At 69.4% G+C, this 55,460-nt stretch carries 54 protein-coding genes (2 of these 54 cut by a window edge); 35 read left to right on the forward strand and 19 right to left on the reverse strand.

Translation table 11 applies throughout. The features are described 5' to 3' along the window. The 4 genes from ACWAT3_RS09655 to ACWAT3_RS09670 form a co-directional block, all read left to right on the forward strand. A protein-coding gene (locus tag ACWAT3_RS09655; RefSeq protein ID WP_460797946.1) for a phosphodiesterase crosses the window boundary here: on the forward strand, positions 1–826 show its 3' portion. 80 nt of this gene lie to the left of the window's left edge; the window shows 826 of its 906 coding nt (coding positions 81–906); its start codon lies off the left edge, out of view; it ends in the stop codon at positions 824–826. A 2-nt stretch (positions 827–828) separates the two neighbouring features. Further along, positions 829–1,779 (forward strand): carbohydrate ABC transporter permease, encoded by a 951-nt coding sequence (locus ACWAT3_RS09660; protein WP_460797948.1) that lies wholly within the window; start codon positions 829–831, stop codon positions 1,777–1,779. A gap of 9 nt (positions 1,780–1,788) precedes the next feature. Then, positions 1,789–2,685, forward strand: coding sequence for a carbohydrate ABC transporter permease (locus ACWAT3_RS09665; protein ID WP_460797950.1), 897 nt, complete (start codon positions 1,789–1,791; stop codon positions 2,683–2,685). 119 nt (positions 2,686–2,804) lie between these two features. Beyond that, positions 2,805–3,224: a hypothetical protein gene (locus tag ACWAT3_RS09670; protein WP_460797951.1), complete on the forward strand. Its 420-nt coding sequence runs from the start codon at positions 2,805–2,807 to the stop codon at positions 3,222–3,224. 49 nt (positions 3,225–3,273) lie between these two features. Here the strand turns inward: ACWAT3_RS09670 and ACWAT3_RS09675 are convergent, their stop codons facing one another. The 5 genes from ACWAT3_RS09675 to ACWAT3_RS09695 are packed head-to-tail and all read right to left on the reverse strand — an operon-like array spanning position 3,274 to position 9,494. Then, positions 3,274–4,971, reverse strand: coding sequence for an AMP-binding protein (locus ACWAT3_RS09675; protein WP_460797953.1), 1,698 nt, complete (start codon positions 4,969–4,971; stop codon positions 3,274–3,276). A gap of 57 nt (positions 4,972–5,028) precedes the next feature. After that, positions 5,029–6,939 (reverse strand): M3 family metallopeptidase, encoded by a 1,911-nt coding sequence (locus ACWAT3_RS09680; protein WP_460797955.1) that lies wholly within the window; start codon positions 6,937–6,939, stop codon positions 5,029–5,031. Positions 6,940–6,997: 58 nt separating this feature from the next. Beyond that, positions 6,998–7,819, reverse strand: coding sequence for a metal ABC transporter permease (locus ACWAT3_RS09685; protein ID WP_460798567.1), 822 nt, complete (start codon positions 7,817–7,819; stop codon positions 6,998–7,000). 38 nt (positions 7,820–7,857) lie between these two features. Next, on the reverse strand, positions 7,858–8,589 hold the full coding sequence (locus tag ACWAT3_RS09690) for a metal ABC transporter ATP-binding protein (RefSeq protein WP_460797957.1): 732 nt from the start codon (positions 8,587–8,589) through the stop codon (positions 7,858–7,860). Further along, entirely contained in the window at positions 8,586–9,494 is a 909-nt protein-coding gene (locus ACWAT3_RS09695) for a metal ABC transporter substrate-binding protein (protein WP_460797959.1), read from the reverse strand. The genes ACWAT3_RS09690 and ACWAT3_RS09695 overlap by 4 nt, the downstream gene beginning before the upstream one ends. Positions 9,495–9,606: 112 nt before the next feature. Between ACWAT3_RS09695 and ACWAT3_RS09700 the strand changes: the two genes are divergently transcribed. Both ACWAT3_RS09700 and ACWAT3_RS09705 read left to right on the forward strand, forming a co-directional pair. Beyond that, positions 9,607–10,221, forward strand: a complete 615-nt coding sequence (locus ACWAT3_RS09700; RefSeq protein WP_460797961.1) for a ClpP family protease — start codon at positions 9,607–9,609, stop codon at positions 10,219–10,221. Continuing rightward, positions 10,218–10,808 (forward strand): ClpP family protease, encoded by a 591-nt coding sequence (locus ACWAT3_RS09705; protein WP_460797962.1) that lies wholly within the window; start codon positions 10,218–10,220, stop codon positions 10,806–10,808. The genes ACWAT3_RS09700 and ACWAT3_RS09705 overlap by 4 nt, the downstream gene beginning before the upstream one ends. An 81-nt stretch (positions 10,809–10,889) precedes the next feature. Here ACWAT3_RS09705 and ACWAT3_RS09710 read toward each other — a convergent pair whose 3' ends face one another. Further along, positions 10,890–11,213, reverse strand: coding sequence for a helix-turn-helix domain-containing protein (locus ACWAT3_RS09710; RefSeq protein WP_460797964.1), 324 nt, complete (start codon positions 11,211–11,213; stop codon positions 10,890–10,892). 99 nt (positions 11,214–11,312) lie between these two features. Between ACWAT3_RS09710 and ACWAT3_RS09715 the strand changes: the two genes are divergently transcribed. After that, positions 11,313–12,251 (forward strand): DUF1214 domain-containing protein, encoded by a 939-nt coding sequence (locus ACWAT3_RS09715; RefSeq protein ID WP_460797966.1) that lies wholly within the window; start codon positions 11,313–11,315, stop codon positions 12,249–12,251. On the opposite strand, the gene ACWAT3_RS09720 is transcribed toward ACWAT3_RS09715, so the two are convergent. Continuing rightward, positions 12,241–12,837: an MmyB family transcriptional regulator gene (locus tag ACWAT3_RS09720; protein WP_460797968.1), complete on the reverse strand. Its 597-nt coding sequence runs from the start codon at positions 12,835–12,837 to the stop codon at positions 12,241–12,243. The two genes, ACWAT3_RS09715 and ACWAT3_RS09720, sit on opposite strands and share 11 nt — an antisense overlap. Positions 12,838–13,027: 190 nt before the next feature. Between ACWAT3_RS09720 and ACWAT3_RS09725 the strand changes: the two genes are divergently transcribed. Next, the gene (locus tag ACWAT3_RS09725) at positions 13,028–13,900 is read left to right on the forward strand and encodes an aldo/keto reductase (RefSeq protein WP_460798568.1); all 873 of its coding nucleotides are present in this window, start codon (positions 13,028–13,030) and stop codon (positions 13,898–13,900) included. Between the two features lie 256 nt (positions 13,901–14,156). On the opposite strand, the gene ACWAT3_RS09730 is transcribed toward ACWAT3_RS09725, so the two are convergent. Then, entirely contained in the window at positions 14,157–14,816 is a 660-nt protein-coding gene (locus ACWAT3_RS09730) for a GTP cyclohydrolase II (protein WP_460797970.1), read from the reverse strand. Positions 14,817–15,034: 218 nt separating this feature from the next. Between ACWAT3_RS09730 and ACWAT3_RS09735 the strand changes: the two genes are divergently transcribed. The 14 genes from ACWAT3_RS09735 to ACWAT3_RS09800 all read left to right on the forward strand — a co-directional run bounded on the left by ACWAT3_RS09735 (position 15,035) and on the right by ACWAT3_RS09800 (position 29,702). Further along, positions 15,035–15,484 carry a DUF2871 domain-containing protein gene (locus tag ACWAT3_RS09735; RefSeq protein WP_460797972.1) on the forward strand — a complete coding sequence of 150 codons (450 nt, stop codon included), beginning with the start codon at positions 15,035–15,037 and terminating at the stop codon, positions 15,482–15,484. Between the two features lie 38 nt (positions 15,485–15,522). Next, the gene (locus ACWAT3_RS09740; protein WP_460797974.1) at positions 15,523–16,764 is read left to right on the forward strand and encodes a sensor histidine kinase; all 1,242 of its coding nucleotides are present in this window, start codon (positions 15,523–15,525) and stop codon (positions 16,762–16,764) included. Further along, positions 16,761–17,381, forward strand: coding sequence for a response regulator (locus tag ACWAT3_RS09745; protein ID WP_460797975.1), 621 nt, complete (start codon positions 16,761–16,763; stop codon positions 17,379–17,381). The genes ACWAT3_RS09740 and ACWAT3_RS09745 overlap by 4 nt, the downstream gene beginning before the upstream one ends. Positions 17,382–17,667: 286 nt before the next feature. After that, positions 17,668–19,002: a DivIVA domain-containing protein gene (locus tag ACWAT3_RS09750; RefSeq protein ID WP_460797977.1), complete on the forward strand. Its 1,335-nt coding sequence runs from the start codon at positions 17,668–17,670 to the stop codon at positions 19,000–19,002. 110 nt (positions 19,003–19,112) lie between these two features. After that, positions 19,113–19,976, forward strand: coding sequence for a sulfurtransferase (locus ACWAT3_RS09755; protein WP_460797979.1), 864 nt, complete (start codon positions 19,113–19,115; stop codon positions 19,974–19,976). Further along, positions 19,973–21,364 carry an NtaA/DmoA family FMN-dependent monooxygenase gene (locus tag ACWAT3_RS09760; RefSeq protein ID WP_460797980.1) on the forward strand — a complete coding sequence of 464 codons (1,392 nt, stop codon included), beginning with the start codon at positions 19,973–19,975 and terminating at the stop codon, positions 21,362–21,364. The genes ACWAT3_RS09755 and ACWAT3_RS09760 overlap by 4 nt, the downstream gene beginning before the upstream one ends. Positions 21,365–21,471: 107 nt before the next feature. Then, positions 21,472–23,127: a TIGR04028 family ABC transporter substrate-binding protein gene (locus ACWAT3_RS09765; protein WP_460797981.1), complete on the forward strand. Its 1,656-nt coding sequence runs from the start codon at positions 21,472–21,474 to the stop codon at positions 23,125–23,127. Between the two features lie 67 nt (positions 23,128–23,194). Beyond that, positions 23,195–24,142, forward strand: a complete 948-nt coding sequence (locus ACWAT3_RS09770) for an ABC transporter permease (RefSeq protein WP_460797983.1) — start codon at positions 23,195–23,197, stop codon at positions 24,140–24,142. Beyond that, positions 24,139–25,071: an ABC transporter permease gene (locus ACWAT3_RS09775; protein WP_460797985.1), complete on the forward strand. Its 933-nt coding sequence runs from the start codon at positions 24,139–24,141 to the stop codon at positions 25,069–25,071. The genes ACWAT3_RS09770 and ACWAT3_RS09775 overlap by 4 nt, the downstream gene beginning before the upstream one ends. Continuing rightward, positions 25,068–26,708 (forward strand): dipeptide ABC transporter ATP-binding protein, encoded by a 1,641-nt coding sequence (locus ACWAT3_RS09780; RefSeq protein WP_460797987.1) that lies wholly within the window; start codon positions 25,068–25,070, stop codon positions 26,706–26,708. Before ACWAT3_RS09775 ends, ACWAT3_RS09780 begins: the two co-directional genes overlap by 4 nt. After that, positions 26,705–27,649: an LLM class flavin-dependent oxidoreductase gene (locus ACWAT3_RS09785; protein WP_460797988.1), complete on the forward strand. Its 945-nt coding sequence runs from the start codon at positions 26,705–26,707 to the stop codon at positions 27,647–27,649. Before ACWAT3_RS09780 ends, ACWAT3_RS09785 begins: the two co-directional genes overlap by 4 nt. Continuing rightward, the gene (locus tag ACWAT3_RS09790) at positions 27,646–28,233 is read left to right on the forward strand and encodes a CMD domain protein (RefSeq protein ID WP_460797990.1); all 588 of its coding nucleotides are present in this window, start codon (positions 27,646–27,648) and stop codon (positions 28,231–28,233) included. Before ACWAT3_RS09785 ends, ACWAT3_RS09790 begins: the two co-directional genes overlap by 4 nt. Further along, positions 28,230–28,835 carry an alkylhydroperoxidase domain protein gene (locus ACWAT3_RS09795; RefSeq protein WP_460797992.1) on the forward strand — a complete coding sequence of 202 codons (606 nt, stop codon included), beginning with the start codon at positions 28,230–28,232 and terminating at the stop codon, positions 28,833–28,835. The genes ACWAT3_RS09790 and ACWAT3_RS09795 overlap by 4 nt, the downstream gene beginning before the upstream one ends. Positions 28,836–28,865: 30 nt before the next feature. Next, positions 28,866–29,702 carry a sulfurtransferase gene (locus ACWAT3_RS09800; RefSeq protein ID WP_460797994.1) on the forward strand — a complete coding sequence of 279 codons (837 nt, stop codon included), beginning with the start codon at positions 28,866–28,868 and terminating at the stop codon, positions 29,700–29,702. Between the two features lie 41 nt (positions 29,703–29,743). Here the strand turns inward: ACWAT3_RS09800 and ACWAT3_RS09805 are convergent, their stop codons facing one another. Then, entirely contained in the window at positions 29,744–30,652 is a 909-nt protein-coding gene (locus ACWAT3_RS09805) for a hypothetical protein (RefSeq protein ID WP_460797996.1), read from the reverse strand. 301 nt (positions 30,653–30,953) lie between these two features. Between ACWAT3_RS09805 and ACWAT3_RS09810 the strand changes: the two genes are divergently transcribed. After that, entirely contained in the window at positions 30,954–31,586 is a 633-nt protein-coding gene (locus ACWAT3_RS09810; protein WP_460797998.1) for an acyl-CoA synthetase, read from the forward strand. Then, a complete protein-coding gene (locus ACWAT3_RS09815) occupies positions 31,583–31,924 on the forward strand; it encodes a hypothetical protein (protein WP_460798000.1) in 342 nt (113 codons plus the stop codon). The genes ACWAT3_RS09810 and ACWAT3_RS09815 overlap by 4 nt, the downstream gene beginning before the upstream one ends. Positions 31,925–31,985: 61 nt before the next feature. Here ACWAT3_RS09815 and purB read toward each other — a convergent pair whose 3' ends face one another. Then, complete coding sequence (gene purB / locus ACWAT3_RS09820; protein WP_460798570.1) at positions 31,986–33,383, reverse strand: adenylosuccinate lyase; 1,398 nt, start codon at positions 33,381–33,383, stop codon at positions 31,986–31,988. After that, entirely contained in the window at positions 33,383–33,907 is a 525-nt protein-coding gene (locus ACWAT3_RS09825; protein ID WP_460798002.1) for a low molecular weight protein-tyrosine-phosphatase, read from the reverse strand. The genes purB and ACWAT3_RS09825 overlap by 1 nt, the downstream gene beginning before the upstream one ends. 127 nt (positions 33,908–34,034) lie before the next feature. Between ACWAT3_RS09825 and ACWAT3_RS09830 the strand changes: the two genes are divergently transcribed. Together ACWAT3_RS09830 and ACWAT3_RS09835 are read left to right on the forward strand one after the other, a co-directional pair. After that, positions 34,035–34,292 carry a hypothetical protein gene (locus ACWAT3_RS09830; RefSeq protein ID WP_460798004.1) on the forward strand — a complete coding sequence of 86 codons (258 nt, stop codon included), beginning with the start codon at positions 34,035–34,037 and terminating at the stop codon, positions 34,290–34,292. Then, positions 34,289–35,596, forward strand: a complete 1,308-nt coding sequence (locus ACWAT3_RS09835; protein ID WP_460798005.1) for a hypothetical protein — start codon at positions 34,289–34,291, stop codon at positions 35,594–35,596. Before ACWAT3_RS09830 ends, ACWAT3_RS09835 begins: the two co-directional genes overlap by 4 nt. Before the next feature lie 4 nt (positions 35,597–35,600). On the opposite strand, the gene ACWAT3_RS09840 is transcribed toward ACWAT3_RS09835, so the two are convergent. Further along, positions 35,601–36,002, reverse strand: coding sequence for a phage holin family protein (locus tag ACWAT3_RS09840; RefSeq protein ID WP_460798006.1), 402 nt, complete (start codon positions 36,000–36,002; stop codon positions 35,601–35,603). A 113-nt stretch (positions 36,003–36,115) separates the two neighbouring features. Between ACWAT3_RS09840 and ACWAT3_RS09845 the strand changes: the two genes are divergently transcribed. The 7 genes from ACWAT3_RS09845 to ACWAT3_RS09875 are packed head-to-tail and all read left to right on the forward strand — an operon-like array spanning position 36,116 to position 43,198. Next, a complete protein-coding gene (locus ACWAT3_RS09845; protein ID WP_460798008.1) occupies positions 36,116–39,046 on the forward strand; it encodes a Na+/H+ antiporter subunit A in 2,931 nt (976 codons plus the stop codon). Continuing rightward, positions 39,046–39,582, forward strand: coding sequence for a Na(+)/H(+) antiporter subunit C (locus tag ACWAT3_RS09850; protein WP_460798010.1), 537 nt, complete (start codon positions 39,046–39,048; stop codon positions 39,580–39,582). Before ACWAT3_RS09845 ends, ACWAT3_RS09850 begins: the two co-directional genes overlap by 1 nt. Continuing rightward, a complete protein-coding gene (locus ACWAT3_RS09855; protein ID WP_460798011.1) occupies positions 39,579–41,132 on the forward strand; it encodes a Na+/H+ antiporter subunit D in 1,554 nt (517 codons plus the stop codon). The genes ACWAT3_RS09850 and ACWAT3_RS09855 overlap by 4 nt, the downstream gene beginning before the upstream one ends. Continuing rightward, on the forward strand, positions 41,129–41,707 hold the full coding sequence (locus ACWAT3_RS09860; RefSeq protein ID WP_460798013.1) for a Na+/H+ antiporter subunit E: 579 nt from the start codon (positions 41,129–41,131) through the stop codon (positions 41,705–41,707). Before ACWAT3_RS09855 ends, ACWAT3_RS09860 begins: the two co-directional genes overlap by 4 nt. After that, the gene (locus tag ACWAT3_RS09865; RefSeq protein ID WP_460798014.1) at positions 41,704–41,973 is read left to right on the forward strand and encodes a monovalent cation/H+ antiporter complex subunit F; all 270 of its coding nucleotides are present in this window, start codon (positions 41,704–41,706) and stop codon (positions 41,971–41,973) included. Before ACWAT3_RS09860 ends, ACWAT3_RS09865 begins: the two co-directional genes overlap by 4 nt. Continuing rightward, entirely contained in the window at positions 41,970–42,359 is a 390-nt protein-coding gene (gene mnhG, locus ACWAT3_RS09870; RefSeq protein ID WP_460798016.1) for a monovalent cation/H(+) antiporter subunit G, read from the forward strand. Before ACWAT3_RS09865 ends, mnhG begins: the two co-directional genes overlap by 4 nt. 14 nt (positions 42,360–42,373) lie before the next feature. Next, positions 42,374–43,198 (forward strand): DUF2510 domain-containing protein, encoded by an 825-nt coding sequence (locus ACWAT3_RS09875; RefSeq protein WP_460798018.1) that lies wholly within the window; start codon positions 42,374–42,376, stop codon positions 43,196–43,198. A 30-nt stretch (positions 43,199–43,228) separates the two neighbouring features. On the opposite strand, the gene ACWAT3_RS09880 is transcribed toward ACWAT3_RS09875, so the two are convergent. Continuing rightward, complete coding sequence (locus ACWAT3_RS09880; protein ID WP_460798020.1) at positions 43,229–43,987, reverse strand: alpha/beta fold hydrolase; 759 nt, start codon at positions 43,985–43,987, stop codon at positions 43,229–43,231. A 135-nt stretch (positions 43,988–44,122) separates the two neighbouring features. On the opposite strand from ACWAT3_RS09880, the gene ACWAT3_RS09885 reads away from it, so the two are divergent. Next, positions 44,123–45,889, forward strand: a complete 1,767-nt coding sequence (locus tag ACWAT3_RS09885) for a heparinase II/III domain-containing protein (RefSeq protein WP_460798022.1) — start codon at positions 44,123–44,125, stop codon at positions 45,887–45,889. A 59-nt stretch (positions 45,890–45,948) separates the two neighbouring features. On the opposite strand, the gene ACWAT3_RS09890 is transcribed toward ACWAT3_RS09885, so the two are convergent. From ACWAT3_RS09890 to argG, 5 genes are all read right to left on the reverse strand, one after another. Then, on the reverse strand, positions 45,949–48,606 hold the full coding sequence (locus ACWAT3_RS09890) for a penicillin acylase family protein (protein ID WP_460798023.1): 2,658 nt from the start codon (positions 48,604–48,606) through the stop codon (positions 45,949–45,951). 126 nt (positions 48,607–48,732) lie between these two features. Beyond that, positions 48,733–50,586, reverse strand: a complete 1,854-nt coding sequence (locus ACWAT3_RS09895; RefSeq protein WP_460798025.1) for a YhgE/Pip family protein — start codon at positions 50,584–50,586, stop codon at positions 48,733–48,735. Continuing rightward, a complete protein-coding gene (locus ACWAT3_RS09900) occupies positions 50,583–51,467 on the reverse strand; it encodes a hypothetical protein (protein ID WP_460798027.1) in 885 nt (294 codons plus the stop codon). Before ACWAT3_RS09900 ends, ACWAT3_RS09895 begins: the two co-directional genes overlap by 4 nt. After that, entirely contained in the window at positions 51,464–52,084 is a 621-nt protein-coding gene (locus ACWAT3_RS09905; protein WP_460798028.1) for a TetR/AcrR family transcriptional regulator, read from the reverse strand. The genes ACWAT3_RS09900 and ACWAT3_RS09905 overlap by 4 nt, the downstream gene beginning before the upstream one ends. Positions 52,085–52,207: 123 nt before the next feature. Continuing rightward, positions 52,208–53,656: an argininosuccinate synthase gene (gene argG / locus ACWAT3_RS09910; RefSeq protein ID WP_460798030.1), complete on the reverse strand. Its 1,449-nt coding sequence runs from the start codon at positions 53,654–53,656 to the stop codon at positions 52,208–52,210. A 126-nt stretch (positions 53,657–53,782) separates the two neighbouring features. On the opposite strand from argG, the gene ACWAT3_RS09915 reads away from it, so the two are divergent. Next, positions 53,783–54,487, forward strand: coding sequence for a ZIP family metal transporter (locus ACWAT3_RS09915; RefSeq protein WP_460798032.1), 705 nt, complete (start codon positions 53,783–53,785; stop codon positions 54,485–54,487). A 3-nt stretch (positions 54,488–54,490) separates the two neighbouring features. Here the strand turns inward: ACWAT3_RS09915 and ACWAT3_RS09920 are convergent, their stop codons facing one another. Then, a protein-coding gene (locus ACWAT3_RS09920; RefSeq protein ID WP_460798033.1) for a hypothetical protein crosses the window boundary here: on the reverse strand, positions 54,491–55,460 show its 3' portion. The gene runs 125 nt beyond the window's last position; only the last 970 of its 1,095 coding nucleotides appear in the window; its start codon lies off the right edge, out of view; its stop codon occupies positions 54,491–54,493.

Raw genomic sequence — 55,460 nt, forward strand, 5'->3', positions numbered from 1 at the left:
CGGACTGCTCCACGACAGCATCGACTCCGACAAGAACCTCGCCGAGCTCTTCGAGGGCTTCGCGAAGTCGAACACGCGTCCGGAGGCGATCGTCTTCACCGGCGACCTCGCCGACGCCGGCGACCCCGACGCCTACCAGCGCCTGCGCGATCTCGTCGAGCCCGCGGCAGAGCGCTTCGGCGCCGAGGTCATCTGGGTGATGGGCAACCACGACGAGCGCGTGGCCTTCCGCAAGGGGCTGCTGGATCAGGATGCCGACGACACCGAGCCCGTCGACCGGGTGTTCGACATCAACGGGCTGCGCATCATCGCCCTGGACTCGACCGTGCCGGGCCACCACCACGGCGAGATCAGTGACGAGCAGCTGGCGTGGCTGGCCGACGTCCTCGCCACTCCGGCGCCGGACGGAACGCTCATCGCGCTGCACCACCCGCCGGTTCCGAGCCCTCTCGGCCTGCTCGCGCTGGTCGAGCTGAAGGACCAGGATCGCCTGGCCGCCGTCATCCAGGGCACCGACGTCCGTGGCGTGCTCGGCGGACACCTGCACTACTCGACGCACAGCACCTTCGCCGGTGTCCCGGTGTCGGTCGCCTCCGCGACCTGCTACACGCAGGACCTCAATGTTGTCTACCCCGGCGCACGTGGTCAGGACGGCGCGCAGTCGTACAACCTGGTGCACGTCTACGGCGATCGCGTGCTGCACTCCATCGTGCCGATCGGACAGTTCCCGACGGTCTACGAGATGACGCCGGAGATGCTCGAGGAGTTCATGCGGATGAGCGCCGAAGAGCGGCTCGCCGCGGCATCCGCATCACTGCAGAGCTGACCGTGTTCGTCGCCGTCACCATCCCTGAGACCGACGCCGAGGAGGTGGATGCGGCCCCGCGCACGCGGCGCCGCATCCGCCCCGAGGCGCTCGTGCCGTACCTGTACATCCTGCCCGGCATCTTCTTCCTGCTGCTGTGGACGTACAGCCCGCTCGTGCAGACCTTCTCGCTGTCGTTCTACGACTGGAATCTGCTGCCGACGAGCCCGAAGACCTTCGTGGGCTTCGACAACTACGTCGAGGTCACGCAGCTTCCCGAGATGCGCATCGCGATCATCAACACGATCGTGTACATCGCCGCCTTCCTGGTGTTCTCCCTCGTGCTGCCCATCGTCATCGCCCTGGTGTCGCGGCAGGTGCAGGGGAGGGCGCGCACGTTCTACCAGGCGCTGATCTTCGTGCCGTTCCTCATCACCCCGGTGGCGACGAGCGCGGTCTGGCGCTGGCTGTTCGCCGAGCAGGGCGCGATCGCCACGGTGCTCGCGCACCTGGGCATCGACATGCCGAACGTGTTCCGCGACCCCGCCTGGGCGATCTGGGCGGTCATCGTGATCGTCGGCTGGCAGATGCTCGGGTTCGGCGTCCTCGTCGTGGCGGCGGGTTTCGCCGGAATCAGTCCGGACTACGCGCAGGCCGCGTCCTTGGACGGTGCGGGCTTCGGGCGCATCACCCGGAAGATCACGATGCCGCTGCTGAGCCCGACGATCGTGTTCCTCGCGCTGATGACCATCCTGCTCGCAGCGCAGTGGACGTATCCCATCATCGATCTGCTCACGCAGGGCGGTCCGTCGAACTCGACGACGAACATCTACTACCTGCTGTACCAGTTCGGTTTCCAGAACTTCGACGCCGGCATCTCCTCGGCCGCCGGAGTGATCTTCTTCCTCGGCTTCGGTCTGATCGCGCTGCTCTTCCTCGAGCTGCAGGATCGTCTGAGCTTCTACGACAACTGAGAGGTCGTCATGGCTTTCGTCACCATCGCACCCCCGGCATCCGTCGCCGGCGGCGCCAACCGGGTGCAGTCCACGTCCGAGGACCTGGCCGTCGGGTCCCGCCGTCGGGGCGGGGTGATCCTCGGGCACATCATCCTGGTGATCCTCGCGGTGTTCAGCATCTTCCCGGTGTACTGGATGTTCGCCACGGCGCTGCGCGCCCCGGAGAACGCCCTCGACCAGACCCTGCTGCCCTGGCCGTTGAGCTTCGAGAACTTCGCCTACGTGTGGGACACCATCCCGATCGGCAGCATGCTGGTGAACACGTTCGGGATGTCGCTCGTCCTGGCGGCCGCGCAGCTGCTGATCGCCGTGCTGGCGGCCTACGGCTTCGCCGTGTGGGACTTCGCAGGCAAGAAGCTGCTGATGTTCCTGTTCATCGGTTCGTGGCTCGTGCCGTTCCAGGTCACGATGATCCCCAACTACGTGCTCGTCTCGCAGCTCGGGCTGCTCGGCACGATCGGCGGTGTCGTGGTCCCGCAGCTCGCCGGTGCGTTCGCGGTGCTGCTGATGGTGCAGCACATGCGGGCCTTCCCGCGCGAGCTGCTGGAGGCGTCGCAGCTGGACGGGCGCTCGAGCTGGGCGACGCTGTGGTCAGTGGTCGTTCCGAACATGAAGCCGGCGCTCGCCGCCCTCGGCATTATGGCGTTCATCTCGGCGTGGAACGAGTACCTCTGGCCCTCGCTGATCATGCGTCAGGGCGACGCGCTCATCCAGGTGGGCGTGCGCAGCTTCCTGACCGCCGAGGGCGACAACTGGGGGGCGACGATGGCGGCTGCGGGGCTCGCCTGCATCCCCGTACTGCTGATCTACATCTTCCTGCAGCGCTACGTCGTCGACGCGTTCGTGCGCTCCGGCTTGAAGTAGTCCACATACCCGGTGGCGGCCAGCGCGACGAAGGATGTCACATCATCCTTCCGATGGATGTGCAGGCGCCCCGCGCTCGCCTAGTCTGGTCGTACACGGATCGCATCGGGGGGTGCACGATGGTGACATCGACAGCAGTGTTCAACGACTTGGCCGGAGTGTTCGTCCCGATCGGGGTGGCGGGCGCCGTGATCGCGGTGCTCTGCGCTCTCATCGCGCTGGTCGCGATGACGCGCGGAGCGGAAGGCGTCGTCGGCGGCGCGGTCGCGGCTTGGATCTTCGGCGCGCTGCTCAGCGTCGCCGCCGCAGCCGCGAACACCTGGATGCCGACGCTGATCGCCGGCGCGGCGCTGATCGTCGCTCTGACGGTCGGCGGCATCGTGCGTGGAATCGTGGCCGGACGGCCGGCACGCGTCGCGGCGGCCGAGGAGGCGACCGCGGTCATCGCGCCCTCGAAGCCCGCGGCTTCCGTGAAGCCGTTCGACGCCCCGCGTCAGCCCGCCTTCGAGATCGCGCGCGCCGCCGTCGACGCCCACTGACGTCGACGCCCGCTGACGCGGGCGGCTCTGACGCAGCCGGCCGCACCGCTCAGCGGTAGTCGCGGTCGAGGTGCTGCCGTGCGGGGTCCCCGCCGGCGGCGATGCGCTCAGCCTCCCTGGCGCGCAGTTCGACGCGACGGATCTTCCCCGAGATGGTCTTCGGCAGCTCGGGCACGAACTCGATGATCCGCACCCACAGATGCGCGGACAGCCGCTCGCGCGCGAACGCGTAGATCGCGGATGCCGCGGCGGCTTCGTCCTCGGCATCCGGTCGGAGGCAGACGTACGCCTTCGGAACCGACAGCCGCGTCGCGTCCGGGCTCGGGATCACCGCCGCCTCGATCACCAGCTCGTGCTCGAGCAGCACAGACTCGAGCTCGAACGGCGAGATCTTGTAGTCGGAGGCCTTGAAGACGTCGTCCGCGCGCCCGATGTAGGTGAGGTAGCCGTCCGCGTCGCGGGTCGCGATGTCGCCGGTGTGGTGGAAACCGCCCTCGCGGGACTCGGCGGTCTTCGCGGCATCCCGGTAGTAACCGGCCATCAGGCCGACCGGTGCGTCGGCGAGGTCGAGCGCGATCTCGCCCTCCGCGGAGGTCACCGCACCGGTGACCGGGTCCAGCAGCACGACCGGATAGCCGGGCAGCGGGCGGCCCATCGATCCGTCCTTGACGACCTGGCCGGGGGAGTTGCCGACGCAGGCGGTCATCTCGGTCTGCCCGAAGCCGTCGCGGATCGTCCCGCCCCACGCCTGTCGCACCCGCATGATGACCTCAGGGTTCAACGGCTCGCCGGCACCGACCAGCTCGCGAGGAGGATGCGCGAGGCGCCCGAGGTCGGCCTGGATCAGCATCCGCCAGACCGTCGGCGGAGCGCAGAAGGTCGACACCTGGTGCGTCTCCATGACCTGCATCAGCGTGTTCGCGTCGAAGCGGTCGTAGTTGTACACGAACACGGTCGCCTGCGCGAGGAACGGCGAGTAGAAGCTCGACCAGGCGTGCTTGGCCCAGCCGGGCGACGAGATGTTCAGGTGCACGTCCTCCGGACGCACGCCCAGCCACCACATGGTCGACAGGTGGCCGACCGGATACGAGACATGCGTGTGCTGCACGAGCTTGGGCCGGCTGGTCGTCCCCGACGTGAAGTACAGCAGGCTGGTGTCGGATGCCGGGGTCGAGTCATCCGGGTCGAAGGCGTCCTGCGCGCTCGCCGACTCGGCGAAGTCGGTCCAGCCGTCGGGCGCTGCGCCGACCGCGATCCGCAGCACATCGCCGTCGACACGATCCGCGAGCGACCCGAGGGTCACGACGGCCGTGGCCTCGCCGTGCTCGATCCGGTACGCCAGGTCGGATGCCGAGAGCAGCGTCGAGGTGGGGATCGACACGGCGCCGATCTTCGTGATGGCGAGCATGACCTCCCACAGCTCGATCGAGTTGTTCAGCATCACGATGACGTGATCGCCGCGACGGATGCCCAGGCTCAGGAGCCAGTTCGCCACCTGGTCGCTGCGGCGGGAGAGCTCTCCGTAGCTCCACGTGCGGACGCTGAGGTCGGCGGAGACGATCTGCACCGCCGGACGCTCCGGGTGCTCGCCCGCGACGACGTCGAACCACTCGAGTGCGAAGTTGAAGGACTCCAGCTGCGGCCAGTGGAACCCGGCGCGGGCGCCGTCGTAGTCCGTGGCGTGATCGAAGAGGAAGTCGCGCATCTCGCGGATGGCGGTCGTGGCGGCGGTGGCAGGACGGGTCATGAGTTCCATCCTGCACCCGGCGGGCGGTCCGCCGTGCCCGACGAGCGAAGGGGGGCGTCAGACCCCGGCCAGCCACGCGCCGAAGGCGTCGAACGAGTACGGGCGGCCGAGGAACGACTCGACGAGGTCCGCGGCATCCGCTGATCCGCCGCGCGCGAGCACCTCGTCGCGGTACCGGCCGGCGACGTCCGCGGCGAACATGTCCGAACGGTCGAACGCGCTGAACAGATCCTTGGCGATCACCAGGCTCCACATGTACGTGTAGTAGCCCGAGCTGTACGCCGTCAGGTGCCCGAAACCGGCCTGGAAGTGCGTGTCGGGCAGGCGCGCGATGACCGAGTAGCGCTCGGACAGCTCCGCCAGCGCGGCGTCGTGGTCTGCCGGGCGCTCCAGGTGCAGCCGGTACGACACCGCGGCGTAGAAGATCTGCGTCCGCACCGCGCGCCCACGGTCGGAATCCGCGGCCTCGCGCATGCGGGACACGAGGTCGGCCGGGATCGGTGCGCCGCCGGCATCCAGAGCGAAGGTCTGCAGGATGTCGGCATCCCAGGCCCATTCCTCGAGCATCTGCGAGGGGGCCTCGACGAAGTCCCACTCCGTCGCGACGCCGGAGAACCGCGCCCACCGCTGGTCGCCGCCGAGGACGTGGTGCAGCAGGTGACCGAACTCGTGGAACAGCGTCTTGACCTGCTCGTGCTCCATGAGGCCGCGGGGGAAGTTGCACACGAGCACTCCCTCGGGGAGCTGGATGCCGCGCACACCGGTGACGAGATCGAACTGCGCCGCGTGCTTGTACTTGCCCTCGCGCGGATGGAGGTCGAGGTGGATCCGACCGATGCGCTCGTCGCCGCGGACGACGTCGTAGGTCGCGACCTCATCCGACCAGGTCGGGGCGTCGAGCTCGCGGTAGCTGATCCCGAACAGTCGGCCGGTCACGTCCAGCAGGCCCTGGCGCACGCGCGCGAAGTCGAAGTAGCGGCGCACCTCCTGCGCGTCGACCTCGTGATTCTCGCGGCGCAGGATCTCGCCGTAGTACTCGGCGTCCGCGGTCGTGATCTCGGTGATCGCTTGGTCGTCCTCGCGTGCACGGGCCAGCAGCGCATCGCGGTCGGCCGCAGCGCGATCGGCCGCGAGGTCGGTGATGCGCTCGATGAAGTCGCCGATCGCCTCGCCGGTGCCGATCATCTTCACCTCGGCATCGAAGTCCGGCCACGAGGCGTACCCCAGCAGGTGTGCCTGCTCGGCGCGCAGATCGAGCAGCTCGTGCAGCAGGGAATCGTTCGCCGGCCAGCCGCGATCGTTGTAGGCGCGGGCGATCTCCTCGCGCGCGGCCGCGTCGTGCGCGTAGGCGCGGAACGGCCGGAAGTCCGGGTAGTCGGTCGTGATCTCCACCAGGCCGTCGTCGCCGACCGGATGCGCCGCGATGAAGTCGTCGGGGAGCCCGGCCAGGCGCTCCGGCGCGATGCGGATGCTGCGGACATCGTCGCGGACGTTGCGCGAGAACTCCTGGTCGACGACGGTGATGCGGGCGCTGATCTCGGCGAGTCGAGCGCGCGTCGCGTCATCCTGGTCGACGCCGCCACGGCGGAAGTCGCGCAGAATGCGCTCGAGCAGGCGCGAAGCCTGCGCGTCCAGGTCGGCAGGATCGAGCGCCGCCAGGACCTCGTATAGCGCGCGGTCCTGGTCGCGTTCGGTCACGAAGGCGGATGCCTCCTGCAGCGCCTGCTCGGCCAGTTCGCGGGCCTCGGCATCCGGATGCACCTCGGCGAGCAGCTGCGTGAAGCTGGACGCGTTCGCGGTGGCGATCTCGCCGATGTTCCACAGCTCGAGCGTGGCGGGCGCCGACCGCGGGGTGCCGTCCTTGAGGCGGTCGACGATGTCGCGCGCTGTTGCGAGCGAGGTCTCGGCGCGGTCGGAGATGAACGCGTTCCAGTCGTCAGCGGGCAGGGCGAGCGGTTCGAGAGCCATGCGCTTCAGCCTAGGCGGATGCTCCGTCCGCGCCCGCGTGTCCGGTCGCCTTGGGGTGTCACTGCGCGGGGGACCGGGTCCGCCGGGCGAACACGTGCCGCCCGATCACTCCCTGCCGCGGTGCGAACAGATACACCAGGACGAACGCCGCACCCTGCACGACGACGACGAGTCCGCCCGGTGCGGCATCCCACCAGTAGCTGAGGTAGATCCCGGTGACGCTGCACACCGCAGACAGGACGGGCGCGATCAGCAGCATTCGTCCGAATCGGTCGGTCAGCAGCTGCGCTGTGGCGCCCGGGATGATGAGCATGGCGACGACGAGCACTACTCCGACCACTTGCAGGGCCACGACCGCCGTCAAGGCGAGGATGCCGAGCAGCAGAGCCCCCAGCATCCGGGGGGAGAGGCCGATCGCGAACGCGTGCGTCGGGTCGAACGCGTACAGCGTGAGGTCGCGGCGCTTGACGATCAGCACCGTGAACGCGACGGCGGCGAGGATGCCGACCTGCAGGAGGTCGCTCCTCGACACCCCGAGGATGTTCCCGAAGATGATGTGGTTGAGATCCGTCTGGCTCGGGGTGACCGAGATGAGCACGAGTCCGAGTGCGAACAGGGTGGTGAAGACGATGCCGATCGCGGCATCCTCCTTCACTCGGCTGGTGCCGCGGATCGCGCCGATCAGTGCCACCGCGAGGAACCCGAACACCAGCGCCCCGAGGGCGAACGGTGCGCCGACGACGTAGGCGATAACGACTCCGGGGAGCACGGCGTGCGAAACGGCGTCACCCATCAGTGACCAGCCCACGAGGACGAGCCAGCACGACAGCAGCGCGCAGACGACGGCGGCCATCACGGTCGTCGCAAGCGCCCGCACCATGAAGTCGTACTGCAGGGGTTCGAGGATCCAGTCCCAGATCACGCGGCCCCCTCCTCGGCATCCAGCCCGAAGGCGCGGGCCAGCCGGGCCGGCTCGAGCGCCTCGGCGACCGATCCGTGGAAGAGCACGCGGCGCAGCAGCAGCACGGCTTCGTCCGCGAGGTCCGGCAGGGCGTGCAGGTCGTGGGTCGACACGAGCACGGTCCGACCGGATGCCGCGAGCTCGCGCAGCAGCCGCACGATCGTCGCCTCGCTGCGCTTGTCGACGCCCGCGAACGGCTCGTCGAGCAGCAGGATGCCGGCATCCTGGGCGATCCCGCGGGCGACGAACGCGCGCTTGCGCTGCCCGCCGGACAGCTGGCCGATCTGCCGGTCGGCCAGGTCGTGCAGTTCGACGCGTTCGAGGGCCTCGTCGACGGCCGTGCGGTCGGCGGTGCGCGCTCGCCGCGTCATCCCCTGCCGGCCGTAGCGGCCCATCATGACGACGTCGCGCACGGAGACGGGGAACGACCAGTCCACGTCCTCGCTCTGCGGGACGTATCCGACCAGGCCGCGGCGCCGAGCGGATGCCGAGTCGCCGCCCTCCAGCGCCACCGTCCCGGCGGACGGACGCACGAGCCCGAGGATCGACTTGAACAGCGTGGACTTGCCTGAGCCGTTCATTCCGATCAGCCCCGTGACGCGCCCCGCGTCGACGGCGAGGGAGACATCGTCCAGCGCGAGCACGTCGCCGTAGCGGACCGTGACGCCGCGGACCTCGATCGCGTTCATCCGGTCAGACCTTCCACGATCGTGTCGGCGTCGTGCCGGATCAGATCGAGATACGTCGGGACGGGCCCGTCGGCCTCCGAGAGCGAGTCGACGTAGAGGATGCCGCCGAACGCGGCATCCGTCGCCTCGACGACCTGCTGCATGGGCTTGTCCGAGACGGTGGACTCGCAGAACACCGCAGGGACGTCGTTGTCGTCGACGAACTCGATGACGTCCGCGATCTGCTGCGGTGTCGCCTGCTGCTCGGCGTTGACCGGCCAGATGTAGGCCTCGGTGAGGCCGGCATCCCTGGCGAGATACGAGAACGCGCCCTCGCACGTGACGAGCGCGCGCTGGTTCTCGGGAAGCGCGGCGAGGGAGGCTGTGAGGTCGTCCTGCACCTGCTGCAGGTCCGCCTTGTAGGACTCGGCGTTCGCGGCGAAGTCGTCGGCGTGGGCAGGATCGAGCTCGGTGAACGCCTCGACCATCGCGTCGACGTAGAGCTGCACGTTCGCGGGACTCATCCAGGCGTGCGGGTTGGGTTTTCCCGCGTACGCGTCGCCGGTGATGTCGATCACGTCGACGTCTTCGGAGACCACGGCGTGGGGGACGTCGACCGTCTCGACGAACTGCGCGAACCACACCTCGAGGTTCAGCCCGTTGTCGAGGATGAGGTCCGCATCGGCCGCCTTCCGGATGTCGCCTGGGGTGGGCTCGTAGCCGTGGATCTCGGCGCCCGGCTTGGTGATCGACTCCACGCGCAGGTGCTCGCCCGCGACGTTCTCGGCGATGTCCGCGAGGACGGTGAACGTCGTCAGCACCATCGGGCGGTCGTCATCGGATGCCGCGTTCGGCCCGCTGCAACCCGTGAGCGCGAGCACTCCGGCAGCGCACGCGGACGCGACGATGCGAAGATTTTTAGGCATACCGAAAACCTACCTTTTCGGTATGCCTAAAACAAGCGATGCACTGCTCACGGCGGATCCGCCGTCGGCAGATTCCCGCGCGGACCCGGATGCCGGGGCGCACGCTGGACCCATGAGCGAAGACACCCCGATCCCGCAGTTCGGCGCCGAGGCCAGGCGAGCGCTTTTCCACGAACGCGTCCTCGTGCTCGATGGCGCCCTCGACGACGACAACGGCACGCTGCTGATGACGCAGCTGCTGACCCTGTCCACCGAGGATCCGGTCGCGGACATCGCCCTGTGGATCCACTCGCCCGGTGGTTCCGTCCCCGCGATGCTCGCGATCCGCGACCTCATGCAGCTCATCCCCAACGACGTGTCGACGCTCGTCCTGGGGATGGCGGCCAGCGCCGGGCAGTTCCTGCTCTCCGGCGGGGCGAAGGGTAAGCGCCGGGCGCTGCCGCACGCGCGGGTGCTCATGCACCAGGGGTCGGCGGGGATCGGCGGATCCGCCGTCGAGATCGAGGTGCAGGCCGACGATCTCCGCCAGATGCGCGACACGGTGCTCGGCCTCATCGCGGACGACACCGGCCAGTCGCCGGAGCGCATCTTCGAGGACTCCCTGCACGACCGGTGGTACACGGCATCCGAAGCACTCGCCTACGGATTCATCGACGAGATCATCACCTCGACCGCCGAGGTGTTCCCGCGCCGGCGCGCACGGGTCGGACTGGGAGGACAGTCATGAGCAGCTACACGATCCCCAACGTCATCGCGCAGCATCCGCGGGGCGAGCGCATCATGGACGTCTACTCGCACCTGCTCGCCGAGCGGGTGATCTATCTCGGCACCGGCATCGACGCCGGGGTGGCGAATGCGCTGATCGCGCAGCTGCTGCATCTCGACGCGGATGCCCCGGAGGCCGCCATCCAGTTCTACGTGAACAGCGAGGGAGGCGATCCAGGCGCGGCGCTGGCGATCTACGACACGATGCAGCACATCCGCCCCACCATCGCGACGACCTGCGTCGGGCAGGCGATCGGGCCGGCCGCGCTGCTCGTCGCGGCCGGAGCGCCAGGGCAGCGTGCGGCGCTGACGCACGCGCGCATCGTGCTGCACCAGCCGGCCGGTCAATCGCGCGGCGCGATCCCGGACCTGATCCTCGCGGCCGACGAGGTCGTGCGGGTGCGTTCGGATCTCGAGGCCGTCCTCGCACACCACACCGGCCGTTCGGTCGAGTCGCTGCGGGCCGATACCGATCGGGATCGGGTGTTCACGGCATCCGCGGCCCAGGAGTACGGACTGATCGACACGGTCCTCGGCGCCCGCGGCTGACCGCATAACGGGGCCCGCCGCGAGCCCGGCGCCGGAGACGGCGTCGTGGCCTCGCGTGCCGCCCGTCCGACCTGCGCCGCGTCAGGCGGCGAGGGCGAAGGCTCCGCGCCCGGCGGATGCGGATGCCGGTGCCGATCGGAGCTCATCCGCGATCGAGCTGGTGAGCTCGATGAGACTCGTGTCGAGCGCCCCGGCGATCGCGGCGATCATCTCGCTCGACGGCTCCTTGAGCCCTCGTTCGACCTCGGAGAGGTACTGCGGCGAGACGCCGGCCGTGTCGGCGGTCTCGGTGAGGGTCTCGTTGCGGTCATGGCGCCGACGTCGCAACTGGTCACCCAGCAGGTGGCGCCAGAGCGGCTCCGGGTCGCGGTTCGCGGGACGCGGGAACGGGACGATGTCGACCATGCCTCACGATAGGCCGCTCTCGCCGTCGTGATCGACCGGTTCTGCTCAGAGCAGAACCGGTGCTCCGGGATGTCGCCGCACTGTGGCAGGATCGACCTCGTGACCACTCACGTGAATGCTGACAATTTCGTCCGCGCCGAGACGGATCGGATGTTCCACGATCTGCAGGAGAGCGCAGAGGGCGTCAACGTCTTCCTGCACAACCGTGAACCGGCGGCGATCGACCGCCAGACGGTGATCCGTCTGAACCGTGACACCCTCTACAGCTTCGCTGTCGCCGATGTCTCGGATGAGGCCATCCTCACGCTTCCCGATGCCGATGGTCGCTATCTCTCCGCGATGATCGTGAACGCGGACCACTTCGTGCAGTCGGTCTTTCACGATGCCGGCGACTACGTGCTCCGCGCCGAGGAACTCGGCAGCGATCACGTCGTCGTGGCCGTGCGGATCCTCGTCGACCCGGCCGACCCCGAGGACGTGCGGAGAGTGGCGGCACTGCAGGACGGCATTCGGCTGAAGGCCCGCTCCGCGGAGGGCTTCGAGTACCCGGACTACGACGCGGAGTCCTTCGACGAGACGCGGGACGCACTGCTCTCCCTCGCCAGGAACCTCACCGGCTTCGACCGCATGTTCGGTGCCCCGGATGAGGTCGAACCCGTTCGTCATCTCATCGGGACGGCGGCAGGGTGGGGTGGGCTGCCCACCAGCGAGGCGTCGTACATCGGCGTGGATCCTCGGTTGCCGGTCGGGCAGTACGAGCTCACCGTCCGAGACGTACCGGTAGACGGCTTCTGGTCGATCTCGGTGTACAACGCGGAAGGCTACTTCGAGCCGAACAGCCGCGACTCCTACACGGTCAACAACATCACGGGCGAGAAGAACTCCGATGGATCGACGACCGTGCGCTTCGGTGACTACCCGCCTGAGACGCCGAATGCGATCCCGATCACCGAGGGGTGGAACTACCTGGTGCGGCTGTATCGCCCACGTCCCGAGATCACCGACGGCACCTGGACGTTCCCGACGATCAGCGTGTAGCGCGGGTGCGGGTGCGGGACGGATCCGGAACCGCGGCATCCGATGCCGCCCAGCTGGCGAGCAGCTTCAGCTTGTCGGCCGACGCGGATCCCGGCTCCGCCGTGTAGGTCGACAGGTGCAGGCCTGCGTCGGCGGGCAGCTCGAAAGCCTCATAGGTGAGTTCGAGCTCACCGAACACGGGATGGTTGAGCCTCTTCACGCCGGTGCGGTGGAAGCGCACGTTGTGCGCTGCCCACAACGTGCGGAACCGGTCGCTGCGCGTCGACAGCTCGCCGACGAGATCGGTGAGCTTCCTGTCGTACGGGTTGCGCCCTGCCTCGCCGCGCATCGCGGCGACGAGCTCCTGCGTGTTGCGCTCCCACTCCGGGTAGAACTCCTGCGCGGCCGGGTTCAGGAACGCGAATCGGGCGCTGTTGGGGGCGGGCTCGGCGAACAATGGGGCGTACAGGGCCCTGCCGAGTGCGTTGCCCGCGAGGTAGTCGAAGTAGTTGTTGCGCACCAGCGCAGGTGCTTCGGTCATGGCGTCCAACAGGCGCAGGATGCTGGGGCGCAGTCCCTCCGCCTTCTTGCGCGGCTTGCGCGCCACCGGTGAGGCATTCGCCGTACGGGCGAGATCGAGCAGATGACCAAGCCCCGCAACAGCACGGCCACGTTCGGCATCGCCGGCACGGCACCGGAGGATGCCGGAGCCGCATCGGGCGTCGTCAACACGTTCCACCAGGTACCGACAGCCCCTCCCTCGAATTCGCAACCACATCCACACTGGAGGCATGACCATGAACATCACTCTCAACAACGGCATCCAGATGCCCGCGCTCGGCTTCGGCGTCTTCCAGTCGGCTCCGGAGGAGACGGTCGACGCGGTCAGCGCGGCCCTCGAGACCGGTTACCGGCTCATCGACACCGCCGCCGCGTACGGCAATGAGCGCGAGGTCGGCGAAGCGATCCGCCGCGTCGGCATCGCTCGCGACGACGTCTTCATCGAGACGAAGGTCTGGATCAGCGACTACGGATACGACGAGACGCTGCACGCGTTCGAGAAGTCCACCGGAAAGCTCGGCGTCGACCGGCTCGATCTGCTGATCCTGCACCAGGCGCTGCCCACGCGCTTCGACCTCACCGTCGGCGCTTACAAGGCGCTCGAGAAGCTGCTCGCCGACGGCCGCGTCAGTGCCATCGGCGTGAGCAACTTCATGCTCGACCACCTCGCACACCTGACCGAGGAGACGAGCGTCATCCCGGCGGTCAATCAGATCGAGGTGCACCCGTACTTCCAGCAGCGTGCGGTGCAGCAGGCGGATGCCGCGGCCGGCACCGTGACTCAGGCCTGGTCGCCGATCGGCGGCATCACGGCGTATCGTCCGAACGGCGCATCCGCGTTCGACGACGAGACGCTGAAGGCGATCGGTGCGGCCCACGACAAGTCCCCGGCGCAGGTGATGTTGCGCTGGCACCTGCAGCAGGGCCGGTCAGCGCTGCCGAAGTCGGTGCGCCCCGCGCGCATACAGGAGAACTTCGACGTCTTTGACTTCGAGCTCTCCGTCGACGAGCTGGCGTCCATCGACGCGCTGGACACCGAAGTGCGCCGGGGCCCCGAGCCCGAGGCCGTCACACTCGAAACGTTCGGACGAGAGATTCCCGAGGCCTGACATGCCCACCGCTTTCGAATCGCGCACGTCGTCGCCGCCCGACCGCGGATCGAGTGATGTGCGCGATGCGAAGCGGCTCGGCGGCCCGTTGGCGGCTGCGCTCGCTCTCGCCGGGCTGGTCGGATGCGCCGGCGCGCTGCCTGCGGAGGACACTGAGCCCGAGGAGGCCGCCGTGAGCCCAGACGCTGCTCCGACCGCATCCGGGGCCGACTACGCCGACGGCACGTACGAGGCGACCGGATGGTACGGATCGCTGCTACGCGGCCGAGAGGTCGATCGTGTGCGCGGTGTGATCGCGCTTCGCCCGGAGGTACTCCGCATTCGCCGCCGATAGATGCACGGCGGTGGGCACGCGCTCCTCCACCGCGATGCCCAGGCCCTCGAGCTGCACGGCCTTGTCCGGGTTGTTGCTGAGCAGCCGGATCGCGCGCACGCCGACCGCGGTCAGCATCTGCGCCGCCGCGGTGTAGTCGCGCTCGTCCTCGCCGTGGCCGAGGGCGAGGTTCGCCTCGTACGTGTCGAGTCCGGCATCCTGCAGCGCGTACGCGTCGAGCTTCGCGTACAGGCCGATGCCCCGCCCCTCCTGCCGCAGATAGAGCAGAAACCCGCCCTCGTCAGCGATCCGCTCGACGGCCTCACGCAATTGTGGACCGCAGTCGCAGCGCTCGGATCCGAACACATCACCGGTCAGGCATTCGCTGTGCGGACGCACGAGCGGCGCAGACCCTCCGGATGCTGCGCGCTCCAGCGCGCCCTGCCAGTCGCCGAGTCCGAGCAGCAGGTGCTCACGGCTGTCGGCGAGGCCGTCGAAGGTGAAGACGTCCGCGGCCGTCCCGTATCCGTCTGAGAAGCGCATCGGCACGCGGACGTGCGTGCGCTCGGATGCCGCGGCGAGAACCGTCGAGGATGCTGTCATGCGGTGTGCAACGCGCCACCGGACCGGGTATTCCCCGCAGCCCGACCGAGGACTGCTTCATGGAGCACCTCGCGCTGCTGGAGTCGGCCGACGACCCCCTTGAGACGACGACCTGGCTCGAGCACGTCGCCGACGAGGACTACTCCGGACGTCCTTGAGGGCCGGATCTCCATCCTTCGATGGAACCGCCGGCGGGCATCCGCGGCGAGGCTGGACACATGACCCGACTCTTCTACGCCGCCTTCGCCTACATGCTCGCCGGCGTCGCCTCCGGCCTGTTCTACCGCGAGTTCACCAAGCTCAACGGCTTCCCCGAAGGGCAGTTCACCCAGCTCGGCCTCGCGCACACCCATCTGCTGACGCTCGGCTTCATCGTGCTGCTGATCGTGCTCGTGCTCGAGAAGCAGTTCGCCCTGTCGCGCAGTCGCCTGTTCGCGTGGTTCTTCTGGATCTACAACGCCGGCGTCATCGTGACCAGCGGGATGCTCGTCGTGCACGGCTCGCTCACCGTCCTCGGCGCCGAGTCGTCGAAGATGATCGCCGGCATCGCGGGCCTCGGGCACATGCTGCTGACGGCCGGGATGATCCTGCTCTTCCTCGCCCTGCGCAAGGCGCTCGTCCCCAGGACGGATGCCGCGGCATCCGTCTCCGCTCCTGCACCCGTCTGATCCGCGCGGATCTGCGCACGACCGAGGAGAATCGGTCCATGGCCGCCCCGACCGACACCGACCGCACCGGCATGTCCCTGCGCACCCTCGCCGGCGTGCTGCGGTCGATGCGGGCGGGGCAGGTCGTCCTCACCGGACTGCTCGTCGTGATCGCGACGATCAGGGCCGTCGCCGACGGGGCGCCGGTGCCGTCCGCGGTGGCCGCGTCGGTGCTGTTCCTCGGCTGGTACGCCATCGGCCTGACGATCGCCGCGCGGTATCGCGACGCGCGACAGGGTGCGCTGTGGCTCGTCGGACTCGGCATCCTGTGGGCGGTGGGGCTGATGGTCTCGGCGGAGTACGTCTGGGTCGCCTTCCCGCTCTGGCTGCTGGCCGGCTATCTACTGCCCCTGGCCGTGGCTGCGGTCTTCGGCGCAACCGTGCTGATCCTCGCCATCGCTGCACCCCTCATGCACCACGGCGCGACGACCTACGCGAATGTCATCGGGCCCCTCATCGGTGGACTGTTCGCCTTCGGGCTCGCGCGCGGCTACGTCGAGCTGGCCGCCGACATGCGCGATCGGCAACGTCTCGTCGACTCGCTGCTGCGCGCGCAGGATGAGATGGCCGAGCTGCAGGAGGAGCTCGCTCGCACGCAGCGCGAGGCCGGCGTGATCGCGGAGCGCACACGGCTGTCACGCGACATCCACGACACGGTCGCGCAGGGGCTGTCGTCGATCGGGATGCTGTCACGCGCCGCGCGCGATGAGGTGGTCGACCACTCCGCTGATCGCGCGCTGCAGCAGATCGGTCGGATCGCACACGACTCGCTCACGGACGTCCGCCGGATCATCGACGCGCTCGCTCCCGCCGAACTGGACGAGACGGCACTCGCCGGTGCGCTGCGGCGCATGGTCGAGCACCTCGCCGCCGAGACCGGGATCGAAGCGGAACTTCGCGTCGATCCGGACCTGGGACCGTTGCCGATGCCTGTCGAGGTCGCTCTGCTGCGCACGGCGCAATCGGCGCTGGCCAACGTGCGGATGCACTCCGGTGCGCGCCGCGTGACGCTGAGTCTGGCGCAGGCTGGTGACACCGTGCGCCTGGACATCGTGGACGATGGACGGGGCTTCGATGCCGCACTCTGGGGCACGGCGCGTCGCGGTGCGGACGGCAGCGGTTACGGTCTCCACGCCATGCGGGAGCGGCTGCGTGAACTCGGCGGCGGACTCGACGTGGAGAGCGCAGAGGGTGAGGGCGCCGCGTTGTCCGCTCACGCGCCGACGGGAGGGTTCGCGTGACGATCTCCGTGCTGCTCGTCGACGATCATCCGATCGTGCGCACCGGTCTGCGCGCGCTGTTCGCGCACCAGGACGACGTCGACATCGCCGGCGAGGCCGGCACGGGGGAGCAGGCGGTCGCCGCGGCGCGGATGCTGCGTCCGGACGTGGTGCTCTGCGACCTGCGCCTGGGAGAGGGCATGGATGGTGTGGCGACGACCGCAGCGCTGCGCGCGCTTGACCCGGCGCCGGCGGTCATCATCCTCACCACCTACGACCGGGATGCCGACATCCTCCGAGCGATCGAAGCCGGTGCGGCCGGATACCTGCTCAAGGACGTGTCGCCGGAGACGATCATGCGGGCGCTCGCGCAGGCCGCCGCCGGGCAGCTGGTCCTCGCCCCTGAGCTCGCCGAGCGTGTCGCCGCGGGGAGGCGCAGGCCGCAGGTGCGGCTGACCGAACGCGAGCAGGAGGTACTCGGTCTGCTCGGTGCCGGAGCCTCGAACCGCGAGATCGCACGTGCACTGTTCGTCACGGAGGCCACCGTGAAGACGCATCTTGTGAACCTCTTCGGCAAGCTGCACGTGGAGAGCAGGGCGAAGGCCGTCAGCCGCGCTCAGGAGGAGGGCCTGATCTGACTCGGTCGCGGCGTCGTAGGATCCGCAGTTCGCTCGCGAGGATGCCGAGCACCACGAGCGCTCCGCCGACGAACGCCATGGTGTGCGGGCGTTTGCGGAACGCGAGAGGGCATCGCAAGCCTTTCTCGCTATGCCGCATCGAGTCGACGTCGCCCGACTTCTCCCTGCCTCACCGACGCATCGGGACGGATTAGGATGTGTCGCGAGCTTCGCGCCATCTTCCCCCTCTCTCCGCTTCGACGGCATCCTGCGATGCCGTGCGGCGGAACCGTCAGAAAGGTTCCTCATGACCGACAACGCCAACGACGGACGAGAGCCCGACTTCTTCGATCAGCTGGTGCAGGGCGGGGGCAGCGCACCCCGCGAGCAGGCGTCGTTCACGCAGGCGTTCCGCGGGTACGACAAGGGCGAGGTGGATGCCGCAGTCGCGACGCTGCGCGCGCAGCTGCAGCGGGCCGAGACCGATGTGACGCTCGCCCGCAACGGCGCGAGCGGCGAGGCCGATGCCGTCCGTGCAGAGGCCGAGGCGGCGCGTGCCGAATCCGAGCAGCGCATCGCCGAGTTCGAGGAGCGCGTCGCCGAGCTGGAGGCGGCGCTCGCCGCCGCACAGGCGCAGGCCGCGGAGTCCGAGCAGCAGGTCGCGACGCTGACGAGCGAGCTCGTCGAGGCTCCCAAGAAGGACGGCGACGACGAGGGGTCGCGTCTGCAGTTCGAGGCCGTGCTGCGGGTCGCGGAGGAGCAGGCGACGGTCCTGATCCAGAATGCCGCCACGCAGGCGGAGCGTCTGCTCGAGGCCGCACGGGAAGAGGCCGAGTCCAAGCGTGCCGAACTCGCAGCGGACGTCGCCCGCATCACGGCGGAGGCGCAGTCCGAGGCCGACCAGGTGCGTCTGCGCATCGACACCGAGTACACCGCGCACGAGGCGCGCATCGCGCGCGAGGGGACGCACGCCGCCGAGAAGGTGACGCAGGCCGAGCAGGAGGCCGCCGCAGTCCGCGCCGAGGCCGAGAAGGGCTCGGCAGCGCTGCGCTCGATGGTCACGCGCGAGACGCAGCAGCAGCGCGCGGATGCCGAGCGCGAGGTCCGCGAGATGAACACCCGCGTGCTCGAGTTCGAAGAGAGCCTGACGCGCCGCCAGAACGACGCGCAGCAGGAGTTCCTGACGCTGCACAACCAGGCCGTGGCGCACGCCGAGCGCATCACCGGCGACGCGAACGAGCAGGTGCAGTCGTCGCTCGAGCACGCGCAGCGCATCTCGGCCAAGGCCGACGACTACGAGCGCCTGATGCGTTCGCAGGCGCAGACGATCGAATCGGATGCTCAGGTGCGTGCCCGAGAGACGCTCGACCGCGCGCGTGTCAAGGCGCAGAAGATCGTCGAGACCGTGATCGGGCACACCACCGAGGTGCTGCGCGACGCGGAGGACCGCACGCGCCAGCTGCGCTGGCAGCAGCAGCAGCTCAACAGCTTCATGGCCGAGGTGCGCGAGCTGATCCGCCCGGACGGCGTGCTGGCCGCGGAGCCCGCGGATGCCGTGGACGACGAGGACGACGACGAGCTCGTCGAGGCCGTCGACGTCGCCGAGGAGCTCGAGCCGGCGGAGGACTCCGACGCTCGTTGAACAGGCCGAACGGGGCAGGCCACGGCAACGTCGGCCGACTCCGTTCGTTTCGGAAGGCAACGCGGGGTAACAGTTCCGGCTGGCGGGGAGGCGCTGAATAGCCTCGCCGCATGAGTCATGTGCTGAGCGCCGCCGAGCTGTCCGACCTGATCGTCACCGAACCGCGCCTGCGGCTGCTCGATGTGCGCTGGCGGCTCGATCGCCCCGATGGGCGGGCGGACCACCTCGCCGGCCACATCGCCGGGGCGGTCTACGTCGACCTCGACGGTGAGCTGGCGGCGCAGGGGGATCCGTCGCAGGGCCGGCATCCGCTTCCGACGACGGCAGGTCTGCAGGACGCCGCCCGGCGCTGGGGACTGAGCGCAGGCGACGTGGTCGTGGCCTATGACGACGCGCGGGGCATCGCCGCGGCGCGGGCGTGGTGGCTGCTGCGTCAGGCGGGAGTCGACGCCCGCGTCCTGGACGGAGGGCTGCGCAGCTGGACCTCCGCACGGTACGCGCTCGAATCCGGACCGGTGACGCCGATCCCCGGCGACATCGAGCTCGCCGAGATCGGTGTCGACGCGCTCTCGATCGACGAGGCCGCGCTGTTCCCGGCATCCGGAATCCTCCTCGACGTCCGCGCTCCGGAGCGCTACCGCGGCGAGTCGGAACCGCTCGATCCGGCCGCCGGACACGTCCCCGGTGCGGTGAACGCGCCCACGGGTGGGCTCTTCGGGGCGGACGGGCTGCTGCTCGATCGCGACGCGCTCCGGCGCCGGTTCGCCGACCTCGGCGTGACCGAGGGCACGCCGGTCGCGGCCTACTGCGGATCGGGCATCGCCGCGACCCACACCGCGCTCGCGCTCAGCGAGATCGGCATCGACGCCGCCGTCTTCCCCGGCTCGTGGAGCCAGTGGTCGCGCGACACCGATCGTCCGGTCGCGACCGGCGCGCGCCCGCAGGGCCACGTCGTCGAGGCGGTGCGCGCATGAGCGCCCGCCGCCCGCTGATCCTCGGCGCCATGGTGCGCACGATCGGCGCGTACCCGTCCGGGTGGCGGCATCCGGACGCGCACGACGACCCGACTCAGGATGCCGAGATCCTGCGCGAGATCGCCCGCATCGGAGAGGATGCCGGACTCGACTACCTCTTCTTCGGCGACTGGCTGGCCACGGGCCCGGACCTCGAGTTCGTGAACCCGTACCTGCTCGCGCGCATCGACCCGGTGAGCGCGGTCACCTATCTCGCCGGCGTCACGTCCCGGATCGGTCTGATCGCGACCGTCAACACCACCTACGCGGACGCCTACACGTTCGCGCGCTCGAGCGCTTCGGCCGATGTGCTGAGCCACGGCAGGGTCGGGGTGAACCTCGTCACGGGGGCCGAACCACGTGCCGCGGGCAACCACGGCCGCGACCTCCACGCCGACAACGCCACCCGGTATGACCGCGCCGAGGAGTTCGTGACGGCGGTGCGCCGACTGTGGGAGTCCTGGTCGCCGCACGCGTGGATCGCCGACAAGGACGGCGGACGCCTCATCGATCCCGACGGCCTCCGTGCCGCGGATCTCGACGGCGAGCACATCCGCGTCACCGGCCCGCTCAACACCGCCCGCCCGCCGCAGGGACAGCTGCCGATCGTGCACGCAGGGACGTCGGAGCGCTCGCGCGCCCTCGCGGCCCGGCATGCGGATCTCGCCCTCATCGGCGCTCCGACGGCAGAGCTCGCGGCGGCCGCACGCGTCGAACTCCGGGCGGCGGCCATCGCCGCCGGCCGCGATGCCGACGACATCCGCGTCATCGCCCCGGTCCTGCCGGTGGTCGCCGAGACGACCGCGCAGGCGCAAGCGATCGTCGACGAGCTGCTCGCCCTCGTGCCTCTCGACGAGGGCGGGGAGGTACCTGATGCCTTCCCGGAGAACCGGTCGCTCGCATCGCTCGCCGCCGCGTTCGCTCTGGATCTGGACCCGACCACTGGCGTCGACGACGTCATCGCACCGGAGCAGGCGGATGCCCTGCCGGATGCCGCAGCGGCACTCGTGCGGCGCGTGCAGCGACTCACCGGACGCTCGATCGGCGGAGCGCACGCGCTCACCTGGCGTCCCATTCTCGCGCTCTGGGCGGTGCCGGCGGCGTTCGTGGTCGGCACGGGGGCCGAGGTCGCCGACCATCTCGCCCAGTGGTACGCGTCGGAGGCCGTGGACGGCTTCAACGTCCTCTCCGCGTATCAACCAGGACAGTTCCGCGCATTCGTGGAGCTCGTCGTCCCCGAACTGCGCCGCCGAGGGCTCCTCTCGGACGAGGCCGGCCAGGAGATCACGCTGCGGGGGCGCCTCGGACTCAGGGACCCCGTGCCTGCCCACGCACCGCAGCCGGCCTGACATTACGTCCCGTTTCGAGGGGCGTCGGTGTGTGACTCCGTGCCCGTCGCGACCGTGCGAACAGCTCATAGCGTGAGCGCACACACCTCCCAGAACCAGGAGCCCCCATGTCCCGCAGCATCCTCAGAATCGCCGTCGCGAGCGTCGCGGCGACGGCGCTGCTCGCGCTCACCGCGTGCGCCGGCAGCACGAACCCGACCTCCTCCGACGCCTCCGGCGGCGAGCCGGTCACCGGCGGCACGCTCGTGTACCTCGAGCACCAGGCGCACACCACGCTGTACCCGCCGTCGGCCGGCTTCTACCCGAACGGCGGATTGGCGAACAACCTCTTCGACCGGCTCGTGTGGCAGGACCCGGAGACGCTCGAGCTCAAGCCGTGGGTCGCCACCGACTGGGAGATCAACGCGGACGCGACCGTGTACACGTTCAACCTGCGCGACGGCGTGACGTTCTCGGACGGCACGCCGCTGGATGCCGAGGTCGTGGCGAAGAACTTCGACCTGTACGGACTCGGCGACCCAGAGCGCGGGCTCACCGTCTCCGAGGCCATCAACAACTACGACCGCAGCGAGGTCGTCGACGACGACACGGTCACGTTCTACTTCTCGGCTCCGGCCCCCGGATTCCTCCAGGCCACCTCGACGAACAACTCGGGGCTGGTGTCGGCGGACACTCTCGACTTCACCCTCGAGGAGTTCGCTCCGGGCAACTCGAAGAACGTCATCGGCTCCGGCCCCTTCACGATCACCGACGAGACGATCGGCACGAGCCTCACGCTGACGGCCCGTGACGACTACGACTGGGCGGCTCCCGACCGCGCGCACCAGGGTCGCGCCTATCTGGATGCGATCCAGATCACCGTGACGCCGGAGGACAGCGTGCGCGTCGGTGCGCTGACATCCGGTCAGGCGGACTACATCCGCTACGTCGAGGCCCAGGACGAGGAGCAGGTCGAATCCGCCGGTTTCACGATCTACGCCCCGCAGACCAACGGCGTGAACAACCACCTCAGCCTGCGGTTCCGCAGCGAGATCCTCTCCGACATCCGGGTGCGCCAGGCGCTCATCGCCGGCATCGATCGGGAGGAGCTGAACGAGGTCATCTACACCGACAACTACCCGGTGGCCACGTCGATCCTCAGCCAGGGCGCGATCGGCTACGTGAACACTGACGAGTACTTCGCGTTCGACTCCGACCGGGCAGAGGCCCTGCTCGACGAAGCCGGATGGACGCTCGGCGACGACGGCATCCGTGAGAAGGACGGCGCACCGCTCGCGATCGTCGTGAGCGAGGCCGCCGCCCAGCCGCGCTCGTTCGAGGCGCTCACCCAGATCAGTCAGCAGCTGAAGAAGATCGGCGTCGACTTCCAGATCCTCCGGGCGGATGCCGGGACCTTCGCCGAGGCGATCAGGGATGCCGAGCAGGTGCCCGTCAGCAACTCGATGGTCGCCCGCGCCGATGTGGACGTGATCAAGAGCCAGTTCTACTCCAGCAATCGCAACTCGCTGCTGAACCTGAACTACGAGGACTCCACGATCGGCGACGAGAAGCTGGAAGAGCTGCTGCGCGCCGTCGCCTCCGAGCCCGATGCGCAGAAGCGCCTGGAGAACAGTGCGGCCGTCCAGACCTACGTGGCCGAGCAGGCCTACGTCATCCCGCTGTTCGAGGAGCCGCAGGTGTACGGCGCCGCCGACTACGTCCACGACGTGAGCTTCGAGTCGGTCGCACGCCCGAGCTTCTACGAGGTGTGGCTGGACAAGTGACCCCGTCGGCGTCGGGCGCTCTCACGGGCGCCCGACGCCGCCCAGCCGTTCCGGACGAAAGGCCATCATGCGATACATCCTGCAGCGCATCTCGCAGGCGCTCGTCGTGCTACTCGTCGCGTTCACCGCGGCGTTCCTGCTCCTGCAGGCGCTGCCGGGTGACGCGATCATGATCAAGTACGAGAACCCGGAGCTCGGCCTGTCTCCCGAGCAGATCGCCGACGTGCGCGAGCGCTTCGGGATCGACAGCCCGCTCTGGCTGCAGTACCTCCACACGCTGCTCGGATTCCTGGGCGGCGACTTCGGCTACTCGCTGCAGACCGGGACGCCCGTCAAACAGCTGCTCGCCGAAGCGCTGCCGTACACCCTGGTGCTGGGGGTCATCGCCCTGGTGCTCGCGGTCCTGCTGGCGATCGGCATCGCGTTCCTCGCCAGCATCCCTCGCCTCGCCTGGCTGCGCGAGTTCGTGCGGTCGGTGCCCGCGCTGATCGTCGCCGTGCCGACGTTCTGGTTCGGCATCATGCTCGTGCAGATCGTGAGCTTTCAGCTCGGCTGGGTGTCGGTGATCAACCCCGGTCCGGTGGAAGGACTCATCCTGCCGATCATCACGCTGGCGGTGCCGCTGTCCGCACCGCTCGCGCAGATGCTGATCCGCAGCATCGACGAGGTGTCCGCGCAGCCGTTCGTCGCCGTCGTGCGCGCCAAGGGTGCCTCCCCGACGTGGATCCTCCGTCGCAACGTCGCCAAGAACGCGCTGCTGCCGTCGCTGACGATCGCCGGACTCATCCTCGGCGACCTCATCGGCGGTGCTGTCCTGACAGAGACGGTGTTCGCCCGGCCCGGCATCGGCCGGCTCACCGAGCAGTCCGTCGCGAACCAGGACACTCCTGTGCTGCTCGCGATCGTCGTGCTGGCGACGTGCTCGTTCGTGCTGGTGAACCTGATCGTCGATCTGCTGTACCCCGTGTTCGATCCGCGGCTCGCGAGCCGCCTGAAGGCAGGAGCCTCCGCATGAGCCGCGTCACGATCGACGATCAGCGCGAGCAGGCCGAAGTGCTGCTCGACGGGCTCGAGCTCGACGATGACCTGCTGGACCCCGGTGACCCGCAGCATCCGGCCCGCGTCTCCTGGCGCGTCCGCCTGCGCAGGGTCAGACCGACCGTCGCGCTGAGCTGGATCATCATCGCGATCGCCGTACTGTGGGCGTTCGTCCCCAGCTGGTTCACGGCGTACGATCCGATCTCGGGCGACGCGTCAGCCGCGCTCCAGGCGCCGAGCATCGAGCACCTGTTCGGCACAGACGCCACCGGTCGCGACATGTACGCCAGGGTCGTGTACGGCGCGGTGAACTCGCTGTCCGGCGCCCTCATCGCGGTCACCGTCGGACTCTCGCTCGGCACGCTGCTCGGTGTCGTCGCCGGCACCGTCGGCGGCGTCGTGGACGACATCATCATGCGCGTGGTCGACGTGCTGCTCTCGATCCCCGGTCTGCTGCTTTCCCTGAGCATCATCATCATCCTCGGCTTCGGCACGGCGCAGATCTCGATCGCCGTCGGCGTCGGCAGCATCGCGAGCTTCGCGCGGCTGGCGCGCTCCGAAGTGCTCAGGGTGCGCGGCAGCGACTACGTCGAGGCCGCGTACGGGAGCGGCGGAGGATTCTGGCACGTGCTGTTCCGGCATGTGCTGCCGAACTCGCTCACCCCCGTGCTGGCGCTCGCCGCACTGAACTTCGGCGGTGCGATCCTGGCGATCTCCGCGCTCGGCTTCCTCGGCTACGGCGCCCCGCCGCCTACGCCGGAGTGGGGCCTCATGATCGCCGAGGGGCGCAACTACATCGCCACCGCGTGGTGGCTGACGAGCCTGCCCGGCCTCGTCGTGGTCATCGTCGTGCTCGCCGCCAACCGGCTGAGCGCGGTCGCCGCAGAGAGAGGACGCCGCGCATGAGCGACGCCATCCTGACCGTTCGCGACCTCGAGGTCTCCTACGAAGTGGGCGGCGTCGCCTATCCCGCCGTCCGCGGCGTCAGCCTCGACCTCCAGCCGGGGCAGGTGCTCGCGGTCGTCGGCGAATCCGGGTCGGGCAAGACGACGACCGCGCAGGCGGCGACCGGGCTGCTCGCCGGCAACGGGCGCATCACCGGCGGCCGGGTGCTGCTCGGCGACCTCGACGTCACCCGTTGGACCGACAAGCGCTTCGCGGCCGTCCGCGGCACGAGGATCGGGTGGATCCCGCAGGACCCGAACAACTCGCTCAATCCGGTGAAGCGGATCGGCGACAGCGTGGCCGAGGTGCTCAGGGTGCACCGTTGGAAGGACCACGCGGCCAGGAACGCACTGGTCCTCGACCTCCTCGATCGCGTCGGCATCCCGGAGCCGGACATCCGGGCGCGGCAGTACCCGCACCAGCTTTCCGGCGGCATGAAGCAGCGCGTGCTCATCGCCAGCGCGATCGCGCTGGAGCCGGAGCTGCTCATCGCCGACGAGGCGACGAGCGCCCTCGACGTCACGGTGCAGAAGACGATCCTCGATCTCATCGACGATCTGCGCCGCGAGCGCGGAACCGCTGTGCTCATGGTCACGCACGACCTCGCCGTCGCCGCCGACCGGTCGGACACGGTCGCGGTGCTCAAGAACGGCCGGGTGCGCGAGGCGGGGACGACCGCCGATGTCCTGGGCGATCCAGCGCACCCGTACACGCGGCAGCTGCTGCGCGATGCGCCGTCGCTGACGCTGGGCGAGCTGCCGGTCGTCCGCGAGCGCTTCGAGATCCCGGATGCCGCCGGCGAGCGCCCAGCGCCGGAGATCGTGGTGACCGACATCGTCAAGGAGTACCCGCGCGGGCGACGTCTCGAACCGCTCCGCGCGGCCGACGGCGTCTCCTTCGCGGTGCCGGCGGGGACGACGCACGCGATCGTGGGCGAATCGGGCTCGGGAAAGACGACCGTGGCGCGCATCGTGATGGGATTCGTGCCCGCGACGAGCGGTTCGGCGATCGTCGCGGGTCGCGAGGCGACGGCGCTCCCGCGGGCGGAGCATCGCGCGTTCCGCCGCGACGTGCAGCTGGTCTATCAGAACCCGTTCAGCTCGCTCGATCCCCAGCAGCGCATCGGCGCGATCATCGCCGAACCGCTGCGGAACTTCGAGGGGGTGTCGGCGGCGGCAGCACGCGCACGGGTCGAGGACATCCTCGACAGGGTCGCGCTCGCCCGCACCGTCCTCGGGCGCAAGCCGGGCGAGCTCTCCGGCGGGCAGCGACAGCGCGTCGCGATCGCACGGGCGCTGATCGCGAATCCGCGCGTGGTGGTGCTCGACGAGGCGGTCTCCGCTCTGGACGTCACGGTGCAGGCGCAGATCCTCGGGCTGCTGCAGCAGCTGCAGGCCGAACTCGGCGTCACCTACCTCTTCATCTCGCACGATCTCGCGGTCGTGCGGCACATCTCCGACACCGTGTCGGTGATGCATCGCGGTCGCGTCGTGGAGGCGGGAGCCACGGCATCCGTCTTCGACGCACCGCAGGACGAGTACACCGCGCGCCTGATCGAAGCGATCCCCGGCGCCGCATGGACAGGAGCGCACACATGACCCTTCGGACCGCCTTCTTCACCCGGCTGCTCGACGATGCGTCTCCGGCCGACCGGTTCCGGCTCGCGCTCGAGCAGATCCAGCACTCCGAGCGCTTCGGCGTCGGCCGGGCGTGGGTCGCGCAGCATCACTTCCGCGCCGCCGAGGGCGGACTGCCCTCGCCGTTCGTCTTCATCGCGCACGCCGCGGCGCACACGAGCGAGATCCGGCTGGGGACGGGCGTGGTGACGCTCACGCTGGAGGATCCGGTGCGGGTCGCCGAGGATGCCGTGGTGGCCGACCTGCTCGCGGGAGGACGAGTGGACCTCGGCCTCGGCAGCGGCGGGACGCCCACGTCGTTCGCGCCGTTCGGACTCGCCCTGGAGAACAAGACCGCCGACTATGAGCGCAAACTCGCCACCCTCGTCGACGCGCTCGCCGGCGGCGAACTGCCGGCGGGCAATCGCCTGCACCCGCCGGCCGGTTCGCTCGCCGATCGCGTTTGGCAGGCGACGTTCTCCGCAGCGGGAGGCGTGCGGGCCGGGGTGCACGGTCACGGTCTGCTGCTGTCCCGCACGCAGCCGCGGCCGGCCGACCGCCCCGACGCATCGCTCGCCGAGATCCAGCAGCCGATCGTCGACGCCTACCTGGCCGCCCTCCCGGCCGGGGCGGTGCCGCGCATCACGGCATCGCGCAACGTGTTCATCTCGGAGCGCCCGGTGGAATCCACGGCATCCGATCATCCCGAGCGCGCGGATGCGCACGTCGGCACCCCTGAGCAGGTGATCGCATCGCTCTCCGCCGACGCGACGCTGCGGCACGCCGACGAGATCGCCTTCCAGGTGCCTGATGTGCACACGCCGCACGCGCTCATCCTGCGCTCCATCGAACTGTTCGCCACCGAGGTCGCCCCGGCTCTGGGCTGGGATGCGACCGCCCCCGCCATCGAAAGGACATCATGACCGACATCGTCGACGACCTGCTGGAGGTGCAGCAGGGGTCAGCGCTCGCGGCTCTGCGCGACCGCCGCCCAGAGACCAAGGATCAGATCCAGGCCAGCTACGACGCCCTGTTCGAGCCAGTGGACGACAGCGAGTTCGCCGTCGCCGAACGGCTGCTCGTCGCCGCGTTCGCCGCGCGACTCGGGGGAGAGGATCTGCTCGCCGGGCATTTCGCCGATCGGGCGCTGCTGGCGGATGCCGGTCGCGCCGAGATCGTGCTCGCCGAGGCGGCAGCCGCGGCGACGACCGGTCCGTACGGGGCGTTCGTCGAGGCAGGGCTGCAGTCCGAGAACACCGCCGGTCCGGTGTATGCGGCTGATGCCGCAGGCGCCGCACTCGGCGATCGCCTCGCGGCAGCGCTCGAGCACACGCACCTGCTCGTGTTCCGGCCGCGCGAGTCCAGGGCATCCGATCTGGATGCCCTCATCTCTGCGGGATGGAGCATCGACGGTATCGTGACGCTGTCGCAGCTGGTGTCGTATCTCGCTTTCCAGCAGCGGGTGGTCGCCGGCCTCCGCGTTCTCGCCGAGGAGGCGCAGGCATGACCGATACGACCACGACCCTGGTGCACACCGTGCCGCACCCGGAGCGCTTCACGCAGGAGCACCTCGGCTGGGTGCCGCACCTCGCGCCCTTCCCGATCGATGAACTGACCGAGCGGCACTTCGACGGCCTCGTCGACCGGGCGCGGGCCGAGAGCGACTACTTCCGCCTGCTCGTGCGCGACCCGGAGATCCTGGCGGCGCGCACCCGCACCGACAAGGACATCTTCTACAACGTGGCCGACGGGCTGCCTCGTGCCGAACGCGAGCTCGCGGCAGCGGCCGCGTCCCGCGTGAACGGCTGCGTCTTCTGCGCCTCGGTGCATTCCCGGTTCGCCTCGCACTACAGCAAACGCGACGCCGACGTGCAGCGTCTGCTCGATGAGGGCGTCGGCGCCGATCTGGGCGAGCGGTGGAACGCGATCGTCGAGGCCGCGGCGGCGATCACGGCCACACCGTTCGCCTTCACCGGTGCGCATGTCGCCCGCCTGCGGGCCGCAGGGCTGTCGGATGCCGAGATCTCCGATGTCATCCACGGCGCCGCGTTCTTCAACTGGGCGAACCGGCTGATGCTCTCCCTCGGGAGGGCCACTCCGCCGGCATGAGGCGGAAGCGCCCGGTCGTACGCTGGGACCATGTCCCACTTCGTGAGCGCCGCCGAGCTGTCAGACCTCATCGTGCGGGAGCCGCGACTGCGGATCCTCGATGTGCGCTGGCGGCTCGGCGGCCCGGACGGCTACCCCGACTACCTCGAGGCCCACGTGCCTGGCGCGGTCTACGTTGATCTCGAGACCGAGCTCGCGCGTCACGGGCGTCCGGATGAGGGACGCCATCCGCTTCCGGACACCGCGACAGTCCAGGATGCCGCGCGCCGATGGGGCCTCGACGACGGTGACGTGGTCGTCGTGTACGACGACCACCGCGGACTCGCCGCCGCCCGTGCCTGGTGGATCCTCCGGCAGGGCGGTGCCGACGTGCGCGTGCTGGACGGCGGGTGGCCGGCCTGGCGCGGATCAGGCGCACCGGTCGAGGCCGGCGCGGTCACCGCCGAGCCCGGCAGCGCGACGCTGACCGGCATCGACGGCGGCAGCCTCACGATCGACGAGGTCGCGGCGTTCCCGGCATCCGGAGTCCTGCTCGATGTCCGCGCCCGGGAGCGCTACCGCGGCGAGACCGAACCCTATGATCCCGTCGCCGGCCACATCCCCGGCGCGATCAACCTGCCGACCGCCGCGCACCTCGAAGCGGACGGCACCGCGCGCGGTGCGGAGGAGATCCGCGCGGACCTGGCCGACGTCGGGGTCACGGCGCAGACGCCGGTGGCCGCATACTGCGGCTCGGGCATCACCGCCGCGCACACCGCTCTGATGCTCGCCGAGGCCGGCATCGACGTGAAGGTCTTCCACGGCTCCTGGAGTCAGTGGTCGAACACCCCTGGTCGGCCGGTGGCGACCGGCCCTGATCCCCGCTGATCCTTGCCGGGCGTCCAGGGCGTGCCCCGGCCGTGCGGCGCTCAATCGCGCTCGCCGTAGCCCCAGCGCAGCACCAGCATCCCTGGTCCGAACCGTCGGCGCACCTGCAGCACGCTCGAGCCGGACGAGATCGTGATCGGCGTGGTCGTGATGCCGTCGGGCGTCTCCTCGATCTCCTCGATCCAGTCAGGCAGCGCATCCGGATGGAATCGCGTCCACAGCACGACGTCGCGGGCCTGGCGGGCGACGCCGTGCCCCGTCTCGCGCACGGACGGATAACCGGGTGGCACGTCCATCGCCCACTCGATCATCGTCGTCTGCGCGCTGTCGACCGGCTGATCCAATTCGAGCGAGAATCCGTGCACCTCGCCGGACGGATGCGAGTGACGTGCCGTGATCCGGCCGCCGCCGACCACGCGGAAGGTCGGCGACGGTACACGCACACCCGGGGTGATGTCGACGTACGGAACATGAGTGAGCAGCCCGGACATCGATTGGAGCAGCGTCCTGGTCGTGCGGGAGACGACGTTGCCGTCCGCATCGACATCGGTGACCGAATGCGTGCTCACATCGCGCGCGAGGTCGAACTGTGGGGCGCCGAGGGCGTGGAAGACCTCGGTGACGGCATCCTCGAGCACTCCTTCATGGAGCGGGAAAGCCGGCGGCCCGACCGGCCCGACGCGCTGAGACGGCCCGACCAGGCTCGCCAGGGCGCCGCTGTCCAGGTGGAGCAGCTCCTCGATGTCCGCGATCGCCGCCATCGACTGCGCGCCCTCCGGACGGCGCGCCCCCGACCGCCAATAGCTGAGCGTCGCCATCGAAACCGCGTTGCCGTTCTCGCGCAGGCGCTTGTTCAGCCACACGAGTGTCACGTCGCGCGTCACGATCGCGTCGCGCAGAGCCTCCGCGAAGCCGTTCTCGCCGACGTGAGAGGTGACCTCTTGCGACATCACAGACCTCCCCCAGGTATGTGAACGGTGTTCTCGTAGATTCGAGCATACGGCCAGTTGCATTCGTCTCGGGGCTCCAGACGGAAGCACGGGTCGCTGGGTCGTTCCCTCGCGAGGAGGAGCCCGATCGCGATCGGTACGACCAGCGCGGCGATGCCCCTATGCTGCGCGAGCGAGGAATCCGGTGGTCCGCCTGGGGACGGACCGCCGGATTCCGACGCGATGCCCGCCCCGGTCGGGTGGGCCGCCGCATCAGCGCCGGTAGACTGGGATGGACCACCATCAGGACCGAGGATCCGTCATGTCTGCCCCCGCCCGCGCCTTCACGGTGCGACACATCCAGCTGCTGCGCGCGGCTTTCGCAGCGATCGCGGCACTGATGGTGACGTTCTCGTCCGATCACTCCGCAGCCGTCGGCCTCGCCGTCTTCAGCGGTTTCGCGATCGTCACCGGATTCGTCCTGGCGCTCGGGGCCTGGCTGGTCGCCGAGTCGGGGCATCGCTGGCCGTACGTGCTGCTCGCCGTGATCGACGGGCTGGCCGGCATGGTCGCCGGCGTTCCGCTGTGGCGCACCGAGGACATGTTCTTCGTGGTCGTCATCTCGTGGGCGCTGATCTCTGGCGTCGTCGAGGTGCTCCTCGGCCTGCGCGGACGCCGCGACGACGACCCGATCGCGCGCGATCAGCTGCTCATCGGCGGCCTCGGCATCCTGCTCGCGCTCGCGCTGCTGCTGATCCCGGCCGGGTTCTCGTCCGACTACACGGTGGACGACGCCGGCACGTTCCAGCTCACCGGCATCATCCTCGGCGTCGGGATGCTGGGAGGCTACGCCGCCCTGGTCGCGGTGTTCCTCGGGATCGCCGGATTCACTCCGTTGCGCGACACGCAGACCCCCGCCGCTGATGCGGCCCCGCTCTCCGGAGGTGCGGCATGACCGACGACAAGCCCACCCGCCGCGAACTGCTGCGTCCCCTGCACCTGCTCGGCATCGCCGCGGCCGCCGGCATCTTCGCCGCCGCCGTGACGCTGGTCTCCACCGGTGCCTTCACCTCCCGGGTGAACACCGCGATCGCGAACGGCACGTACGAGGGCCTGAGCCCGGTGGCGCTCGGTCTGGTGGTCGGTGGTGGAGCCTTCATCGTGACGCTGCTCGGCATCGCGATGCTGATGCTCGCGGTCGACCCCGCGCAGTACAAGGACGAGGAACTCGAGCGCCCCGTGCTGTACGACGACGAGCCGGACGCCGAAGGCGACGCGCCAGACAAGGCCTGAGGTCGGCCGCGCCTGGTTCACTCTGCGCCCCTCCCGCGGGCCAGGCGCCCGCCCCGCGCGCCTAGTTCGCGAGCTGCTCCGCGATGCCGGTGTACGTCGCGGGGGTCAGAGCGAGCAGTCGCTGTTTCGCGGCATCCCCGATCTCCAGCGTCTCGACGAACTCGGCGAGCTCGGCCGCACCGACCCGGTGTCCGCGCGTGAGCTCCTTGAGCAGCGCGTACGGGTCGGCGATCGTCGATCGCCCGGCGACGACCTCGGCGCGGATGACGGTCTGGATCGCCTCCGCGAGGACCTCCCAGTTGCCGTCGAGGTCATCCAGCAGCACGTCGCGGCGCAGCGAGATGGCGTTCAGGCCGCGGCGCAGATTGTCGAGCGCGAGCAGCGAGTGCCCGAACGCGACGCCGATGTTGCGCTGCGTGGTCGAGTCGGTGAGGTCGCGCTGCAGGCGCGAGGTGACCAGGGTCTGACCGAGAGTTGTGAGCAGACCGCCCGCGATCTCGAGGTTGGCCTCGGCGTTCTCGAAGCGGATCGGGTTGATCTTGTGCGGCATGGTCGACGATCCGGTCGCGCCGGCGACGGGGATCTGCGCGAAATAACCGAGCGAGATGTAGGTCCAGATGTCGGTGGCGAGGTTGTGCAGGATGCCGCCCGCGTGCCGCACGCGGTCGTACAGCTCGACCTGCCAGTCGTGCGACTCGATCTGCGTGGTGAGGATGTTGAAGTCGATCCCCAGGCCCTCGATGAACGTGCGCGAGATCTCGGGCCAGTCGGCGTCCGGCTCGGCGGAGATGTGGGCCGACCAGGTGCCGGTCGCTCCGGAGAACTTCGCCAGGAAGTCGGATGCCGCGATCTGACCGCGCACCCGCTCGAGGCGCCAGGCGAAGACCGCGAGCTCCTTGCCCATCGTGGACGGCGTGGCCGGCTGTCCGTGGGTGCGCGACAGCATCGCCGCATCCGCGTGCTCGACGGCCAGTTCGCGCAGCTTCGCGATCACACCGTCCAGCGCAGGCAGCCACACGCCGAGGACGGCGCGCTTGACGGTGAGCGCGTACGAGGCCGAGTTGATGTCCTCGCTCGTGCACGCGAAGTGCGTGAGCTCGGCGATCGCGTCGAGTCCGAGTGCCGACAGGCGGTCGCGCACGAGGTACTCGATCGCCTTGACGTCGTGCTGGGTGACGGCTTCCTTCTCGGCCAGCCAGTCGATCTCGTCCTGGCCGAAGTCGCGGTAGAGGCCGCGCAGGCGCTCCTTGTCGGCATCCGACAGCGGAGATGTCTCGAACAGCGACCGGTCGGTGAGGGCGATCAGCCACTCGACCTCGACCTCGACGCGGGCGCGGTTGAGCCCCGCTTCGGAGAGGAAGTCGCCGAGACCGGCGACGGCTGCGGCGTAGCGTCCGTCGAGCGGGCTGAGCGGCTGGGCGGGGAGCGGGGCGTGCGAAGTCAGGGGAGTCCTCCTGATCAGGGCCCCTCGAATGCGGGGCGTCGTGCGGGCTGGCGCAGGGCCGGCTCGAGCTGGCGGAACAGGCCCCGGGTCGACGTCTCAATCATACCGAGGACGGCATCGAACATGTCCGGGCCCGCGTAGTAGGGGTCGGGGACGTCCGTGACCTCCGTCGCCGGGTCGAACGAGAGCAGCAGCGTGACCTTGCCCTCCTCGTCCTCGTCGTTGGCCCATTCGCGCAGGTTGCGCTCGTGCGTGCGGTCCAGGGCGACCACGAGGTCGTTCTCGCGGAAGGATGCCGCGGTGAACTGCCGTGCGCGGTGACGCGAACCGTCGTATCCGCGGCGTTCGAGGGCGGCGAGCGTGCGGTGGTCGGCCTGCTCTCCGAGGTGCCAATCCCCGGTCCCGGCGCTGCTCGACGCGATTCTGGACCCGAGTCCCTGCCGCTCGGCGAGGTCGCGGAACACCACTTCGGCCATCGGTGAGCGGCAGATGTTGCCGGTGCACACGAAGATGACGCGGAAGGGTTCCGGGTCGGTCATGGATTCCATTCTGCCGTCGTGCGACTGATCCTGCACAGATCGGATTCTCGACACGTTCTCCACCGACGCCGCGGACGGCGCGAGAAACCGCCGCGGGACACGAAAGGCGGGCGGCAATCTGGGCGACATGTACTCCACCGAGATCGCGAACGATTGGGCCCCGGAGCAGATCTGGGGCTGGCACACCGCCCGCCGCTTCGTCGACGACGCCATCGAAGCGCTCGAGGACGCCGCCGTCGCCCTCGTCCCGCTCGTCGCAGACACCGACTGGCAGGCGAAGGGCGTCCGCAAGCTGCACGAGACCATCGAGAGCATGACCGCCGAGTGCGCGGCGGAGGAATCGGCGCTGCGCCTGCGCCTGTGGGAGCTGGAGGCCACGCGATGAGCGACGACGACCTGCAGATCACCTACGGCGGTTCGATCGCCGTCAACACCGAGACGCTGCGGGACGTCGCGTTCCGGCTCGGCCCGATCGAGGCGCACGTCGGTCAGGCGTCGGATGCCGTGTATGCCGCGCATCGGCAGATCACCGACGCCGCGGGGCTGTCGAGCGGCGTGAGCACGGTCGAGCTGTGGGCCGTGGGCGATCGCCTCGCGACGATGCGCACCAGGATCCTCGAGGTCATCACCGGCACACTGCTCATGGCCGATGCCTATGAGCTCGTCGAGCTGCGCACCGAGTACGAGGCGCTCGGTCTGACCGACCCCGCAGCCGCGGAGGCGCTGCTTCCCGACATCCTCGATCTCGAGGCGTCCGATGAACGGCTCGGCCCGATGGCCGAATACCTGAAGCAGAACTGGGCGCAGCATCGGTACGAGGGCCTGGAGAGCCAGTTCGATCTGGCGACGACCGTGACCGGTGTGAATTTCGGTGCCCTCACGTCGATCGCCGCGATGCTCGGCAGCTCGGCAGTGTTCGGCACGCTGCCGGCGAAGGCGAAGCTGGACGGCTGGCCGGATCCGGTGAAGGTCACGCCGGTGGTCAACGCGTACGCGGTCGCCCCTCCGGCGTCGCTCGCGGACGGGCTGCGGCGGTTCCCCGACGCCGAGGATGCCCAGGTGAAGGTCGAGAAGTACACCTTCGAAGACGGCAGCGCGCACTACGTCGCGTACATCAAGGGAACGCAGTCCGGGCTGTACGGCGCCGGCGAACCGTGGGACATGAAGTCGAACACCGAGCTGTACACGGGCGAGATCTCTGCGTCGTATCAGGCGACGCTCGACGCGCTGCATCAGGCGGGTGCCGAGTCCGGCGACGTCGTCGACGTGTACGCGCACTCGCAGGGCGCCATGGTCGCGTCGTACCTCGCGATGGGCGACGAGTTCGACGTGCAGATGCTCGTGACGGCCGGCAGTCCGGTGCAGCCGACGCTGCGGGATGATCAGCTGCTCATCCAGCTGCGCCACACCGATGACGTCGTGAACGCCCTCGCTGGCGGCGGCTCGCAGGGCGGGACGGGGTCGCCGGACAGCCTGGTGCTTCAGCGAGAGGGCGACCCGATGCCGAGCATCAAGGATCTGATCCTCGAGCCGCACATGCTGGACACCTACATCGAGACGGCCGAGCTCGCGGACTCCTCCGGCGACCCGCGCCTCGAGGCTTACCGTGAACGGCTCAGAGCACTGGCTGCCGCCACCACGATCGAGTCGACCGAGTACGTCGCCGATCGGACCGGGTGGGCCGAGTGACCGCTCAGGCGTTGCTGCGCTTCTTCTGCGGGCGCAGGATGAAGCCGAACACGGCGTTGATGACCGAGATGACCAGTGCGCCGACGATCACCCACCAGAAGTCCCCGACCGAGACGCCCCAGCCGAAGCCCGTCGTGATCCACGCCGTGAGCCACAGCAGGAAGCCGTTGATGACGAAGCCGATCAGGCCGAAGGTCAGGATGTACAGCGGGAACGCGATGATCTTCACGATCGTGCCGACGATGGTGTTCACGAGGGCGAACAGCGCGCCAACCAGCAGCAGGGTGAGCACCATCTGCAGGTCGCCGCCCGGCGGGAACGGACGCACCGTGATCTCGAGCGCAGGGATCAGCGCCGCCACCCAGAAGGCGAAGGCGTTGATGACGACCTTGACGATGAAGCGCATGATCCGACCAGTCTGTCACGCGAACCCGGGCCCCGGCCACGGGTTCGGCCGGTAAACTGGCACAAACCTGCCCGCCTGCGCCGTACGGCCGACGAGCCTTTGAGGAGCCGATCATGCTGACGCTCCTCGCGCTCTTCCTTCTCGCTTCTCTCGTCCTGCCGGCGCTCGTGCGCTGGCTGGGGGCGCAGGCGTTCGCGATCGCGGCGCTCGTTCCCGCAGCAGCCTTCATCCACGCGCTCGTCCTCACCCCGCAGGTGCTCGACGCCGACACGACTCCGTTCGAGTCGGTCGCCTGGATCCCGCAGCTCGGCCTGAACCTGTCGATGCGGATGGACGTGCTCGGCTGGATCATGACGCTCATCGTCACCGGTGTCGGCGCGCTCGTGCTGCTGTACTGCCGGTGGTACTTCCACGACAGTGCGGCAGGTCTCGGGCAGTTCGCCGCGGTGCTGCTCGGCTTCGCCGGGGCGATGTACGGTCTCGTCCTCACCGACGACCTCGTCATGCTCGTGATGTTCTGGGAACTCACCAGCATCCTGTCCTACCTGCTCATCGGGCACTATCGCGGCCGTGCGGCCAGCCGACGTGCGGCACTGCAAGCGCTGCTGGTGACCACACTCGGCGGGCTCGTCATGTTCGTCGGCGTCGTCCTTCTGGTCGTGGATGCCGGGACCTCCAGCATCTCGGCCATGCTCGCCGAGCCGCCGACCGGCCCGATGGTGAACGCCGCGATCGTCATGCTGCTCGTCGGAGCACTCAGCAAGTCGGCGATCTTCCCGTTCCACTTCTGGCTGCCGGGCGCGATGGCCGCGCCGACGCCGGTCAGCGCGTACCTGCACGCGGCGGCCATGGTGAAGGCCGGCATCTACCTGATGGCGCGCTTCGCGCCGATCTTCGCGCTGAGCGAGCCATGGCGACCGATCGTCATCTCGCTCGGCGTCTTCACGATGCTGCTCGGCGGGATCCAAGCGCTGCGCGAGACCGACCTCAAACGCGTGCTCGCGTTCGGCACCGTCAGCCAGCTCGGTTTCTTCACCGTCGTCGTCGGCTACGGCACGCAGGCCTCTGCACTCGCCGGGCTCGCGCTCGTGATCGCGCACGCGCTGTTCAAATCGGCGCTCTTCCTCATCGTCGGCGTCATCGACCGCCAGCTCTCCACCCGCGACATCACCGAGCTCTCCGGCGTCGGGCGTCAGGCTCCGGTCATGGCCACCGCCGCGTTCATCTCGATCGCCTCAATGATGGGCATCGCCCCGACGATCGGCTTCGTCGCGAAGGAGTCCGCCCTCACGGCACTGCTCGACGACGCGCTCGCCGGCTCCGTCTGGGGGATCGTGGCGATCATCGGCGTCTCGCTCGGAGCCGTGCTCACGGGGGCGTACGGCATCCGCTTCCTGTGGGGCGCCTTCTGGACCAAGCGCGACGCCCAGGGCGACCGGATGCCGGAGACCCCATGGCCCGACCCGCCGGTGGGCTTCCTGTCGGCGCCGATCATCCTCGCCGGCGCGACGCTCGCGGCCGGCATCGGCGCCCCGGCCGTCGACGTCGCTCTGCACGGGTACGCCGTCACCGCGACGCCGGGTCTGGGCGACGCCGGCCCGGGGCACCTCGCGCTCTGGCACGGGTTCGAACCGGCGCTCGCCATCTCGATCGTGTCGATCCTGGCCGGTCTCGGCGTCTTCCTGCTCTCCCGCAGCACCGGTTGGGATCGCAAGCCGCGGATGCTGCCGTTCACGGCATCCGACGCCTACTACCTCGTCACCCGCAGCGTCGACCGCCTTTCGGTCTTCACCACGTCACTCACGCAGCGCGGTTCGCTGCCGGTTTACGTCGGCACGGTCTTCATCGTCCTCGTGGTGGCCGAGATCACGGCGCTGCTGGCGGCGGACGTCGACCAGCTCAACCTGTCGGCATGGCACACCCCGACGCAGATCGTCGTCGCACCGATCATGGCCGCCGCCGGCATCGTCGCGGTCCGCGCCCGCAAGCGCTACACCGGCGTCGTGCTCGTGTCGGTGACGGGCCTCGGCATGGTCGTGCTCTTCGCGACCAGCGGGGCCCCCGACCTGGCGCTCACGCAGATCCTCGTCGAGACCGTCACGATGGTCACGTTCGCGCTCGTGCTGCGTCGGCTGCCGGCGCGGATGGGCGAGCACAACGCGTCGGTCGGACGCGTGCCGCGGGCGATCCTGGGCATCGCGGTCGGCGTGACCATGGCCCTCGTCGCGATCGTCGCGACCCAGTCGAGAGTGGCCGATCCGATCTCCCTGCTGTTCCCTGATCTCGCCTACGACCTCGGTCATGGCAAGAACGTCGTGAACGTCGCCCTCGTCGACCTGCGCGGCTGGGACACCATGGGAGAGCTCTCGGTGCTCGTGCTCGCCGCGACCGGCGTCGCATCGCTCGTGTTCGTCACGCATCGCGCCGACCTGCTCGCGGCCACGCGGACCCTGCCGCGATCGACCAGGCGCAAGGCCCGGCTCAACCCGCTCGTCGAGACGACGGACGGCGTGCGCTTCCAGACCGCCGAGAACCGCAGCGCACCGCGGGCCTGGCTCGTCGGCGGGCAGAAGATGAAGCCCGAGAACCGGTCGATCCTGCTCGAGGTCGTCGTCCGCATCCTGTTCCACACGATCATCGTCGTGTCGATCTATCTGCTGTTCGCCGGGCACAACAGCCCGGGCGGCGGCTTCGCCGGCGGTCTCGTCGCCGGCATGGCGCTCGTCATGCGCTACATCGCAGGCGGACGCTGGGAGCTGGGCGCTGCCGCCCCGACGGATGCCGGACGCCTGCTGGGCGCGGGTCTCATCGTCGCGGTCGGCACGGCCGTGGTTCCGATGTTCTTCGGTCTCGCGCCGCTGACGAGCTCGTTCTGGGAGTGGGAGATCCCGCTGATCGGCCACATGGAATTCGTGACGTCCACGATCTTCGACATCGGCGTCTACCTCGTCGTCATCGGGCTGGTGCTCGACGTCCTCCGCAGCCTCGGCGCCGAGGTCGACAAGCAGGCGCTCGAGATGCGCGCGCGGGGGGTGAACGTCTGATGGATGTCTCGCTGACCCTGATCGTCGTCATGGCTGTGCTGTTCGCCTGCGGCGTCTACGCGATGCTCGAGCGCAGCCTCACCAGGGTCCTCATCGGGTTTCTGCTGCTGGGAAACGCCACGAACCTGCTGCTGCTGATCGTCATGGGTGTGCCGGGCAACGCGCCGTTCTACGGCGAGACCGACGTCAGCGATCCGCTGCCGCAGGCGCTCACGCTCACCGCGATCGTGATCACGTTCGCGGTCTCCGCCTTCCTGCTCGCTCTCATCTACCGCTCATGGCAGCTGGGCCAGGCCGACACCGTCGAGGACGACGAAGCCGACATCGCCCTGCGCGAGCGCACGGATGCCGATGAGGACGTCCTCGAGGACGACGCCGACATCGAGGACGAGGACGTCACCACGGACTTCGTCGGCGTGCAGACCGCGCCGATCACGGTGCTGCACATGCGGGATCACCCCGCGATCCAGGATGACGCGCCGGTGGATGCGCCGTATTCGCGCCGCCGGACCGACGACGAGGAGGACCGCCCGTGAGCGCCCTCGTCCCGCTTCTCGTCGCCCTGCCGCTGCTCGGCGCTGCCATCACGCTCGTCTTCGGACGCAGTCCTCGGCTGCAGATCTTCGTGACCGCGGCGACACTCGCCGCGGTGGCCGTGATCGCCGCGATCCTCCTCGTCGTCGTCGACGCGGGGACCCCGCTGGCGGTGTCGGTGGGCGGATGGCCGGTGCCCTTCGGCATCGTCCTGTACGTCGACCGGCTGGCGGCGCTGCTCGTGCTCGTGTCCAGCATCGTCCTGGTCGCGGTCCTGCTGTTCTCGATCGGGCAGGGTGCCGCAGACGGCACGGACGAGACGCCGATCTCGATCTTCAACCCGTCGTATCTCATCCTCGCGGCCGGCATCTTCAACGCCTTCATCGCCGGTGATCTGTTCAACCTGTACGTCGGGTTCGAGATCCTGCTGGTGGCCTCGTATGTGCTGATCACACTGGGCAGTACGGAATCCCGCATCCGCACCGGCGCGGTGTACATCGTCGTGTCGCTGGTGTCGTCGATCCTCTTCCTCGCGTCCATCGCGATGATCTACGGGGCGCTCGGCACCGTGAACATGGCGCAGATCGCGGAGCGGATGACCGAGCTCCCGCAGGAGACGCAGCTCGTGCTGCATCTGATGCTCGTCGTGGCGTTCGGGATCAAGGCGGCCATCTTCCCGGTGTCGTTCTGGCTGCCCGACTCCTACCCGACCGCACCGGCACCGGTCACGGCCGTCTTCGCCGGATTGCTGACCAAGGTCGGCGTCTACGCGCTGATCCGCACCGAGACGCAGCTGTTCGCCGAGAACAGCATCGACACGCTGCTGCTGATCGTCGCGTTCGCGACCATGATCGTCGGCGTGCTCGGCGCCGTGGCGCAGGCCGAGCTGAAGAGGATCCTGTCGTTCACGCTGGTCAGCCATGTCGGCTACATGATCTTCGGTCTCGCGATCGCGACACCCGCGGCGATCGGCGCGACGGTGTACTACATCGTCCACCACATCGTCGTGCAGACGACCCTGTTCCTCGCGGTCGGACTCATCGAACGAAGAGCGGGGAGCACCAGCATCCTGCGGGTGAAGGGCCTCATGAAGGCGGCTCCCGTATTGGCGGTGCTGTACTTCGTGCCGGCGATCAACCTGGGCGGCCTGCCGCCGTTCTCCGGCTTCATCGGCAAGTTCGCGCTGTTCGAGGCCGCGGCATCCGTCGGCACTCCGATCATGATGGTGCTGATCTTCGGCGGCATCATCACGTCGCTGCTGACGCTGTACGCGCTCATGCGCGCGTGGAACCTCGCGTTCTGGCGCGAGGAGGAGGACTCCAGCGAGACCGACGGACGCATCTCGTACCTCGGCAACGCGCCCGCCGCCGACGAGCAGCAGGAGCGCCGCCGCATCCCGAAGATCATGACGATCGCGACGGGCGGCATGGTGGCGGTCACGGTGGCGCTGACCGTGTTCGCCGGGCCGCTGTACGCGCTGTGCGACCGTATCGGCGACGCGCTGCTGCAGCCGGTGAGCCTCGTGCAGCTGGAAGAGGAGGTGTCGCCATGAGCCCTGACGCCCGCCCAGGCCTGTTCAAGGCCGTCATGCTCCAGCTGCCGTTCCTCGCGTGGCTCGTCGTGCTCTGGATGCTGCTGTGGGGTCAGTTCACCGTGCTCGCCTTCGTCACCGGTCTCGTCGTGGCGATCTTCGTCACGCGCGTGTTCCGCCTGCCGACGATCGAGCTGAGCGGTCGGATCAACATCTGGTACGGGGCGCTGTTCCTCGTGCAGTTCCTGTTCGCTTTGTTCCGCGGTGCGCTCAGTGTGACGATCCAGGTCTTCGACTTCCGGCACCAGCCGGGGGCGGCGATCATGGCGGTACCGCTGAAGTACGCCGACGACCTGGTGATGACGCACGTGGCCGTGACATCGTCCCTGATCCCCGGCTCGCTCATCGTCGAGGCCGACCGCGACCGCCGCATCCTCTATCTGCACGTCATCGGCGTGCGCAGCGTCGCCGACGTCGACCGGCAGCGGGAGCAGGTGCTGCGCTGGGAGCGCCGGATCGTGCGCGCGCTCGGCAGCCCGGCCCAATATCGTGCGCTCAGGGACGACGAGCACGCGCTCGCGGGAGGTGCGCGATGAACATTCTCATGACCGTGATCCTGGTGGTGTTCGGCATCGCCGCGATCCTCACCGTCGTGCGGATCGTGCGCGGTCCCTCGATCCTCGACCGGGCGGTGGCCTCCGATGTGCTGCTCACCGAGGTGATGTGCGTGCTCGGCGCCGAGATGGCGATCAACGGGCACACCCGCAGCATCCCTGTGCTGCTGATCATCGCCGCCGTCGGCGTCTTCGGCTCGATCTCGGTCGCACGGTATGTGGCCAGAAGGGACAACACGGCACCATGAACATCTTCGGTCTCGAGGTCCCCGATGTCGTCATCGACTGGGCCGTCCTCATCCTGATCCTGGCCGGCGCGCTGCTGTGTCTGTCGGCCGCGGTCGGACTGCTGCACTTTCACGACGTGCCCTCGCGACTGCACGCGGCGACCAAGCCGCAGGTGCTCGGTCTGCTGCTGATCTGCATCGCCGTCGCGCTGTCGCAGCGATCGATCGGGGGCATCCTCGTCGGGGCTGCGCTGGTGGCGCCGGTGGTGCTCATGCAGTTCGCCACCGCGCCGCTGTCGGCCCACATGGTCGGGCGGCAGGCGTACCGCAATGGGACGACCGATCAGCGCCACCTCGTCGTGGATGATCTGGCGGACGCGAAGCAGACCCCGCCGGGCGCCGGGTGAGCGGGGGAGAGCCGATGTCCGCGCCTGCAGGGTGGTACGACGCCGGGAATCCAGGGCGCCAGCGGTGGTGGGATGGAATCCAGTGGACGGCGCACGAGCGGGCGGCGCCCGTCGCGGCGGCGCCGATGGGGTGGTACCCCGTTCCGGGGACGTCTGATGTGCGGTGGTGGGACGGCGTCGTGTGGACGCCGTACCGCGTCCGAGATGGCCGTCCGAAGCCGGATGCCTTCGCGGTCGAGCCGGCGGTGACCGGCATCGTCCTCGGTATCGTGTTCCTGGTCCTCGCCGGGATGCAGATGCTCACGCGGATCGTGTCCGGCAACGACGCCTTCGTGCTGACGACGCTCCTCATGGTCGCGGCCGGGGCGGTCTGGCTCATCGGCGGCATCGCCACGAATGCTCTGCGTCGGCTGCCCGCCCCGCAGGGGCCGCCGTTCGCCGACGCCGTCGTGCGTCCGCTGCCTGGTGACGTCGAGGGGCCCGGCGCCGGCTGGTACCCGGTGACAGGGCAGGCGGGCCGATGGTGGACGGGGGTGCGCTGGACCTGGTACGTCGGCTCGAAGATCGGGACACGACCCGGTCATTTCGGTCCGCGCGGCTATCTCATCTCGATGATCGCGGGGTGGGTGGTCGCCGCGATCGCGCTCCTGGCGCTCGTCATCGGCATCCTCGGCATCGGCCTGGCAGGCGCCGGAGAGGAGATGCTCGGTGCATTCCTCGGGTTCTTCGGCATCCCGTTCGGCCTGATCCTCGCGGCGCTGGCGGTGTTCCTGCTGCTGCTCGTGCGGTCGCGACGATATGCCCTTCTGCTTCCGGAAGGGCCGCCGCCGGTGCGGTGACCCGATGGACGTGCGTCCGTCGGGACGGACTCACACGCGCGCCGCGAAGCCCTGGATCAGCTGAGCCGCGGGGCCCGCATCGCTGATGAGCGTGCCGTGGCCGTGGTCGGGGATCTCCTTGAGTTCGGCGCCGGGGATGCAGTCCAGGATCTCCCGGCACCAGCTCAGCGGGGCCAGCGGATCGGTCTCGCCGCGCAGCACGAGCACAGGACAGCGGATGCGGCGGTACGCGTCCTCCGGTTCGTGCACGATCGTCGCGCGCATCTTCCTGATGAGGTGCGGGCCGCCGCGCAGGTACTCACGGGCGCCGCGCCAGAGCACGATCGGGCGCTCCCCGATGAGATCCACGAGCAGGTAGCGCGCCTGAGCGCCGACGTTGCGCGATGCATTGTTCACGGTGGGTCCGGCGAGGACGACGCCGGCGACGAGGTCCGGATGCCGCGCAGCCAGTTCCGCGGCGATCTGGCTGCCCATCGAGTGTCCGATGACGATCGAACCGGCGACGCCGGCGGAGCGGAGGTATGCGGCGACCAGGTCGGCGTGCCGCTCCATCGTCAGGGTCCGCACCGGTTCAGGGGCCTCGCCGAACCCGGGCAGATCGACGGCGATGATCTGACCGTGCAGCCGAGAGGTGAGCTCCAGATACACGCTGCGACCCATGCCGATCCCGTGCAGCAGGACGAACGGGCGCCCCTCACCGAAGGTCTCGACGATGAGCGTGGCACCGCCGTGCTCGAATTCCTCGATGGCGGCGGAGGTGCCCTCCGGGGCGAGCAGGCGGGACGGCATACCAGGACGATACCCGCTCTGCCGCGTGCCGGCGGCCGGCGGCGTGCCGGTCGCCGAGATCAAGACCATCGGCCGGGTCGGCGTCGGTTCACCCCGTTCTCGGCATACGTTTACCGAGACGATCGGAGCACCCTCATGACCCAGCCCACCGCGACGCGCACCACCCTCGACGGCGGAACCGCCGCAGCGGTCTTCGCGGAAGCGCGTTCGCCCGAGCTCTGGCGCCAACCGATCCGCAACCACCGCATCGCCGCCAGCGCGCAGGAGTATCTGGATCGTGCGCTCGCCGATCTGGGCACGCCGATCGAGTGGCCGGGCTTCGCCGTCCACCGCCGGTTCGACGTCGATGGCGACCGCACCGAGCACAGCGACATATACTTCGGCATCCGCAAGCGCCTCTTCGACGCGACGATCGGCGCGCTGCTCAGCGACGACGTGCCGATCTCGGCCGTCGAGGACCTGATCTGGGCGATCTGCGACGAGTACGTCTGGGCGCTGCCCGCCCACATCCCCGAGCTGTCGTCGCCGGAGCCCTCGGTCCCGCACGATGAGGTGATCGACCTGTTCGCCGCCGAGACGGCGTTCGCGCTCACCGAGATCGCCGCCCTCCTGGGGGACCGCCTGCACCCGCTCGTGACCGCGCGCATCCGGCACGAGGTCGAACGCCGGGTCCTCACGCCGTTCCGCGAGCGCACCTGGTTCTGGGAGAGCGTCGAGACCAACTGGTCGTCCGTCTGCGCGGCGAGCGTCGGGATCGCCGCGATGTACCTCGAGACCGAGGGGCTCGAGGGCATCCTCGACCGCTGCACCGCCGCGATGGATGCCCTTCTCGCCGGATACGGCGACGACGGCATCTGCGTCGAGGGCCTGAACTATTGGAACTACGGCTTCGGCTTCTTCCTCTCCTACGCCGAAGCGCTCCGCCAGCGCACCGGCATCGACCTGTGGGAGGGCCCGCACCGCGACAAGCTCGCCGCGATCGCCCGCTACCCGCGCAGCGTCTCGCTGGGCGGCCGTGCGGTCGCCGCGTTCTCGGACGCCGAGCCGTACGGCATGGTCGCCCCCGCGCTCGCCGGTCTGCTCGAGTCCCGCGACGCATCGACCGCTGTATCGCGGGAGTTCTGGGCGGCGGCCGGGTGGTCGCACAACTGGGGTCCGGTGATCCGGCAGTTCGTCTGGGCCCGAGACGCCGTCGATGAGGTTCCGGATGCCTCGGCATCCGGCACATGGTATCCGGATGCCGAGTGGCTGATCGTCCGCGGCGACGCCGCGGGAAGCACCGTCGGCTTCGCAGGCAAGGCCGGACACAACGACGAGCCGCACAACCACAACGACGTCGGGTCGTTCGTGCTCGCCGTGAACGGCGAACCCATGCTGAGCGAGCTCGGCATGGGGTACTACGACGCGGCGTACTTCCAGCCCGAGACGCGGTACGACAACCTCTCGGCCGGCGCGCAGGGCCACAGCGTGCCGATCATCGGCGGCGCGCGTCAGCACGACGGACGGGATGCCGCGGCGATCGTCGAGGAGATCTCCGTCGAGGACGGCCGCCTCGTGCTCGACCTGACCCCGGCCTATGACCTGCCGGGGCTTCGGCGGGTCCGCCGTGCACTGACCTTCGCGGACGGGACGCTCACGATCTCCGACGCGTTCGCGCTCGAGGATGCCGTCGAGATCGTCGATCGGCTCGTCTCGCTCTTCCCGATCGCGCTCGACGGCGGTGCGGCGGTGATCCGCGGGGAGCGCGGCGCGGTGCGCGTGACCTGGTCGGACGGCTGGGAGCCGCGGCTCTCGGACGCCGCATTCCTCACGCACGACGGGGATCCGGCCACCGCGTACTTCCTCGACCTCGTGCGCACGGCCGCGGATGCGGAGTGCTCGATCGAGGCCCGAGTGCTCTGACCCGTCCGCGGCGCTTCCGGTCGCAGTTCGTGTCGTTCCGTCCGGATCAACCCGCGGGCTCAGCCCTTCGGCGCGAGCAGCAGCGTGTCGACGGTCGCGGCATCCACGGCATCCGTCGAGAACGACCAGGCGCGCTGCACGCCGGTCACCCAGTCCGCGGTCTGATCCGTGTAGTGATCGTCGAACGCGTGGCCGCTGGCGCCGGTGAGGTGGATCCAGCTCGACCGGTCGAAGTCCTCGAGGTCGACGACCATCCGCATCGATGGCACCGTCGTCGTCTCGTACGACTCGCCGAGCTCCCATCCGGTGGCGTTCACGACCGAGCCGCCGCCGCCGACGGCGTACGAGCCGCGGTTGAACAGCCACTCGATCGGTGCGATCCCTGACGACCCGAGGGTGTCGCTGCGCAGCGTCAGCGCGTGCAGCGTGCCCCAGTTCCAGCGCGCCGGCGTCTCGCCCTGCAGTGCGGCGAGCTCGTCGTACGCCTGCTCGGCCGACAGCTTCAGCATCGCGTCCATGCCGTCCACGTCGATCGCCTCGTTGACCCACAGCGGATCGGCTGGATCGTCGAGCATCGCCCCGACCACCGTGAACAGGCGGCTCTGGCTGCCCAGCGGCAGCGGGGACTCCCGGTGGGCGAAGATGTTCTGCGACAGGTTCGACCACAGCACGTTCGCGTACGCGGCGCCGGCGGACGAGGCGTTGTTCTGGGCATCCCAGGTGCGCAGCAGCGCGACCGCATCCTGCGGACCCTCGCCGTCGACCTCGATCGTGCCCATCACCGTGGCCAGCTGCTTGCCGATCCACATCTCGTTGTCCATCTGGATCTCGCGCATGTCCCGCGCGGTCAGCGGTGCGGCCGCCGCACGGCGCTCGATCAGGTGCGCGATGCGCGCGGCGCGGTACCCGTCGTCCCAGTCCCGGGTGAGGAAGTAGTCGTAGTCATCCGTGACGATCGCGTTGTTCGCGGTGACGATGTACCCGGATGCCGGGTTGTACGCCACCGGAAGCTCCTCGAACGGGATGTACCCGGTCCAGTCGTACGCGCTGTCCCATCCCGGCTGCGGCAGCCAGCCGTCGCCGGCGCCGCGCGTGGGCAGGCGCCCTGGTGTCTGGTAGCCGATGTTGCCCTCGGTGTCGGCGTAGATGAGGTTCTGCGCCGGGACATCGAAGAGCGACGCCGCGTAGCGGAACTCGTCGAAGTTCTGCGCGGTGGAGAGCGCGAAGATCGCGGTCGCGGCGGTTCCGGCATCCAGCGCCGTCCAGCGCAGGCTCACGGCGTACTCGCCGGCCGGCACCTCCGGCGCCCCGGCCAGCGGCAGCACGGCACCGCCGGTGCCGACGACCGGATCGTCGGCGACGCCGGTGAAGTCATCGGTCAGCCCCGAGATGATCGGTCCGTGCACGGTCTCGCGGATCGTCAGCGGCACGTCGGCGGCGCCGGCGACCTTGATCGTCTCCTCGCGGATCTCGAGCGGAACAAGCTGCCCGTCGCGCCAGTACGAGTCGCCGTCCACGCGCTCGACGTACAGATCGGTGACGTCGGTGGTGAGATTCGTGAATCCCCATGCGACCTGCGCATTGTGCCCGATCACGATGCCGGGGAGCCCGGAGAACGAGAATCCGCCCACATCGAACGGGCACTCCTCGGTGACCTCGGAGCACTTCAGCTGCACCTGGTACCAGACGCTCGGCAGCGAGGCGCCGAGGTGCGGATCGTTCGAGAGCAGCGGCATCCCGGTCTCCGTCAGCGAGCCGGACACGACCCACGAGTTCGATCCGACGCTCTCGCCGACGTCGCCGACGAGCAGACTCGCGGCTTCGATCACCGAGTCGGCCTGCTGCCAGTCGACGGTGGTGAGCGCGGCCTGCGCATCCGCCTCGTCATCGGTCGGAGCCGTGTAAGCGGCGGGCTCCGCATCCGTCTCGGTTCCGAGCGCCGGCACCGTGGAGATCTTGGGGACGATCACCGGGTTCTGCTCGAACGGGTACGCCGGGTACAGCTTCTCGAGCGTCGCCTGCGTGGCCTGCGCGTCCGACCCGTCGGCGCCCAGCTGGGAGGCGAGGAGCGCGCGCTCCGTCTCGTCCTCGATGTTGGTGCGGAGGTCCCAGGCCATGGCCTTCAGCCAGGCCACCGAGTCGGCCGGCTCCCACGGCTCTACCTCGTACTCCGGATTCTGGATGCCGAGCACGGCGTACTCCAGGCTGAGATCGGCGCCGCTGCGCGACGTGAGATACGCGTTCACGCCGTCCGCGTACGCCTGGTAGTAGCCGAGCGTGGTCTCATCCATCGCTGCGACCTCCTCCTCGGCGACCTCGCGCCAGCCGAGGGTGCGCAGGAACATGTCGGTCGCGACCTGGGACTCGCCGAACATCTCGGCGACCCGCCCGCTGGTCACGTGACGACGGAAGTCCATCTCGAAGAAGCGGTCCTGCGCGTGCACGAAACCCTGTGCGTAGAACAGGTCGCTCGAGCTGTCGGCCGTGATGGTCGGGATGCCCGACCCATCGCGCTGCACGCTCACCTGCGCGTCGAGACCGTCCAGCTCGACCGTCCCCGCGGTCTGCGGGAGCGAGCGACTGATCGTCCAGGCGACGAAGAAGCCCGCAGCGACGGCGATCACGACGATGGCCGCGACCACGATGAGCAGGATGGCGCCGATCCGGCGCCCGACCGAGCGGCGCGGCGCCGCGGACGTGGGCTCGTCTGTCGTCATCGTCAGAGGTTCCTTCGGGGTAGAGCGGTGAGACCCGGTCTCACCGGATCGGCGTGCGCGTGTCGGGTCACGTGCACCTCGGCATCCTAACCCGGCGGGAGCCCTCTCACGGACGATCGACGAACGTCAGCCGATCAGGCTCGGCTGCAGGTCGCGCAGGGTGCGGCGGTGGGTCATCCTCGTCACGCCGATCATCGCGAGCAGCAGGGCCGCGACGAGCCAGAGCGCGAGCACGGCGAGATCCCAGCCCGCGCGGGCGAGATTGCCGCCGTACATCAGCTGACGCATGGCATCGACGACGTAGCCGAGCGGCAGGACGTGGTGCAGCGCGGCCAGCGGTGCGGGCAGCGTCTGCCACGGGAACGTCCCGCCGGCGGTCACGAGCTGCATGACCATGAGGACGAGACCGAGGAACTGCCCGACCGACCCCAGCCAGACGTTCAGCGCGAGGATGATGGCCGCGAACGTCGCCGAGGCGAACACCAGCACTCCGAGCGTCCCGATCAGGTTGTCGAAATCGAACCCGAGCGTGAACGAGAGGATGCCCATGAGCCCGACCATCTGCAGCGCACCGAGGGCGGCAGGCGTGAGCCAACCGGCCAGCGTCACGCGGATCGGCGAGTGCAGGGCCGTGACAGCCCTCCGCGAGATCGGCTTCACGATCAGGAACAGCGCGTAGATGCCGATCCAGGCGGCCAGTGCGGCGAAGAACGGTGCGAGTCCTGCGCCGTAGTCCTCTGCCGAGGCGACCTTGTCGCTGGACACGGCCACCGGGTCGGCGATCGTGTCGGCCTGCGCCGTGCGCAGCTCAGGGGTAGATGCCGGGATCTGATCGACGCCGTCCTGCAGGCCGTCGCGCAGTTCGACCGTGCCGGCCGCAAGCGTGGAGAGTCCATCGCGCAGCTGGGCCGCGCCGTCGTTCGCCGAGGCTGCGCCGTCGGCGACTGTGCCGGCGCCAGTCGCCAGAGTCGATGCTCCGGAGGCGAGTTCTGCGGCACCGGCCGCGACGGACGCGGACCCTGCGGCGAGCTGATCGACCTTGTCGACGGCGCTCTGCACGGTGGCGTTGCCGTCCTGCAGGCGCTCGGCGAGCGGATCCAATCGGCTCAGCACCTGATCGATCTGCTCCTGGTCGAGGCCCTGCTCGGTCAGCACGGTCTGCAGATCGGTGCGCACCTGCGGCAGCGCGTCGGCCGCCTGCTGGACGGCCGAACCCGCGCGATCGGCGGTGTCGGCGAGCTGGCGGTTCCCGTCGCTGACCTGCTGGGCGCCGTCCGCGAGGGTGGCGGCGCCGCCGGACAGCGTGTCCGCCCCTGCGGCGAGCTGCGCGGTGCCGTCGGCGAGCTGGGCGGTGCCGTCGGCGAGGGCGGAGCTGCCGGATGCCGCTGAGGCCGAGCCGTCGACCAGCTGCGTGGCGCCGTCCGTTGCGGTGATCATGCCGTCGCGGACGTCGCTGAGGCCGGTGAGCAGCTTCTCGGCCGCCTCGCTGCCGACCATCTCGGCCACCGAGCTGCGGATCTTCTCGACCGCCTGCGTTCCCATCGACGAGGCGAGGTAGTTGTTCGCGTCGTTGGTCTCGAGTTCGATTCGCGCCTGGTGCGGATCGGTTCCGGATGCCGAGGTGAGCGACTCCGAGAAGTCGGTGGGGATCGTGACCGTGAAGTCGACGTCCCCGTCGTTCAGCGCCTGTGCCGCTTCCTCGGCGGTCATCTCCTGCCAGTCGAAGGCGTTGCCTTCGATGAGGCTCTCGGCGACGTCCGCGCCGTAGTGGGACGGTTCATCCGCCGTGCCTGCTCCGGTGTCCTCGACGACGAGTGCGACCGGCACCTCGGAGAACTTGCCGTACGGATCCTGGTTCGCCCAGAGGTACAGGCCGCCGTAGAGGATCGGGACGCACATCAGGGCGATCAGGGCGATGACGCCCATCCTGCTGGCGGTCAGCCGTCGCAGCTCGGCGGCGATCATGGCGGGGACCTTCATCGCGGGCCCTCCTCGTCGGTATCGTCGGTCTCGTCGACCTCTCGTCCGTCGGCCGGTTCCGGTGCTGCCGTTTCCCCTCGTTCGTCGAACGAGTCCGCGTCGATCGCGTCCCTTCGATCGTCGAGCGGGGCCGGCGCAGCCGCCCGAGTCGGAACGGGATGACCGCTGAGCTCCGCTTCTCCGTCGTGCGGGAGTCCCGATCCGTCTTCATCGTCGTCCTCGCTCGACGAGAGAGCGGACTCAGGATCCGACAGCCGGAGCGGCTCGATCGGGCCAGAGGCGTTGACGGCTCCGAGCTCCTGGATGCGCTCCAGGGCGATCGCGGCCGAGCCGCCCAGGATCACGAGCATCGCGATGCCGCGGTCGGCGAACTCGCCGGCGATGCGCCACCATCCGTCCGGGCTGCCCCCGTGCCGGTCGGGCGAGACGAGGACGATCGCCTCGACGCCCTGGCGCAGCACGGCGAGTTCGCACAGGATCCGCACGCGCGCGGCCGGATCCACGGTGCCGATCGGCGCCGAGGCCAGGTCGTCGTATCCGAGCCCGGCGAGCCAGCGACGCGCGTGCAGCGGGGTCGCGGAGTGTCCGGCGAACATGAGCTCCTCACCCACGACGCCCGCGAGCGCGATGCCGGGGTGCGGATCGCTGACGTCCGGTGCATCCACGAGCGCCACCGTGCGCCGCAGCGACCTGGCGCTCTCGGCGCCGTCGATCGTGACGCGGCCGGTTGCCGGCTTCATCCGCCCGCTCGCGATCAGGCCGAGCACGGTGGGCCGCTGCTCGGTCTCGGCGAGGGCGTAGCGGACGGCGCCGCTGTGGAACTCCAGGCTCGTGGTCGGCAGCGCCCGGCCCTTGCTCACCTCGTGCAGTGCGACTCTCATTCCGCGACCTCCGTCCGGATGATCTCCGCATGCGCGGTGAGCAGTTCGTCGGCTTCCCGCCAGGACAGTCCGGCGATGCTCAGCACCGACCGGATCGCGATGTTCGAGGCTTCGGTGCTGGCGGCATCCGTGCGCGAGACGACCGTGCGGGCCACCTCTTCGATGAGACGGGCAACGGTGGGGGCCGCGAGATCCGTGCGGAAACTGCCGTCCTCCTGCCCGCGGCGCACCAGGGCGGCGACGCTGCGACGCAGCGGCGCGAGCGCTTCGGCGGTATCGGCGACATGGGCTTCGTCGAGTGCGAGCGCGGCCGCGACCTGCACGTGCGCGGCCTCCTGCCACAGACGTCCGGCGAGGCGGGCGAGGGCGACTCGCGCGTCGGGGTCGTCGATCGAGGCGGCGATGGCGTTGAAGCGCTGCGCGCCGTTCGCGATGAGCTCGCGGATGAGCGCGTCACGGTCGTCGAAGTGGCCGTAGAGCGTGCGACGCGAGAGGCCGGCGCTGCGGGCGATGACATCGACGGAGGCGTAGGGGTCGTTCGCCAGTGTGTAGCGCGCCGCGTCCAGGATGCCGGCGCGGTTCTCGACGGCGTCGCGGCGGGGTGCACGGGAGGTCATGCCTCCAGGATACTTAACCTGCACATTAGTGTGCAAGATAGCCCGGTGGACTCACAGCATCCGAGCCGTGCCCTCGGCTGCCGGGCCGACTCCGTCCGTACAGGTGTACCCGGAGGATCCGGATCAGTCGGTGCCGGAGTCGAAGGCTGCGCCCTCGGATGCCGCATCCACCGCATCCGCCAGGGCCTCTTCGGTCTGGGCGAGTGTGGTGCCCGCGACCGAATCCGTGATCTCGTTCGCCTCGCCGGCCGTCACACGACCGACGAGCTCGCCCGTGGCACCGCCGACGAGGCCCAGGCCCGCGTACTGCTCGAGGCGCGCACGCGAGTCCGCGATGTCGAGGTTGCGCATCGTGAGCTGCCCGATGCGGTCGACCGGACCGAAGGCCGCATCGCCGACGCGCTCCATCGAGAGCTTCTCGGGACCGTAGGACAGGTTCGGCGAGACCGTGTCGATGATCGTCCAGTCGTCGCCGCGGCGCAGACGCACCGTGACCGAGCCCGAGATCGTGGATCCGACCCAGCGCTGGATCGACTCGCGCAGCATGAGCGACTGCGGCTCGAGCCAGCGTCCCTCGTACATGAGACGGCCGAGGCGTCGACCCTGCTCGTGGTATGTCGCCAGGGTGTCCTCGTTCAGGATGCCGTTGACCAGGCGCTCGTACGTGATGAACAGCAGAGCCATCGCCGGGGCCTCGTAGATGCCGCGCGACTTGGCCTCGATGATGCGGTTCTCGATCTGGTCGCTCATGCCGAGGCCGTGGCGTCCGCCGATCCTGTTAGCCTCGTCGACGAGCGCCACAGGGTCGGAGTACTCGACGCCGTTGATCGCGACGGGACGGCCGCCCTCGAACGTCACGGTGACGTCCTCGGTCTCGATCGCGACGGACGGATCCCAGAACTTCACGCCCATGATCGGGTCCACGGTCTCGAGCGACACGTCGAGGTGCTCGAGGGTCTTGGCTTCGTGCGTGGCACCCCAGATGTTGGCGTCCGTCGAGTACGCCTTCTCGGCGGAGTCGCGGTAGGGGAAGTCATGGGCGACGAGCCAGTCGCTCATCTCCTTGCGTCCGCCGAGCTCGGTGACGAAGTCGGCATCCAGCCAGGGCTTGTAGATGCGCAGACGCGGGTTCGCGAGCAGGCCGTAACGGTAGAACCGCTCGATGTCGTTGCCCTTGTAGGTGGAGCCGTCGCCCCAGATGTCGACGCCGTCCTCCTTCATGGCGCGCACGAGCAGTGTGCCAGTGACGGCGCGGCCGAGCGGCGTCGTGTTGAAGTACGTTTTGCCGCCGGAGCGGATGTGGAACGCGCCGCACGCGAGGGCGACGAAGCCCTCTTCGACCAGCGCGGTCTTGCAGTCGATCAGGCGCGACTTCTCGGCGCCGTACTCGAGCGCGCGGCCGGGGATCGACTCGATATCGTCCTCGTCGTACTGGCCGAGGTCGCCCGTGTAGGTGTAGGGGACGGCGCCCTTGTCGCGCATCCACGCGACGGCGACGGAGGTGTCGAGTCCTCCGGAGAAGGCGATGCCGACGCGCTCGCCGACGGGGAGGGACTGAAGGACCTTGGACATGGGTCCCAGTCTATCGGCGTGCGGCGTGTCGCCCGATCGGGCATGACGATCCCTCGTGCCGGACACGCCGAGCCGCACTCGACCCATCCGGCTTTTCGCACCAGAGTGAACTCTGGGAGGTGCGACATGGGCGAGGCGATCCTGTGGGGCGCGGTGGCGGCGGCGCCGCTTCTGGTCGGCGCCGTGCTGGCGACGCTGCGGAAGTGGCCGCCGAAGTGGCTGGGCATCGTCCTCGGATTCGGCGCCGGCGCCCTGATGGCGTCGATCGCGTTCGAGCTCTGGGAGGAGGGGCTCGACCTCGCGGGTCCGCTTCCGCTCGCGATCGGCGTCGCGGTCGGTGCGGCCTGCTACTACGTCGCGAACCGCATCGTCGAGAAGCGGGCGACCGCATCGGCTGGATCGCAGGGCGCCCCGCTCGCGGTCGGGGCGCTGCTCGACGGCATCCCCGAGCAGCTCGTGCTCGGCATCGGACTCGCGTCCGGCGAGGGTGTGAGCGTCGCGCTCGTCATCGCGATCCTCGTGTCGAATCTTCCGGAATCGATCGGCTCGGCATCCGACCTCCTCGAGAGCGGGATGAAGCGCACCCGCGTGCTCGGCCTGTGGGCCGGTGTCGCGGTGGTGTGCGCGCTGGCGACGGTCGCCGGCTTCGCTCTGGCGGATGCGGTGACGGCAGAGTTCCGTGCGGCCGCCAGCGGCTTCGCGGCCGGCGCCCTGCTCGTCATGCTCGTGGACTCGATGGTGCCGGATGCCCAGTCCAAGGCGAAGGACCTCACGGGGCTGGCCACGGTGCTGGGCTTCGCGGTCGCCGCGGGGCTCTCGCTCGCGAGCTGACCGTCAGTACCCCGGGTACTCTTCGAGCTTCTGCTCGAACTCGGCCCGATCGGCCTCGCTCAGCAGCTCGGGCGCGAGGAACAGGATCTGCAGCCCTTCGACCGGCTCGCCCGTGCGGGCCGCCTGCGCCTCGCGGGATGCCGTGAACTCGCCCGTCTCGTCGTGCGAGGTGTCTGAGATCGTCGCATAGAACCGTCGAGGTCCGGGATAGTCGTCGCTGTACCACTCCCAGGTGTCCTGGGTGCGCGGGTCGGCGGAGCCGTACAGCTTCTCGCGCATGGCGTCGTCGAGCCCGGATGTGGCGTCGTTCAGCGAGATGATCCCCCACATCTCGTGCTCGGTCAGCACCTCGTCGATCACGCTCATGACCTCGAGCTTGCGGTCGTAGTCCTGGATCGGCTCGTTCGTTCCCCACTTCTGCGAGGTGTACTGCACGAGCATGGATTCGCCGCCGTAGCCGTTGCGCTCCGGGCGCAGATCCTCGTCGCCCGCCGGGCTCCAGGTGTAGCCGAACTCCGCGCTCAGTCGCTCCTTGATGTCGGCGAGGGCCGCCTCGGACGATTCCCGCACCTCTTCGAGCGACGGCTGAGCCAGCACGTCCGCGTTCGACGTGCCCTTGACGCCAGGGTAGGCCTCCTCGTGCTTCTGCTCCTCGGTCTTGGCACCTTCGTAGCTTCCGGATGCCGAGGTCTGCACGGCTCCCATCGCGCCGACCGTCGCGGTGTTGAACAGCAGCGCGATCGACAGCGCGACCGCACCCAGTGTCCGCCCGCGCCTGGTCACGAGGGCCCAGACGGCGAGGCCGACGATGAGCAGCTGCAGCGCGAGCATCGTGACGCCGTAGATCGTGTCCGTGCCGCCGGCGAGGAACGTACCGAGCAGGATGACGGCGAATAGGATGCCGGCGATCAGCGCGATCCAGCCGATCGCGTTCGCCGGCTGCTTCGGGGCTTCCAGCGTCGCCACCGCGGTC

The organism is Microbacterium sp. GXF0217 (assembly GCF_054798195.1).

Bases quoted from the DNA above. Each gene is read 5' to 3' on its own strand.
- ACWAT3_RS09665 (WP_460797950.1), top strand. From the start codon at position 1,789: ATGGCTTTCGTCACCATCGCACCCCCGGCATCCGTCGCCGGCGGCGCC.
- ACWAT3_RS09670 (WP_460797951.1), top strand. From the start codon at position 2,805: ATGGTGACATCGACAGCAGTGTTCAACGACTTGGCCGGAGTGTTCGTC.
- ACWAT3_RS09675 (WP_460797953.1), bottom strand. From the start codon at position 4,971: ATGACCCGTCCTGCCACCGCCGCCACGACCGCCATCCGCGAGATGCGC.
- ACWAT3_RS09680 (WP_460797955.1), bottom strand. From the start codon at position 6,939: ATGGCTCTCGAACCGCTCGCCCTGCCCGCTGACGACTGGAACGCGTTC.
- ACWAT3_RS09685 (WP_460798567.1), bottom strand. From the start codon at position 7,819: ATGGTGCGGGCGCTTGCGACGACCGTGATGGCCGCCGTCGTCTGCGCG.
- ACWAT3_RS09690 (WP_460797957.1), bottom strand. From the start codon at position 8,589: ATGAACGCGATCGAGGTCCGCGGCGTCACGGTCCGCTACGGCGACGTG.
- ACWAT3_RS09695 (WP_460797959.1), bottom strand. From the start codon at position 9,494: ATGCCTAAAAATCTTCGCATCGTCGCGTCCGCGTGCGCTGCCGGAGTG.
- ACWAT3_RS09700 (WP_460797961.1), top strand. From the start codon at position 9,607: ATGAGCGAAGACACCCCGATCCCGCAGTTCGGCGCCGAGGCCAGGCGA.
- ACWAT3_RS09705 (WP_460797962.1), top strand. From the start codon at position 10,218: ATGAGCAGCTACACGATCCCCAACGTCATCGCGCAGCATCCGCGGGGC.
- ACWAT3_RS09710 (WP_460797964.1), bottom strand. From the start codon at position 11,213: ATGGTCGACATCGTCCCGTTCCCGCGTCCCGCGAACCGCGACCCGGAG.
- ACWAT3_RS09725 (WP_460798568.1), top strand. From the start codon at position 13,028: ATGAACATCACTCTCAACAACGGCATCCAGATGCCCGCGCTCGGCTTC.
- ACWAT3_RS09730 (WP_460797970.1), bottom strand. From the start codon at position 14,816: ATGACAGCATCCTCGACGGTTCTCGCCGCGGCATCCGAGCGCACGCAC.
- ACWAT3_RS09735 (WP_460797972.1), top strand. From the start codon at position 15,035: ATGACCCGACTCTTCTACGCCGCCTTCGCCTACATGCTCGCCGGCGTC.
- ACWAT3_RS09740 (WP_460797974.1), top strand. From the start codon at position 15,523: ATGGCCGCCCCGACCGACACCGACCGCACCGGCATGTCCCTGCGCACC.
- ACWAT3_RS09750 (WP_460797977.1), top strand. From the start codon at position 17,668: ATGACCGACAACGCCAACGACGGACGAGAGCCCGACTTCTTCGATCAG.
- ACWAT3_RS09755 (WP_460797979.1), top strand. From the start codon at position 19,113: ATGAGTCATGTGCTGAGCGCCGCCGAGCTGTCCGACCTGATCGTCACC.
- ACWAT3_RS09760 (WP_460797980.1), top strand. From the start codon at position 19,973: ATGAGCGCCCGCCGCCCGCTGATCCTCGGCGCCATGGTGCGCACGATC.
- ACWAT3_RS09765 (WP_460797981.1), top strand. From the start codon at position 21,472: ATGTCCCGCAGCATCCTCAGAATCGCCGTCGCGAGCGTCGCGGCGACG.
- ACWAT3_RS09770 (WP_460797983.1), top strand. From the start codon at position 23,195: ATGCGATACATCCTGCAGCGCATCTCGCAGGCGCTCGTCGTGCTACTC.
- ACWAT3_RS09775 (WP_460797985.1), top strand. From the start codon at position 24,139: ATGAGCCGCGTCACGATCGACGATCAGCGCGAGCAGGCCGAAGTGCTG.
- ACWAT3_RS09780 (WP_460797987.1), top strand. From the start codon at position 25,068: ATGAGCGACGCCATCCTGACCGTTCGCGACCTCGAGGTCTCCTACGAA.
- ACWAT3_RS09785 (WP_460797988.1), top strand. From the start codon at position 26,705: ATGACCCTTCGGACCGCCTTCTTCACCCGGCTGCTCGACGATGCGTCT.
- ACWAT3_RS09790 (WP_460797990.1), top strand. From the start codon at position 27,646: ATGACCGACATCGTCGACGACCTGCTGGAGGTGCAGCAGGGGTCAGCG.
- ACWAT3_RS09795 (WP_460797992.1), top strand. From the start codon at position 28,230: ATGACCGATACGACCACGACCCTGGTGCACACCGTGCCGCACCCGGAG.
- ACWAT3_RS09800 (WP_460797994.1), top strand. From the start codon at position 28,866: ATGTCCCACTTCGTGAGCGCCGCCGAGCTGTCAGACCTCATCGTGCGG.
- ACWAT3_RS09805 (WP_460797996.1), bottom strand. From the start codon at position 30,652: ATGTCGCAAGAGGTCACCTCTCACGTCGGCGAGAACGGCTTCGCGGAG.
- ACWAT3_RS09810 (WP_460797998.1), top strand. From the start codon at position 30,954: ATGTCTGCCCCCGCCCGCGCCTTCACGGTGCGACACATCCAGCTGCTG.
- ACWAT3_RS09815 (WP_460798000.1), top strand. From the start codon at position 31,583: ATGACCGACGACAAGCCCACCCGCCGCGAACTGCTGCGTCCCCTGCAC.
- ACWAT3_RS09825 (WP_460798002.1), bottom strand. From the start codon at position 33,907: ATGACCGACCCGGAACCCTTCCGCGTCATCTTCGTGTGCACCGGCAAC.
- ACWAT3_RS09830 (WP_460798004.1), top strand. From the start codon at position 34,035: ATGTACTCCACCGAGATCGCGAACGATTGGGCCCCGGAGCAGATCTGG.
- ACWAT3_RS09835 (WP_460798005.1), top strand. From the start codon at position 34,289: ATGAGCGACGACGACCTGCAGATCACCTACGGCGGTTCGATCGCCGTC.
- ACWAT3_RS09840 (WP_460798006.1), bottom strand. From the start codon at position 36,002: ATGCGCTTCATCGTCAAGGTCGTCATCAACGCCTTCGCCTTCTGGGTG.
- ACWAT3_RS09845 (WP_460798008.1), top strand. From the start codon at position 36,116: ATGCTGACGCTCCTCGCGCTCTTCCTTCTCGCTTCTCTCGTCCTGCCG.
- ACWAT3_RS09850 (WP_460798010.1), top strand. From the start codon at position 39,046: ATGGATGTCTCGCTGACCCTGATCGTCGTCATGGCTGTGCTGTTCGCC.
- ACWAT3_RS09860 (WP_460798013.1), top strand. From the start codon at position 41,129: ATGAGCCCTGACGCCCGCCCAGGCCTGTTCAAGGCCGTCATGCTCCAG.
- ACWAT3_RS09865 (WP_460798014.1), top strand. From the start codon at position 41,704: ATGAACATTCTCATGACCGTGATCCTGGTGGTGTTCGGCATCGCCGCG.
- mnhG (WP_460798016.1), top strand. From the start codon at position 41,970: ATGAACATCTTCGGTCTCGAGGTCCCCGATGTCGTCATCGACTGGGCC.
- ACWAT3_RS09875 (WP_460798018.1), top strand. From the start codon at position 42,374: ATGTCCGCGCCTGCAGGGTGGTACGACGCCGGGAATCCAGGGCGCCAG.
- ACWAT3_RS09880 (WP_460798020.1), bottom strand. From the start codon at position 43,987: ATGCCGTCCCGCCTGCTCGCCCCGGAGGGCACCTCCGCCGCCATCGAG.
- ACWAT3_RS09885 (WP_460798022.1), top strand. From the start codon at position 44,123: ATGACCCAGCCCACCGCGACGCGCACCACCCTCGACGGCGGAACCGCC.
- ACWAT3_RS09890 (WP_460798023.1), bottom strand. From the start codon at position 48,606: ATGACGACAGACGAGCCCACGTCCGCGGCGCCGCGCCGCTCGGTCGGG.
- ACWAT3_RS09895 (WP_460798025.1), bottom strand. From the start codon at position 50,586: ATGAAGGTCCCCGCCATGATCGCCGCCGAGCTGCGACGGCTGACCGCC.
- ACWAT3_RS09900 (WP_460798027.1), bottom strand. From the start codon at position 51,467: ATGAGAGTCGCACTGCACGAGGTGAGCAAGGGCCGGGCGCTGCCGACC.
- ACWAT3_RS09905 (WP_460798028.1), bottom strand. From the start codon at position 52,084: ATGACCTCCCGTGCACCCCGCCGCGACGCCGTCGAGAACCGCGCCGGC.
- argG (WP_460798030.1), bottom strand. From the start codon at position 53,656: ATGTCCAAGGTCCTTCAGTCCCTCCCCGTCGGCGAGCGCGTCGGCATC.
- ACWAT3_RS09915 (WP_460798032.1), top strand. From the start codon at position 53,783: ATGGGCGAGGCGATCCTGTGGGGCGCGGTGGCGGCGGCGCCGCTTCTG.